At 53.9% G+C, this 57,671-nt stretch carries 47 protein-coding genes and 1 tRNA gene (2 of these 48 only partly in view); 23 read left to right on the forward strand and 25 right to left on the reverse strand.

Going from position 1 to position 57,671, the window contains the following annotated elements:
• On the forward strand, positions 1 to 1,013 hold the 3' portion of the coding sequence (yiaY, locus tag MY052_RS00815) for an L-threonine dehydrogenase (protein ID WP_248538036.1). Its footprint begins 139 nt before the window's first position; only the last 1,013 of its 1,152 coding nucleotides appear in the window; its start codon lies off the left edge, out of view; the stop codon is at positions 1,011 to 1,013.
• 155 nt (positions 1,014 to 1,168) lie between these two features.
• Here yiaY and MY052_RS00820 read toward each other — a convergent pair whose 3' ends face one another.
• Positions 1,169 to 3,136: a glycoside hydrolase family 127 protein gene (locus MY052_RS00820; RefSeq protein WP_248538037.1), complete on the reverse strand. Its 1,968-nt coding sequence runs from the start codon at positions 3,134 to 3,136 to the stop codon at positions 1,169 to 1,171.
• Positions 3,137 to 3,146: 10 nt separating this feature from the next.
• Entirely contained in the window at positions 3,147 to 4,547 is a 1,401-nt protein-coding gene (locus MY052_RS00825; protein WP_123651064.1) for an MFS transporter, read from the reverse strand.
• A gap of 239 nt (positions 4,548 to 4,786) precedes the next feature.
• Here MY052_RS00825 and MY052_RS00830 point away from each other — a divergent pair, with 239 nt between their 5' ends.
• Positions 4,787 to 5,605, forward strand: coding sequence for an AraC family transcriptional regulator (locus MY052_RS00830; RefSeq protein ID WP_248538038.1), 819 nt, complete (start codon positions 4,787 to 4,789; stop codon positions 5,603 to 5,605).
• A 3-nt stretch (positions 5,606 to 5,608) separates the two neighbouring features.
• Here MY052_RS00830 and araD read toward each other — a convergent pair whose 3' ends face one another.
• The 8 genes from araD to yiaK form a co-directional block, all read right to left on the reverse strand.
• Complete coding sequence (gene araD, locus MY052_RS00835; protein ID WP_035893143.1) at positions 5,609 to 6,304, reverse strand: L-ribulose-5-phosphate 4-epimerase; 696 nt, start codon at positions 6,302 to 6,304, stop codon at positions 5,609 to 5,611.
• A complete protein-coding gene (locus MY052_RS00840) occupies positions 6,298 to 7,158 on the reverse strand; it encodes an L-ribulose-5-phosphate 3-epimerase (protein WP_035893141.1) in 861 nt (286 codons plus the stop codon). The genes araD and MY052_RS00840 overlap by 7 nt, the downstream gene beginning before the upstream one ends.
• Positions 7,158 to 7,814, reverse strand: a complete 657-nt coding sequence (gene ulaD, locus MY052_RS00845; RefSeq protein WP_035893140.1) for a 3-keto-L-gulonate-6-phosphate decarboxylase UlaD — start codon at positions 7,812 to 7,814, stop codon at positions 7,158 to 7,160. The genes MY052_RS00840 and ulaD overlap by 1 nt, the downstream gene beginning before the upstream one ends.
• On the reverse strand, positions 7,811 to 9,316 hold the full coding sequence (locus MY052_RS00850; RefSeq protein WP_248538039.1) for an FGGY-family carbohydrate kinase: 1,506 nt from the start codon (positions 9,314 to 9,316) through the stop codon (positions 7,811 to 7,813). The genes ulaD and MY052_RS00850 overlap by 4 nt, the downstream gene beginning before the upstream one ends.
• An 83-nt stretch (positions 9,317 to 9,399) precedes the next feature.
• Entirely contained in the window at positions 9,400 to 10,728 is a 1,329-nt protein-coding gene (locus tag MY052_RS00855) for an MFS transporter (protein WP_248538040.1), read from the reverse strand.
• Between the two features lie 41 nt (positions 10,729 to 10,769).
• A complete protein-coding gene (locus MY052_RS00860) occupies positions 10,770 to 11,705 on the reverse strand; it encodes a DUF4862 family protein (protein WP_248538041.1) in 936 nt (311 codons plus the stop codon).
• Between the two features lie 25 nt (positions 11,706 to 11,730).
• Positions 11,731 to 12,198 (reverse strand): YhcH/YjgK/YiaL family protein, encoded by a 468-nt coding sequence (locus tag MY052_RS00865; protein ID WP_248538042.1) that lies wholly within the window; start codon positions 12,196 to 12,198, stop codon positions 11,731 to 11,733.
• A 10-nt stretch (positions 12,199 to 12,208) separates the two neighbouring features.
• On the reverse strand, positions 12,209 to 13,207 hold the full coding sequence (gene yiaK, locus MY052_RS00870; RefSeq protein WP_248538043.1) for a 3-dehydro-L-gulonate 2-dehydrogenase: 999 nt from the start codon (positions 13,205 to 13,207) through the stop codon (positions 12,209 to 12,211).
• Between the two features lie 302 nt (positions 13,208 to 13,509).
• Between yiaK and yiaJ the strand changes: the two genes are divergently transcribed.
• Both yiaJ and MY052_RS00880 read left to right on the forward strand, forming a co-directional pair.
• Positions 13,510 to 14,325, forward strand: a complete 816-nt coding sequence (yiaJ, locus tag MY052_RS00875; RefSeq protein ID WP_248538044.1) for an IclR family transcriptional regulator — start codon at positions 13,510 to 13,512, stop codon at positions 14,323 to 14,325.
• 128 nt (positions 14,326 to 14,453) lie between these two features.
• A complete protein-coding gene (locus tag MY052_RS00880) occupies positions 14,454 to 14,915 on the forward strand; it encodes a 4Fe-4S dicluster domain-containing protein (protein WP_035893131.1) in 462 nt (153 codons plus the stop codon).
• Here MY052_RS00880 and MY052_RS00885 read toward each other — a convergent pair.
• The 4 genes from MY052_RS00885 to MY052_RS00900 form a co-directional block, all read right to left on the reverse strand.
• Positions 14,907 to 16,622 carry a ShlB/FhaC/HecB family hemolysin secretion/activation protein gene (locus MY052_RS00885; protein WP_248538045.1) on the reverse strand — a complete coding sequence of 572 codons (1,716 nt, stop codon included), beginning with the start codon at positions 16,620 to 16,622 and terminating at the stop codon, positions 14,907 to 14,909. The genes MY052_RS00880 and MY052_RS00885 overlap by 9 nt on opposite strands.
• A 103-nt stretch (positions 16,623 to 16,725) precedes the next feature.
• A complete protein-coding gene (locus MY052_RS00890) occupies positions 16,726 to 17,847 on the reverse strand; it encodes a collagen-like triple helix repeat-containing protein (RefSeq protein WP_248538046.1) in 1,122 nt (373 codons plus the stop codon).
• A 366-nt stretch (positions 17,848 to 18,213) separates the two neighbouring features.
• Positions 18,214 to 19,467 (reverse strand): valine--pyruvate transaminase, encoded by a 1,254-nt coding sequence (avtA, locus tag MY052_RS00895; RefSeq protein ID WP_248538047.1) that lies wholly within the window; start codon positions 19,465 to 19,467, stop codon positions 18,214 to 18,216.
• A gap of 173 nt (positions 19,468 to 19,640) precedes the next feature.
• On the reverse strand, positions 19,641 to 21,677 hold the full coding sequence (locus MY052_RS00900; RefSeq protein WP_248538048.1) for an alpha-amylase: 2,037 nt from the start codon (positions 21,675 to 21,677) through the stop codon (positions 19,641 to 19,643).
• Positions 21,678 to 21,983: 306 nt separating this feature from the next.
• Between MY052_RS00900 and MY052_RS00905 the strand changes: the two genes are divergently transcribed.
• Positions 21,984 to 22,838, forward strand: a complete 855-nt coding sequence (locus tag MY052_RS00905) for a protein bax (RefSeq protein WP_035893127.1) — start codon at positions 21,984 to 21,986, stop codon at positions 22,836 to 22,838.
• A gap of 66 nt (positions 22,839 to 22,904) precedes the next feature.
• Here the strand turns inward: MY052_RS00905 and xylR are convergent, their stop codons facing one another.
• From xylR to xylF, 4 genes are all read right to left on the reverse strand, one after another.
• Positions 22,905 to 24,089, reverse strand: a complete 1,185-nt coding sequence (gene xylR, locus MY052_RS00910; RefSeq protein ID WP_035893126.1) for a D-xylose utilization transcriptional activator XylR — start codon at positions 24,087 to 24,089, stop codon at positions 22,905 to 22,907.
• 70 nt (positions 24,090 to 24,159) lie between these two features.
• Entirely contained in the window at positions 24,160 to 25,341 is a 1,182-nt protein-coding gene (gene xylH / locus MY052_RS00915; RefSeq protein WP_248538049.1) for a xylose ABC transporter permease XylH, read from the reverse strand.
• On the reverse strand, positions 25,319 to 26,860 hold the full coding sequence (locus MY052_RS00920) for a xylose ABC transporter ATP-binding protein (RefSeq protein ID WP_248538050.1): 1,542 nt from the start codon (positions 26,858 to 26,860) through the stop codon (positions 25,319 to 25,321). Before MY052_RS00920 ends, xylH begins: the two co-directional genes overlap by 23 nt.
• A 57-nt stretch (positions 26,861 to 26,917) precedes the next feature.
• Positions 26,918 to 27,910 carry a D-xylose ABC transporter substrate-binding protein gene (gene xylF, locus MY052_RS00925; RefSeq protein ID WP_123651074.1) on the reverse strand — a complete coding sequence of 331 codons (993 nt, stop codon included), beginning with the start codon at positions 27,908 to 27,910 and terminating at the stop codon, positions 26,918 to 26,920.
• 358 nt (positions 27,911 to 28,268) lie between these two features.
• Here xylF and xylA point away from each other — a divergent pair, with 358 nt between their 5' ends.
• From xylA to yiaB, 3 genes are all read left to right on the forward strand, one after another.
• Positions 28,269 to 29,591, forward strand: coding sequence for a xylose isomerase (xylA, locus tag MY052_RS00930; protein ID WP_035893121.1), 1,323 nt, complete (start codon positions 28,269 to 28,271; stop codon positions 29,589 to 29,591).
• A gap of 81 nt (positions 29,592 to 29,672) precedes the next feature.
• Entirely contained in the window at positions 29,673 to 31,127 is a 1,455-nt protein-coding gene (xylB, locus tag MY052_RS00935; protein WP_248538051.1) for a xylulokinase, read from the forward strand.
• Positions 31,128 to 31,294: 167 nt separating this feature from the next.
• The gene (gene yiaB, locus MY052_RS00940; RefSeq protein WP_248538052.1) at positions 31,295 to 31,672 is read left to right on the forward strand and encodes an inner membrane protein YiaB; all 378 of its coding nucleotides are present in this window, start codon (positions 31,295 to 31,297) and stop codon (positions 31,670 to 31,672) included.
• On the opposite strand, the gene MY052_RS00945 is transcribed toward yiaB, so the two are convergent.
• Positions 31,637 to 32,632, reverse strand: coding sequence for an acyltransferase (locus tag MY052_RS00945; RefSeq protein WP_248538053.1), 996 nt, complete (start codon positions 32,630 to 32,632; stop codon positions 31,637 to 31,639). The two genes, yiaB and MY052_RS00945, sit on opposite strands and share 36 nt — an antisense overlap.
• Before the next feature lie 170 nt (positions 32,633 to 32,802).
• On the opposite strand from MY052_RS00945, the gene MY052_RS00950 reads away from it, so the two are divergent.
• The 5 genes from MY052_RS00950 to MY052_RS00970 all read left to right on the forward strand — a co-directional run bounded on the left by MY052_RS00950 (position 32,803) and on the right by MY052_RS00970 (position 38,637).
• Positions 32,803 to 33,108 (forward strand): YsaB family lipoprotein, encoded by a 306-nt coding sequence (locus MY052_RS00950; RefSeq protein WP_248538054.1) that lies wholly within the window; start codon positions 32,803 to 32,805, stop codon positions 33,106 to 33,108.
• 138 nt (positions 33,109 to 33,246) lie between these two features.
• A complete protein-coding gene (gene glyQ, locus MY052_RS00955) occupies positions 33,247 to 34,158 on the forward strand; it encodes a glycine--tRNA ligase subunit alpha (RefSeq protein WP_035893112.1) in 912 nt (303 codons plus the stop codon).
• Between the two features lie 9 nt (positions 34,159 to 34,167).
• Positions 34,168 to 36,237 (forward strand): glycine--tRNA ligase subunit beta, encoded by a 2,070-nt coding sequence (gene glyS / locus MY052_RS00960; RefSeq protein ID WP_248538055.1) that lies wholly within the window; start codon positions 34,168 to 34,170, stop codon positions 36,235 to 36,237.
• Positions 36,238 to 36,565: 328 nt separating this feature from the next.
• Complete coding sequence (gene hokA / locus MY052_RS00965; protein ID WP_248538056.1) at positions 36,566 to 36,718, forward strand: type I toxin-antitoxin system toxin HokA; 153 nt, start codon at positions 36,566 to 36,568, stop codon at positions 36,716 to 36,718.
• A gap of 299 nt (positions 36,719 to 37,017) precedes the next feature.
• On the forward strand, positions 37,018 to 38,637 hold the full coding sequence (locus MY052_RS00970) for an ABC-F family ATP-binding cassette domain-containing protein (protein WP_248538057.1): 1,620 nt from the start codon (positions 37,018 to 37,020) through the stop codon (positions 38,635 to 38,637).
• 54 nt (positions 38,638 to 38,691) lie between these two features.
• Here the strand turns inward: MY052_RS00970 and cspE are convergent, their stop codons facing one another.
• Positions 38,692 to 38,904: a transcription antiterminator/RNA stability regulator CspE gene (gene cspE / locus MY052_RS00975; RefSeq protein WP_035893107.1), complete on the reverse strand. Its 213-nt coding sequence runs from the start codon at positions 38,902 to 38,904 to the stop codon at positions 38,692 to 38,694.
• Positions 38,905 to 39,244: 340 nt separating this feature from the next.
• Entirely contained in the window at positions 39,245 to 40,618 is a 1,374-nt protein-coding gene (locus MY052_RS00980) for an MFS transporter (RefSeq protein WP_248538058.1), read from the reverse strand.
• Between the two features lie 419 nt (positions 40,619 to 41,037).
• Here MY052_RS00980 and MY052_RS00985 point away from each other — a divergent pair, with 419 nt between their 5' ends.
• A complete protein-coding gene (locus MY052_RS00985) occupies positions 41,038 to 41,748 on the forward strand; it encodes a DUF3053 domain-containing protein (protein ID WP_035893105.1) in 711 nt (236 codons plus the stop codon).
• Positions 41,749 to 41,787: 39 nt separating this feature from the next.
• Here the strand turns inward: MY052_RS00985 and ghrB are convergent, their stop codons facing one another.
• Together ghrB and MY052_RS00995 are read right to left on the reverse strand one after the other, a co-directional pair.
• Positions 41,788 to 42,762, reverse strand: a complete 975-nt coding sequence (gene ghrB / locus MY052_RS00990) for a glyoxylate/hydroxypyruvate reductase GhrB (RefSeq protein ID WP_035893104.1) — start codon at positions 42,760 to 42,762, stop codon at positions 41,788 to 41,790.
• Positions 42,763 to 42,900: 138 nt separating this feature from the next.
• Positions 42,901 to 43,560: an OmpA family lipoprotein gene (locus tag MY052_RS00995; RefSeq protein WP_248538059.1), complete on the reverse strand. Its 660-nt coding sequence runs from the start codon at positions 43,558 to 43,560 to the stop codon at positions 42,901 to 42,903.
• 166 nt (positions 43,561 to 43,726) lie between these two features.
• Between MY052_RS00995 and MY052_RS01000 the strand changes: the two genes are divergently transcribed.
• Positions 43,727 to 46,060, forward strand: a complete 2,334-nt coding sequence (locus MY052_RS01000; protein WP_248538060.1) for a molybdopterin guanine dinucleotide-containing S/N-oxide reductase — start codon at positions 43,727 to 43,729, stop codon at positions 46,058 to 46,060.
• On the opposite strand, the gene MY052_RS01005 is transcribed toward MY052_RS01000, so the two are convergent.
• Positions 46,038 to 46,469, reverse strand: a complete 432-nt coding sequence (locus MY052_RS01005) for an N-acetyltransferase (RefSeq protein ID WP_035893099.1) — start codon at positions 46,467 to 46,469, stop codon at positions 46,038 to 46,040. The two genes, MY052_RS01000 and MY052_RS01005, sit on opposite strands and share 23 nt — an antisense overlap.
• Positions 46,447 to 47,028 carry a DNA-3-methyladenine glycosylase I gene (gene tag, locus MY052_RS01010; RefSeq protein WP_248538061.1) on the reverse strand — a complete coding sequence of 194 codons (582 nt, stop codon included), beginning with the start codon at positions 47,026 to 47,028 and terminating at the stop codon, positions 46,447 to 46,449. The genes MY052_RS01005 and tag overlap by 23 nt, the downstream gene beginning before the upstream one ends.
• Before the next feature lie 157 nt (positions 47,029 to 47,185).
• Between tag and MY052_RS01015 the strand changes: the two genes are divergently transcribed.
• The 8 genes from MY052_RS01015 to dppC form a co-directional block, all read left to right on the forward strand.
• Positions 47,186 to 47,893, forward strand: coding sequence for an autotransporter outer membrane beta-barrel domain-containing protein (locus tag MY052_RS01015; protein WP_420828628.1), 708 nt, complete (start codon positions 47,186 to 47,188; stop codon positions 47,891 to 47,893).
• A gap of 173 nt (positions 47,894 to 48,066) precedes the next feature.
• A complete protein-coding gene (locus tag MY052_RS01020; protein ID WP_035893094.1) occupies positions 48,067 to 49,269 on the forward strand; it encodes an L-lactate MFS transporter in 1,203 nt (400 codons plus the stop codon).
• 213 nt (positions 49,270 to 49,482) lie between these two features.
• Complete coding sequence (gene eptB / locus MY052_RS01025; protein WP_248538062.1) at positions 49,483 to 51,174, forward strand: kdo(2)-lipid A phosphoethanolamine 7''-transferase; 1,692 nt, start codon at positions 49,483 to 49,485, stop codon at positions 51,172 to 51,174.
• 80 nt (positions 51,175 to 51,254) lie between these two features.
• Positions 51,255 to 51,331, forward strand: a tRNA-Pro gene (locus MY052_RS01030).
• 205 nt (positions 51,332 to 51,536) lie between these two features.
• A complete protein-coding gene (locus MY052_RS01035) occupies positions 51,537 to 53,504 on the forward strand; it encodes an AlbA family DNA-binding domain-containing protein (protein ID WP_202217007.1) in 1,968 nt (655 codons plus the stop codon).
• Between the two features lie 779 nt (positions 53,505 to 54,283).
• The gene (dppA, locus tag MY052_RS01040) at positions 54,284 to 55,891 is read left to right on the forward strand and encodes a dipeptide ABC transporter periplasmic-binding protein DppA (protein WP_035893091.1); all 1,608 of its coding nucleotides are present in this window, start codon (positions 54,284 to 54,286) and stop codon (positions 55,889 to 55,891) included.
• A 160-nt stretch (positions 55,892 to 56,051) separates the two neighbouring features.
• On the forward strand, positions 56,052 to 57,071 hold the full coding sequence (dppB, locus tag MY052_RS01045; RefSeq protein ID WP_035893089.1) for a dipeptide ABC transporter permease DppB: 1,020 nt from the start codon (positions 56,052 to 56,054) through the stop codon (positions 57,069 to 57,071).
• Between the two features lie 9 nt (positions 57,072 to 57,080).
• On the forward strand, positions 57,081 to 57,671 hold the 5' portion of the coding sequence (gene dppC / locus MY052_RS01050; RefSeq protein ID WP_035893087.1) for a dipeptide ABC transporter permease DppC. 312 nt of this gene lie beyond the right edge of the window; the window shows 591 of its 903 coding nt (coding positions 1–591); its start codon is at positions 57,081 to 57,083; the stop codon falls past the right edge of the window.

Raw genomic sequence — 57,671 nt, forward strand, 5'->3', positions numbered from 1 at the left:
TGGCGGGCAATATCCAGAAACGTCTGCAGGAATTCGACATCCTGAGCGTGGTGTTCGATGGCACCCATCCGAACCCAACAACGGTCAACGTTGAAGAGGGGCTGGAAATGCTGCGCGCCAATGATTGCGATTGGGTCATCTCTCTGGGCGGCGGTTCTCCGCACGACTGCGCGAAAGGGATCGCGCTGGTGGCCTCGAACGGTGGCGATATTCGTGACTACGAAGGCGTTGACCGCTCTGCTAAACCGCAGCTGCCGATGATCGCGATTAACACCACCGCGGGTACGGCGTCTGAAATGACCCGTTTCTGCATCATCACTGATGTAACGCGTCATATCAAAATGGCGATTGTCGACAAACACGTGACACCAGTGCTGTCCGTGAACGACTCTTCCCTGATGGAAGGTATGCCGAAAGGGCTGACCGCCGCCACCGGTATGGATGCGCTGACCCACGCGATTGAAGCCTACGTTTCTATCGCCGCAACGCCGATAACCGATGCCTGTGCGCTGAAAGCGATCACCATGATTGTTGAAAACCTGCCGACTGCCGTCGAAAACGGTAGCAACAGCGAAGCGCGTGAAGCGATGGCCTATGCGCAGTTCCTGGCGGGCATGGCGTTTAACAACGCTTCCCTGGGCTACGTTCACGCGATGGCGCACCAGTTGGGCGGTTTCTACGACCTGCCGCACGGTGTATGTAACGCGGTGCTGCTGCCGCACGTTCAGGTGTTCAACAGCAAAGTGGCTGCGGCACGTCTGCGTGATTGCGCGAAGGCGATGAATATCGACGTGAGCGCAATGAACGACGAGCAGGGCGCGGCGGCATGCGTTGACGCAATTCGTAAACTGGCGCGTCAGGTGAATATTCCAGCCGGTCTGCGTGACCTGAACGTGAAAGAAGAGGATATCCCGGTGCTGGCAACCAACGCGCTGAAAGATGCGTGCGGCTTCACCAACCCTATCCAGGCGACTCACGAAGAGATCATGGCGATTTTCCGCGCTGCGATGTAATTCTGGCTCAGTATTAAAAAAAGCAGAACGTTCGCGTTCTGCTTTTTTTGTGCCTGACATCATTGTAGCCCGGCCAAACGCAGTGCCGCCGGGAGCTCCCGGAGTCGGTCCGTAGGCCTGATAAGCGCAGCGCCATCAGGCAACAGACCGCACAATCATCCAGCCTGTTTCTCTTCGTTAACCCAGATACGCATTTCCCCTTCACCCCGGTTGGCCCAGCTAAACCACGGAATAAAGGTCAGCGTCTGCGTCTGACGCTCGGCGGGCGCCGTATCGTAATGCCACAATGACTGTTGTTCTGGATGACGCGTGGCGTATTTCACGCCCTGCGCTTGTAACAGCACCTTGTGGGCGAAAATGCCTTTGCCTTCCAGCTCGGTAAACGTTGCGTTATCCGGCAACCATAGATTATGCAGTTCCTCGCCGTTATCGGCCTGCTCCAGGCAGTAGACCAGCGGCCCGCGCTGAACGGCGACTTTCCCGGCGACGTGGCGCACCAGCGGGTTGCCGTAAACGCGGCGTACCGGCATTGGCATCGTCAGGGTGAGCGTATCGCCTTCAACCCAGGTACGGGTGATATGCAAATAGCCTTTTTTCACCGTTCCGGCGACGTCACGACCGTTCAGCGCTACCTGCGGCGCGCGGCACCAGTCCGGAAGACGCAGCGCCAGGGTGTGGTTTACCGGATCCGGCGAATCAATAGCGATCTTTACCTGATCCTGCCATGGGTAGTTGCCGCTAATGCGCAAACGCAGCGTCTGGTCGTTCACCGGCACTTCCGTACTGTTACCGATGTAGAGGTTTACATACAGAGCATCTTCCCGCGGCGTGTAGATGTAGTGACCGATGGAGGTCAGCACGCGGGCGATATTCGGCGGGCAGCAGGCGCAGCCGAACCAACGCTGGCGCACCGGCTTCACGTGGTCATAAATGTGGTTAAATTGCAGCGTTTTCGGGTGCACTTCTAGCGGGTTAACGTAGAAGAAGTGCTTGCCATCCAGCGCCATGCCGCCGAGCACCGTGTTGTACAGGGCACGTTCCATGACGTCGGCGTACTGGCTGTCACCTTCCATTTCCAGCATGCGGCGAGCAAACATCATCAGGCCGATCGAAGCGCAGCTTTCAGCATAGACCGTATCGTTCGGCAGGTCGTAGTCACTGCTGAAGGCCTCACCGCTGCTCTGTGAGCCGATACCGCCGGTAATGTACAGTTGGCGCTGCGCCATGTTGTTCCAAAGACGCAGGCAGTCCTGACGTTTACTTTCATCGTTGCTCAGTCGGGCAAGGTGCGCCACGCCGGTCATCAGGTAGACAAAACGCACCGCGTGGCCGATGGCGGTTTGCTGCTCGGCAAGCGGTTGGTGCGCCTGGCTATAAGCTTTGTCTTTCACCATCCAGGCCGGGCCGTAGGTATTCCAGTAGGAGGTTTTACCGCGCTTTTCGTACTCATCATCATAGAAATGCGGCTGTTTACCGCGCTCTTCGACAAAGTAGTTCACCAGCGCCATGTAACGTGGTTCCTGAGTCACTTCGTACAGGCGCATCAGCGCCAGTTCAATCTCTGGATGTCCAGGGTAGCCGTGAATTTGTTGCTCACCGGTGCCGAAGACCTGATGGATATGGTCGGCCAGGCGACATACCACCTCCAGCAGGCGGCGCTTGCCGGTGGCCTGGAAGAAGGCCACGCCCGCTTCAATCATATGCCCGGCGCAGTAAAGCTCATGGCATTCGGCCAGATTGGTCCAGCGCTCTCCTGGCGCCTTCGCCGTGAAGTAGGTATTGAGATAGCCATCTTCACACTGGGCCGCGGCAACCAGCTCGATAACCTCATCGGCGGTACGTTCCAGCTCGGCATCCGGCTTCTGGCACAGCGACCATGCGACGGCTTCCAGCCATTTCGCCACGTCGCTGTCCTGGAAGACCATGCCGTAAAATTCTCCCTCCTGCAGCCCGGCGGCGATGCGGAAGTTCTCTATCGCGTGGCTTGGCTCAGCGTCGTCTATCCGGTCATTCAGCGCATCCCACTGATAGGGGATCACTACATCGCGCACCAGTTGTTGATATTGGGCGAAGAACGGATCGTTCACTTTCAACGTATGTAAATCGACTTCCATAACGGACATGACAAACTCCTCAGGACGAAACGTGACGTGCGCGAAGATCGGTAGCGATGCGCGCCATCATAGGATTATTGAGCTTGCAGGCGCGGATGGAGAACGCCAGCAGCAGATGGAACAGGGCCGGCAGCAGGGTTTCCATCGAGGAGATCCCCGCCAGCGATGAGGCGGTTTGGTTTGCAGCACCTGGCTGATAAGCCACATAAATAAAGACAAGGCTGATAATGCCTGCGCTGGACGCCCAGGCGAGCTTGATGAAAAACAGATTAAAGGCGAAGTTCATGCCGGAAGAGCGAACGCCAGTTTTCCACTCGCCGTAGTCGTCGGAGAAGGCCATCAAGGAGAAGTGCAGCGGCAACGTGAAACCCAAAATAATGCCGTTGCCGAGGATCACGGCGAGCCATAGGGTCTGGTAGGCGGGACCAGTAGGCAAGAACCACATTCCCGCCGCGATCGCGGCCAGCACCAGGTTGGTGTAGTAGTACAGTTTGACGGTATCAAAGCGGCGCGATAGCAGGTTGATAATCACCGAGCCGAAAATAGAGGCAAACGTCACCATGGTGAAGAACAGCGAGGTGTAGCCCGTCGAGCCGCCCAGCACGTAGGTGATGAAATACATGTAGCCGCCGCCACGGATATTGAACACGTTAATCAGCAGGAACGACATCAGCAGCATCAGCAGAAGTTGGTCGTTTTTACGCAGCCCGGCGATGTGCTCACGCAGGGTGAACTTGCCCATCATATCCAGCGATACGCGTTCGCGAACCCAGAAGAAGCAGCACAGGAACATCACCGCCGCAATGGCACACAGCACGCCGACGCCATATTGGTATCCCTGCGCGGTATTGCCTTGCCCCAATGCTTTCACCAGCCACGGTAAACCAACGGAGACTAAAAAGCCCGCCACGCCGCACAGCACAAAGCGCCAGGCCTGGCAGGAGATCACTTCGCTGTGGCGCGTGGTCATGGTGTTGATAAGCGCACAGTAAGGCACGTTGATGGCGGTGTAGCTGACGGAGAGCAGCAGATAGGTACCGAAGGCCCAGGCGATTTTTACACCCATGCTGGCATCGGGCACGGTAAAGGTCAGCACGCCAACGATCGCAATTGGAATGGCAATCCACATCTGCCACGGGCGGAATCGCCCCCAGCGGCTCTGCGTGCGGTCGGCCAGCACGCCCATAATCGGGTCGGAAATCGCGTCAAAAACGCGAAGTGCCAGGAATAGCGTGCCGACCAGTGCAGGCGTCAGGCCAAAGACGTCGGTATAAAAGAACGTCAGGAAATTCATGATCAGGCAGGTAATAACAGTACCGCCTGCATCGCCGAGACCATAGCCGATTTTTTCGCGGACAGATAATTTATCGTCCAGTGAACCCGGCACGACCTCGCTGGTGGAAATAGGTGTAGCGGTCATGGAGTGCTCCTCGCAATGTGGAGATGTCTGCTTCAGTAGGGATATTGTTGTAATGTCATGACCTGTTTAATTTTGCCTGGAAACCGGGGAGCAACAAGGTCGTAAAGAAGTATAAAAAGAGGGTAATTCCGACCTGATTGGAAAAGTGTGAAGACGATCGGGCGTAAATAGCTTTAATCGTTAATAATCAATTAGAAAGAGTGTTTGTTTTTAGCAAGCAAGCGGGATTATTAATATTTATGCTCAATCTATCCATAGCGCTTCCGATTAAGGTACAAAACGGTGGGCTTTTTATCTCCCGGGGCGTGGGTCGGCATCCGGCCCGCAGACTGCGCTCATGGGAGGTGTTGTTTGTTGAAAAAGGGACGTTAGCGATTCAGGAAGAGGATCGTATTTTTCACGTTGCCGCGGGTGATAGTTTGTTGCTGTGGCCCGGTCGTCGACACGTTGGCATCGAGGATTTTCCCACGGATCTGAAATTCTACTGGCTCCATTTCGAGGTTAACGTCTCGGTACCACCACATCCGTTGTTAACGCAGCTAGCTATCCCGCAGCAGACCACGCTACACGACCCTCAGTACTTGACGTCGCTGTTCCGCCAGTTCCTCAACGAGCAGGAAAAAATTCAGCGCAATGCGTCGCTGGAGCTAATTTTGCTGCTAATTTTGCAGCATATTTCGCTCTCAGCTCAGCAGGCGGAGCCAAAGGATGAAGGCGGTGCGGCACTGGCATGGAAAGCGCAGCAGGTGATTCATACGCGCTACCATCTGCCGCTGTCGACCTCCATGCTAGCGCGTGAACTGCACTGCAATGCAGATTATCTGGGGCGCGTTTATCGGCGCGTTTTCCATCTCACTATCACTGAAGCCATACACCGCCAGCGGGTGAGAGCGGCGGAGAAGCTGTTGAGTAATCATGCCCGTTCACTGAAGGAGGTGGCCGAGCAGTGCGGTTTTGCCGATGTCGGGTATTTCCGGGAAATTTTCCGCAAGCATACTGGGCTGACGCCCGCCGCGTGGAAGCGGCGGTACTGTAAGGAACACGTGAATTCGCACTAGCCGCTACTGGCCGTAGTAGGCTTTGGCACCGTGCTTGCGCAGATAGTGTTTATCCAGCAGCTCTGGCTGCATGTCGGGTAACTGCGGCGTTAATTGCCGGGAGAATAACCCCATATAGGCGCACTCTTCCAGCACGACCGCATTGTGTACGGCATCGGCGGCATCTTTACCCCAGGCAAACGGACCGTGAGAATGCACCAGTACGGCGGGAAGCTGCATCGGGTCGAGGTCGCGCTTTTCAAACGTCTCAATGATGACTTCACCGGTCTGGTACTCATATTCACCGTTGATTTCGTCACGCGTCATCAGGCGAGTACAGGGAATGGCACCGTAGAAATAGTCCGCGTGCGTCGTTCCCCATGCCGGGAGATCTCGTCCCGCCTGCGACCAGATAGTAGCGTGGCGAGAATGGGTATGCACGATGCCGCCAATGTCAGGGTAGCGGCGATATAGCGCCAGATGCGTAGGCGTGTCGGATGACGGTTTCTTCTTGCCTTCGATAACGCGTCCGGTCGCGATGTCGACTACAACCATATCTTCCGCCTGCATCACGTCATATTCCACGCCGGAAGGTTTAATCACCATCAGACCGCGTTCGCGATCGACGGCGCTGACGTTACCCCAGGTAAAGGTCACCAGGTGATGCTTAGGAAGCGCCAGATTTGCCGCCAGCACCTCGGCTTTAAGTTGCTCTAACATACGAATCCTCCTTCCTGCATACGGGCTTCAATCCAGCGGCGGGCCTGGATAATCTCCAGCACCGGTTCTTTGGATTTTTCGGTCCACATTTCAATGAGAAATGCGCCGCGGTAGTTCAGCTTTTTCAGTTCGTTAAAGATGCCGACAAAGTCGACGCAGCCTTCGCCGAACGGCACGTCACGAAACTGGCCCGGACACTCTTTGGTGACGGCTAGCGTGTCTTTCAGATGAATGGCGGCGATGCGATCGATGCCGAGCGCCAGCTCTGCCGGGACATCGTTACCCCAGGCGCTGAGGTTGCCGACATCGGGATAGACGCTGAACCACGGTGAGGCGAGCAGTTCGTCCCACTTTTTCCACTTACTGATGGAGTTCATAAAGGCGGTATCCATGATCTCGACGGCCAGCATCACCTGGGACGCGGCAGCCTGCTCAACGGCCCAGGCAAGACCTTCGGCAAAGCGCTGCTGCGTGCCGTCGTCATGCTCTTCGTAATAGACGTCGTAACCCGCAAGCTGGATGGTGCGAATACCGAGGTCGCGGGCGAGTCTGATGGCTTTCTGCATAATTTCGCGGGCGCGGGCGCGGACCTGTTCATCACGGCTGCCGAAAGGAAAACGACGGTGTGCCGACAGGCACATGGACGGAATCGAAATCCCGGTTTCCAGCATCGCTTCAACCAGCGAGGCGCGCTGCGTGGTGCTCCACTCAAGGCGTGATAAACGCTCGTCGGTTTCGTCCACGGACATTTCCACAAAGTCGAAGCCGCAGCTTTTTGCCAGCACCAGGCGCTCTGGCCAGCTCAGGTCTTTAGCCAGCGCTTTTTCATAAATGCCTAACGGATGCGTGCGCATTATTGACCTCCCCAGATAGCATTAATCTGCTCATGGAAATCGCGGGCGACCTGAACAGGGTCGGCTGCTCCCGCAAGCGCGCGTCCGGCAATGAAAGCCTTCACGTTGATCTCTTTGAAGAGCGGTAAATCGGCAGGGGTGATGCCGCCGGTAATGGAGAGCTCAAGGCCAATATCGGAGAGCGTTTTCATGCGCGCCAGATCGGCTTCTCCCCACTGCTGACCGCTGGCCTGTGCGTCACGCCCGCGGTGGTAAATTGCCTGGCGAACGCCGATGCTGCGCCAGGCTCTGGCGTCGTCAAACGTCCAGTTGCCGAAGAGTTCCATCTGAATTTCAGCTCCTTGCGCCTGGGCGACTGCGTGGCCTTTTTCCACCGTGGCGAGCGGGGCGGCGCAGATGATGGTCATCCAGTTCGCGCCAGCGCCAAAGGCTTGCTGCGCCAGCGTTTCTCCGGCGTCAGCAACCTTCCAGTCGGCGACGATAATCTTATCCGGGCACTGCTGGCGCAGCGCGCGAACGGCATGCAGCCCTTCATTCAGGCACAGAATGGTGCCCGCTTCGACGATATCAACGTGGTCGCATAGCAGGGCGACATCTTTCTGAGCGGCCTGAAGTGTGCTGTGGTCGAGAGCGAGTTGCAGTAGTGGGCGATTCATGCGGAGTACTCCTTAATGCGGCTATGGAAGCCTTGAAGTGATTCAATCAGTAATTGGTAGCCACGGTATTTGCGCTGGTAGGCGGCATGCGCCTGTGGATCAGGCGTTATCACGCGGATATCGTGAGTCAGCGTACGTTGTGCCGTGTGGAAATCGGGGTAGATGCCGGTGCCTACGAGGGCAGCGAGGGCAGCGCCAAAGCAGCCGGTCTCTTCGACCTGCGGCAACTCGACGGTCAGGCCGCTGACGTCTGCCAGCATTTGCATCCAGACCTCAGAGTGCGCTGGCCCGCCCGTCACGCGCAGCGTGTGGACATCGGTGAAACGTTCTCGCATCCGGTTGAGATGCGTCATGTGGCAAAAGACCACGCCTTCGTATACCGCTTGTAAAAGATGGGCCCGGGTATGCAGCGCCTGCATGCCATAAAAACCGCTGGTCATCTCCATCCCGGCATTGCTGCCATATAAAAACGGCAGAAAGAACACGCTGCTGCTGGCTTTTGGCAGGCTGGCAACGGCCTGATTAATCTCGTCAAAAGAGATATCGCCCCATTGCGTGGTGAGCCATTCCAGATTGCCGGAGGAGGTAGGGCTCGCTTCGTGGACGATAAATTCGTTGTGCTGGACATAGCGTCCGTAGACGTAGGGATGTTTTTCGTGGCTTTTCAGGCCGTGCGTAATCCCGCTGGTGACCGCCCAGGTTCCCATGACGGCATTGAGCGTCCGCTCGTCTTTTAACCCTGCGCAGAGTGCGGTGGAAACCACATCAAACAGTCCGCCGACAACGGGCGTACCCGCTGCCAGACCGGTGATGGCGGCTGCCTGAGGTGTGATTTCCCCGCAAATTTCGGCAGAGCCCACGATCGGCGGTAGTGCGGCGTCAATGTCGCTAATCCCCAGCCAATGTGTGAGCTGAGGGTCATAGTCCCCGTCGTTCATGTTGTAGAGATTGGATTCGGAGATGTTGCTTTCTTCGCAGCTTTTGACGCCGGTGAGGCACCAGCGTAGGTAGTCGTGGCCCATCATCACGCAGCCAATTTGGGCGTAACGCTCAGGCGCATTTTCTTTTAGCCAGCGGAGCAGCGAGGCTGGGTGTCCGGTCCATAACGTCTGGCGGGTGAGTGGATAGAGTTTTTCCGGGATGCCATCCTGCTGCCAGCGCTGGACGATAGCCATTGCCCGGCGGTCGGAGGAGAGGATGGCGTGGCCGAGCGGCTTGTCCTGCTTATCCAGCAAGAATAGCCCCTTGCCCTGCGCCGAGATGCCGACCCCGTTGATCTGGCTTCCCTGAATATGATTTCGCTGCAGCAACCGTGCGATGGTGCTGGCGCAGACATCCCATAGCTGGGTCATATTGCGTTCAGCGTAGCCGGGGAGTGGGCTAAGCGTGTGTAAAGCCTGACGTTCAATGCAGTGTTCTTTGCCCTGGCTGTTGTACAAACCGGCTTTCAGATAAGTACCGCCACAATCGATACCCAACCAGAAGGTCTCTTTTTCACTCATCTCTTTATCTCTGTTTTGCCGGATTTGCCGGAATACACTTTCTTTTCAGCCCGATAGCCGTGGCTATCGGGCGGGTGATACCCCTACGCGATGCGTTTACGAGCAGGAACGTGGGGATCGGTAGATGCGCCGGAGGCGAGATCGCATTTCGCCGGTAGCAGTAGCGCCATGAACGCCGCCAGTGCCAGAGAGATAGCGAGGCAATACACGCCAGCATCTTTGCTGTAGAGGGTGATTAAGACGCCGACGGCGTAGGGGCCGCAGAACCCGCCCAGGTTGCCAAGGGCGTTGATTACGCCGCGCGCACCGCCTGCCATTTCAGCGCTAAACAGCTTGGCTGGAATGGTCCAGAACACGCCTGCGGCGGATTGCAGGAAGAAGCCACAGCCAACCAGCGCGGTGTAGGCGAGCCAGATGTTGTCTTTCAGGGCTACCGACAGGAACATGCAAAGGGCAAATCCGGCGAGTGGCAGGCAGACAAAGACTTTGCGCTTGCCCGTTTTGTCTGAGAGGCAGGAGAAGAGGAACATCCCGGCAATCGCCCCGACGTAGGGGAGAATGGCGAGCATGCCGACCTGGCCCATGCTGGAATGCGTCAGCTCTTTCAGAATGGTTGGCAGCCATAGGGTGTAGCCGTAAATCCCGGTTTGATAGAAGAAGTTCAGTGCGATCAGTTGCCACATGATTTTGTCGGACAGCACGGCTTTGAGCGAGGCGTTGCGTACCTCTTTTCCGGCAATCGCCAACTGCTCGGCTTTTAGCGTTTCGACGAGCCAGTTTTTCTCCGCGTCACTGATCCAGCGTGCCTCCTGCGGGCGGTCGTAAACGGTCAGCGACCACAGCACCAGCACGACAACGGATAACATGCCTTCGATAATAAACAGCCAGCGCCAGTCGAGAGCGGTAATGAGCCAGCCGGAGAGGGGGGCGGTGATGATCCCGGCAATCGGCACAAACATGATGACTATCGCGTTGGCGCGGCCGCGCTCTGCATCAGGGAACCAGTTACAGATCATCGTCAGCACTACCGGCAGCATGCCACCTTCAGCGACGCCCAGTAAGAAACGCAGCACTAACAGCTGCCATTGATTGGTAATCAGGCCTGTAAGCACGGAAATGACGGCCCAGGCGACCAGCGACCAGCCGATGAATTTTTTACCGCTGCCATGAACAGCGATTTTCCCGCCGGGAACCTGCAGGAACATATAACCAATAAAGAAAATACCGCCCGCAAGGCCTGCCATGGTGGCGGAAATACCCAATTCGGCATCCATACCGCCCGGCATGGCAAAAGCAATATTTACCCGGTCCATATAAGAAATGATACAGGCAATCAGAATCGGTGGAATTATTCTTAACCAGCGTTGGCGTGGTATTTCTACAGGTGTAGATGGTAGAGAGGAAGTGTTCATGTTTATATTCTCTGTTAAATAATAAAGGATGTTTTTATTTTTTAATGAGCTGCTTTATTTAAAACACGAATGCCATCGCGCAAAATATCGATGCGATGCTGCACATCTGCCTGTGCATCAATTTCTAATAATTTAATGCCGGAAAATTGTAAGGTAGAGGCTGGTGCGGCCTGGAATAATTCATGGGCGCGATCGGCTGTTAATAGACTCTCTGGACAGAACGGCGCAAATGGGGCGTGAAAATCCTGCCATTCGCCGTAAGGGCCACGTTCCGTGGTGCCCGAAAACATGAGCGCACCGAGTTTTCCCGCCCGCTGAGCGGCCAGCGTATGGGCCAGCGGCAGCGCCGGATTACGGCCTTCAATGGCGGAACGCGCCCAGTTGATGCAGACGCTGATATCATATCCCGACAACGCCTCCAGCACTGACTCTAGGGGTAAAAATCCCTTACGCGGTGCGTTTTGATTCATGGCATCGCAGTGTTCCAGCACCAGATTGCATGGCCAGTCCCAGGAGGCGATCTCTTTGATTGAGCGAGCAAACGCTTCAGTGGCTTGCGCTACGCTGCTATTGCCCGCTTGCGGTGCGGCCTGCAGTTCGAGGGCGATAATTTTGCCAGGGTGCGACGTATTAATACGGTTAATTTTTTTCAGCAGATGGCGATAGTAGTCCACGCACGCCAGACGCTGCGGTTCATCAGCGGAGGCCAGGCCAAAATCACCGTTACCGCCGCCACGACGGCGCATCGTCTCCATAACGGCGGTAACGACAATCTGCCACTCAGCAGGCGTATGGCGGAACAGCCACTCGTCGCCGTAAGGGTGAAGATGTTCAAGACACGGCTGTTCAATGCCCCGAATATCTGGCGTGTCGGCAAGTAATCGCCAGAATTCTTTCTCCTGCTGCTCCCCTTGTTGGTGAAATGAGGGCGCACACGGATACGCACCGATAATATAACCGGTATTATTCGTTTTCATTTGCTACTCCTGACAATATATCGTTTTAATTCAATACAGCCAGCGCCACTTTTACGACAATCTTCCTAATTGGCGTTGTTTTTGTCTTGTTGCATCCTGGACGGTGAACGTCCTGCGGGAAAAATATGGCATAGCTGCCAGGAACCATTTCAATAAATGATTCGTTTTCACTGTGGTGATAAAAAATAATATCTCGTTGTTCCAGCAATGATTCGCGAATTTCATTCTTTCCGGTATCAATGGCAATACCGATTTTCTCTTCACCCCAGGCTAAAAATTGAATATCAAGATAGCGGCGGTGAACTTCTGGATAATTTTCCTCTACGGGCCGGGTCGTCATATCGATTATCTGAGCAAAAACATTCCGTCCTTCTATTTCAATCACGCCCGGTTCGCATTGATGGAAATCGGTGGTGCGCAGGAAGTTGAGCGCTTTTTCAATCGCTGCCGGTAGCGGGCAGGGATTCGGTTGTGAAACATGGCCAAATATCATGATTCATCTCCTACAGCGCCTGAATTTTGGCCCATACGCTGTCGTCAACGGTGATACCGTTGCGGCGATTTTCTGCCAGCAGTCGGGTAAATTCGTGGCCTGGAAGGCGGACGGCCATCTTTTCATCCGCGCGCTCTGCCGTGGTGACGTAATCCATAATGCGCTGCAGTTTTTCGTCCCGACTCGCGCCATCAATGAGCTTATCGACTTCGATTGCCATGAAGATTTGCGAAATGCCGTACTCATCGCTGTTGTCTTCGGTCACTTCGGCAACCGAAGCGCCATCGGAGAGCAGGGTGGCAATCATATCCAGCACGATAGATAAGCCGGAGCCTTTCCAGTAACCCATTGGCAGAATGCGACGGTTTTTCTCAATCACGCCGGGCTCTTTGGTGAGCTGGCCTTCATCATCAAAACCACCGTCTACCGGCAACTGACGGCCCGCCAGGCGATTCACTTCCAGCATGCCGTAAGAGAACATCGACATGGACATGTCAATCATGGTGATAGGGTTTGAAGGCACCGCCACAATCAATGGGTTGGTGCCGATACGGCACTCTTTTGCCCCCCACGGCGGCATGACGGCGATGGAGTTCGTCCAGCAGATGCCAATGTAGCCCTTCTCTGCAGCCTGCCAGCCGTAGCTGCCACCGCGCATCCAGTGGTTGGCATTCCGCACAGCAACCAGACCAATACCGTGATCGGACGCGAGAGATATGGCGCGATCCATCATCTTTTTCGCCGTCAGGTTGCCGATTGAACGCTGGGCATCCCACTGCTCAATGGCTCCAAGCGTGGTGATACGTTTTGGCTGGGCATCCGGAATGATGTCGCCATTTTCGAGCTGTTGGATGAAGCGAGGAAAACGGTTTACGCCGTGAGAATAGACGCCGGATTCGGTTGTGCTGGCGAACATTTCAGCGCAGGCATCGGCGGTTTCAGCGGTAACGCCGCGGGCTAAGAGTACGCGGGTAAACTCGTTTTTAAGGTCTGCGAAGCTTAATAACATACATCGTCTCCGTTAAATCAAGCGTTTTAGCCATTCGGTGAACGCAGCTTAAAGGCCATTTTGCGTCTTCATTTCTGCGTTCCTGATGGTCTAAAGAAACAGCAAAAAGATCGTTTGTTAATCTCAATATTCCACATTGCGAAATCTGATTTCAAATATAGCGATCGTTTTTTAACAAAGCAATCTGTTTCATAATTTCTAAAATGTTGTAAAATCAAATGATTACAAATTATCTGCCAAGATCGTGAACTGAAACACACTTTGCGCTACCATCAGGTCGCGACAGAGACGAGGAGCGGAGCATGAGCAATAAAGCGAGTGATGTGGCGTCGGATAAGGAGAAGCCTGCGGGTAGCCAGAGTCTATTCCGGGGGTTGATGCTGATAGAAATCCTGAGTAACTATCCCAATGGATGTCCGTTGGCGCATCTATCTGAATTGGCGGGGCTCAATAAAAGCACCGTGCACCGATTGTTACAGGGGCTTCAGTCCTGTGGCTATGTCACACCGGCCCCGGCGGCGGGAAGCTATCGGCTGACCACCAAGTTTATCTCGGTGGGGCAAAAGGCACTGTCGTCCCTCAATATCATCCATGTCGCTGCGCCGCATCTGGAAACGCTGAATCTCGCGACCGGAGAAACGGTCAACTTTTCCAGCCGCGAAGACGATCACGCGATCCTGATTTATAAACTGGAGCCGACAACCGGCATGCTGCGTACTCGCGCCTATATCGGTCAGCATATGCCGCTGTATTGTTCTGCAATGGGCAAGCTCTATATGGCTTTTGGTCAGGAAGATTATGTGCGGCATTATTGGGAGAGTCATCAGGATGAGATTCGCCAGTTGACCTGCAATACCATCACCGGGCTTCCTGCGATGTATGACGAGCTGGCGCAAATTCGCGAGTGCAAAATGGCGATGGATCGTGAAGAAAACGAGCTTGGCGTATCGTGCGTGGCGGTGCCCGTTTTTGATATTCATGGCCGCGTGCCGTACGCCATTTCGATTTCGCTTTCGACCTCCCGACTCAAGCAGGTAGGTGAGCAAAATCTCCTGAAGCCGCTGCGTGAAACCGCACTGGCTATTTCCAACGAGCTCGGATTTAGCGTACGTAGCTAAGAATTCTGGCAGCCGGACAGATTGACCTGGGCATTTATCAAAAAATGCCTATTCCCCACCTCGGATCAAAGCATATCGCCCAGCCGCTCTGGCACTCTTAGGGTTTATCTCTCGCAACGGAGTGGGGAATGAACCCGTTTATTGTCGCTGATTCCTTAAAGTGCATTGGCTGTCGGACCTGTGAAGTGGCCTGCGTGGTGGCGCATCAGGATGAGCAGGCGTGCGCTAGCGTCTCGCGCGAGGCGTTTCTTCCCCGCATTCGAGTGGTGAAGGGCGGGACGTTTTCCACGGCAGTGGCCTGCCATCAGTGCGAAGATGCCCCGTGCGGTAACGTGTGCCCTACCGGCGCTATTCATCGCGAAAACGGCGTGGTTGCGGTCGAACAGGCGCGATGCATCGGCTGTAAGAGCTGTATGCTGGCGTGTCCTTTTGGGGCGATGAACGTCAGCGTGCAGGCGCGACGGCCTCAGGCGATAAAGTGCGATTTATGCCGCCACCGTGAAGATGGCCCTGCCTGCGTGGCGGCTTGCCCGACGGGAGCGCTGGCCTGTGTTGACGTCAGCCAGCGCCCGGTGCCGGGGTTAATGTAGGTTGTTGAAGTTCCAGCTGAACGTCAGGCTGTAGCGCCAGTCACGGTTGTGGCTATCGGTGGGCACATCGCCGACCGGGCGCGCGGCTTCGACCGTCAGACTGTAATGTTTGTTATCACCAAACATTACGCCGGTAGCGACAGAAGCCAGTCGTTGGTGAGGGTATCCTGGCGTGTTGAACCAGGTTTGTGCGGTATCGGTCAGTACGTATGGCTGTACGGTCGCAACCCAGCTGTTCTCTTTGAACGGATGTATGTAGCGAAGCTCAACCTGCCCGCCGTAGCCGTAGTCACCGCTGGCTTCTCCGTCCTGATAGCCGCGCCCAAAACGCTGGGCACCGAAGCTGACGCGTTCGGGTTCAGGTAAATCGTTATCCGACCAGTCGCCTTCCATCGAGGTGGAGAGCCGCCATTTGTCGGTGATCATCCAGGCCGCATCAATATTGCTTTTCCACAGCGTGAAAGAGAGATCGTTGCCAAATGCAGGCGCGGCATCCGCCATGGATGAAATGTCCACGCCCTGGCGCAGCGTCAGCTTGCCGTTAATGCTAGCCCGGTCGAATGCTTGCAAGCCGTTTATACCGAATTCAAAAGCAGGATATCGGACGTGCGAGTTGATATCGCCACTGGCCACGACTTGGTTGTTCATTACCTGGCGGATATGGTTATTGTTACGTCTGTCGGTGTAGTCCATACCACCGTTAATATTGAGTTGTTGTTTGCCGGTCAGGATCAGCGGATAGCTGAACATCGCGCCACCATTGTACTGCGTCGTTTTCTGTCTGGAGTCGAAGTAACCTCCTGCGAAATTCTGCAAGAACGTGTAGTCGCGTGGGTCATCGCGGTAAAAACTCCCCTTGAGCTGCATCATCAGCCCTTCATCAGTCAGAAACTGCTGGTAGTTTAATCCCAGATAGGATTTGCGCGTGGAGCTATCCAGTGGGATTAAGGTTGCCAGCCCGAGCTGATCGCCATAGCTGGTCAAGTTACTCAGCGACCCGGTGACGAACGCCATGTTCTGGCTACGACGAGTATCAATGGTCGATGAAATATCCCAGATATGCGGCTGGATGCTTTTGGCCTGCATGGCCGCGGCGCCATAGATGTTCTGCGGTAGCTGTGCGCTGGCATCGACGGTCACGCCGGGGGTGCGGGTCATTAATTGGGTGTAGCGGTCGAAGGTAGCCTGCGTCAGCGGCTTTTCGGCCATGATTTTGGCGGCCAGTCGCTTTAAACGCTCAGCCAGATTTGGGTTGTTCGTTTGAATGTCGCTGTGTGCAACATAGCCCTCCACCAGAACGATTTTGATCGTGCCGTCATGAAAGTTGTCATCGGGGAGCCAGGCGTAGGAGAGCGGGTAGCCGTCGGCGCGGTAGCGCAGCGTAATATTATTAATGAGCCCAACCAACGTTTTCAACGGAACCTGTTTGTGTGCGTAGGGAACAAAAGGTTGCAATAACTCTTTTAATGGATATACGGTGCCGCCAATAAACTGAATATGATCGACTTTAATAAGTGTTTCTGGTGTTAATTTATTTTTGGGAACGCTTACGGTTAAACTTGGAGCTGCAGCAGGGAGGGCTTGAGGCGTACTGTTATGTTCCGCTTTGGCCGGGTTATTGGGGTCAATCAATGCGGGTAATGTATCTGCTCTGGCTATATTAAGCAGAACAACCCCCGATAGCGCATAAGCCAGGGTCGTTTTCATGACGCGTTCCTTGTGTATTTTATTGTGCAAGGATGATTATTGTTATTCTGCTGAAAAACGTGCCCCATTGCGGGGGCACGGAAAGCATTAATAAATATATAGCTTATTTTTTTAACGTTAACCCGCCGAGCAGACCACCTAAAGGATTACTGGTCGTCGTCGTGGTTGAAGAGCTGCTGCTGGCGCTGGCGTTAGCGTTAGCAGAGGTGCTAACGTTGAGCGTATTCGTTAATGAACTGACCGTGCCGCCCAGCGAAGCGCTTGCCAGCAGGCCGCCGCTGCCGGTCTGGGTGCCGGTAGGTTTCACTAAGCCACCGGTATCAGTCACGATATTCCCGACGCTACTGACGACCTGTCCGACGCCGCCGAGCACTGGTGTGGTGGTGCTGATGTTGTTACCAACCCCGCTCACGGTGGTGCCCACCTGGGTGAGCAGACCGTTAACCGGCGTACCTAAACCGGTCGTTGTCCCGACGCCCTGGGTGACGCCCTGGACACCAGACAGCGTGTTATTAACGACAGAGGTGACGCCCGTTGTGGCGGCTACCGCACCTGGGCTTTGCAAGGTGCTGGTTAAGCCAGTACCGGTGCTGCTGACAATCTGACCTGCGCTATTCACCACGTTGCCAACAAGGCCGGTCACGCCCGCGACTGGGGTACCTGAGGTGCTGGTCGAGAGATTATTACCCACGCCGGATACCGTGTTCCCCAGTACGGTAACGGTACTGGTGGTGCCCTGCAGCGTTGTCCCCACGCCGTTAGCATTTGATGAGTTCCCTACACCGTTGGTGACGCCCGTCCCTAAGGTATCAACCGCGTTACCCACACCGCTGACGGTGGTTGAAATGGTTGACGTGACCGGGTTGTTACCCGCCGTGCTGGTCAACTGACTGCCCAGGCCGCCCAACGTATCGCCCACGCCGGACACCGCTTTCCCGGTTTCACCCAGAATGCTGCTGCCCGCCGTTTGGCCACTACCAGAGCCACTACCAGAACCGTTGCCATTGCCATTGCCATTGCCATTTCCGCTGCCGTTGCCATTTCCGCTGCCGCTACCATCGCCGCCACCGGAGCCGTCGCCGCCGCCAGAACCACTACCCGTCGTGGTACCGTTTTTGGCCGTTGAGTGAGAACCCCCGCCGCTTCCGCTACAGGCAGAGAGTGAGAATGCAAGAAGCACCGCCATAGCAATTATGCTTAATTGGCTAATTTTTTTAGAGGCCATGATCTTATCTCCACCAGTTAAAAACGCCGAGTGCGTATTAGTCAGTGTATGGCGGAAATTAAGCCTTGCATGGGGCGTTTCTTTTCATACGAAAGTATGGAAAAGTCCGATTTAACTTAAGCGTAAACAAAGTCTGCTATGTAAATTAATATGCTCTTATGAAACATGTTCTTACTTTGAATTTAACATATTAAGCGGCGGTGAATAATAGGTTTTACTGTTAAGCGTTAATTAAATGGCGGTGGGAAATTGAGAGTAATCCGAGTGAATTAAAGTGGGTGGTTTTCTGGTTTTTATTCTTTAAATAACTATCAAGATCACAGAAAAATATCAGCCTCTGATTTTCAGAGGCTGATATATCGTATATTACTGGTTTTCTTTCCAGGCTAATTCTATCTCTTCGGCGAGGATTTTAACGCCCGCTTCGATCTTTTCTGGATCCGGTACATAGTTCATGCGCATGCACTGGTGAGTATGGTCCCAGGGTTTATCCAGCCCTGGGAAGAAGAAATCACCAGGTACCATCAGGACGCCGCGTTTTTTCAGGCGCTGGTAGAGCAGTTCGGTGGTAATCGGCAGGCCTTTGAACCATAGCCACAGAAAAATCGCACCCTCGGGTTTATGGATAAGACAGCGGTCTTCCGGTAAATAGCGGCGGATAGTGGCGATGGTTTCCTGCACGCGCTGATAGTAGAAAGGCTTAATCACCGTTTCTGACAGGCGCAACAGATCGTGTCGTTTAATCATTTCACACATGATAGCTGGCCCAATACCACCCGGTGCCAGGCTGATAATGCCGTTCATGTTACTGATGGCGGTGATGATTTTCTCGTCGGCGATGATGATACCGCAACGGCTACCCGGCAGACCGAGCTTAGACAGGCTCATGCACAGCACGGTATTCGGGTTCCACAGCGGCGTCGCTTCGCTGAAGATAATGCCCGGGAACGGCACGCCATAGGCATTGTCGATAACCAACGGTATCCCGTGTTGGTTCGCCAGAGCGTCGAGCTGTTTGAGCTCTTCATCGGTAATGACGTTACCCGTTGGGTTTGTTGGACGCGAAACGCAGATCATTCCGGTGTCTTTGCCAATCGGCAAATTATCGAAATCAACGTGATATTTAAACTGTCCTTCCGGGAGCAGCTCAATATGCGGGCGGGTTGAGACGAACAGATCGTCCTCCAGACCGGAATCAGCGTAGCCGATGTATTCGGGAGTCAGCGGAAACAGAACCTTGCGGGTAGAACCATCCGCGCATCGACCTGCGAACAGATTGAACAAGTAGAAAAATGCGCTTTGGCTGCCATTTGTTAGTGCAATATTCTGTGGGCCAATATCCCAACCTAATTCATTACGCAGCATATCGGCCAGGGCGGTAAGCAGTTCATTCTTGCCCTGAGGACCATCGTAATTGCACAGCGCTTCAGAGACTTTGCCGCTTTCCAGCATCTCCGCCAGCAGGTTATTGAAGTAGGCGTTCATCTCAGGGATCTGCGCCGGGTTACCGCCGCCTAGCATAATAGCCCCTGGGGTGCGTAAACCGTCGTTGAGGTCTTCCATCAGGCGGGTAATGCCTGAATGGCGGGTAAACTTGTCGCCAAAAAGTGAAAATGTCATAGCTGAATTTCTATTGCTTGTTCTGTGATGTGGGTAACGATAACGCCACTGACGATAGGGTGCAAATGCGCTTGATGAACGGGTTTTAGAGAATAAATCGATGTATTTGTATTTTAATAGTCTTTTATTCTAAAGAGGCCCGTATGGCTGATACGGGCCATGATAAGAAAAAATTATGGTTTGCCGGCCCACACGACCATCACTTTATCGTGGTCCGTTTCGCGGATAAAACCGTAGCCCTGGTCGAGCGTGAGCGTGGTTTGTTTACCGGCACCGATGGCAGGGTGGCGCGCGCGGAACTGGCCCAGCGTCTGCCAATGTTTAACCTCGGCTGCGGATTTACCGGTGACATCCTGCCAGTTCATCTGCGAGCGCGTGCCCTGTAGCGGATCTGAACCGGTAGGGCCGAATGGACGGCTGGACTCATCGCCGTAGAAAATCTGCACCGCGCCGGGAGCCAGTAGCAGAAGTTCGGCGGCGTTATTGCCTTTCTCCCGGAACAGGCGGGTATCGTGAGAGGAGAGGTAGCTCAGCACGTTGAAGCGTTGGAGTTTGTCGGCCATTTGTTGCCAGGTCATGTCGATACTGGAGAGACAGTCGGTGGCTTTCGCCGCCTGGTCCTGGTAATCGAAATTGATCATGGCGTCAAAGCCGTGACGGTAGTAATCGCTCTCCATCACCCCGTGTCCCCAGGCTTCGCCGGTCATCCAGAACGGCGTGTCGTCGAGCGCTTTCTGCGGGTTGGCTTTTTTCCACTCGGCCAATGCGGCGACCGATTGTGTTTTAAGCTGCTGCCACGCCGCCATCTCAACGTGTTTCGCTGTATCGACGCGGAAGCCATCAATGCCGTAATCTCGCACCCATTGGCTAAGCCAGTGGGTGAGGTAGTCGCGTGGGGTGAAGCCATCGATAGCTTTTGCGTGAGTATCGGGTTTGTTGCGATAGAAATTCGGCAACCCGCTTGGCGTGGTGGATTCGGTTTTCAGATCCGGCAAAAACGCCAGCGACATTGTCAAATCGTCAAAGCCGGGATTGTCGTAGTCGCCAATATCTGTGCGGATCCACGCTTTGCCCCACCATTTTTCCCATGCGGCTTTATCGCTGAAGTTGATGTAATCGTTAAAGCTGTGCCAGGTCTGGCCCGGGCCGGGCTTCCAGTTTGTCCAGTGATCCCCGAGCGTTTTGGTGATTTCATCACCTTTGAGGTAGAGCGCGCCAAACTGGAACTGCTGCATGTCGGCCAGAGTCGCGTAGCCGGTGTGGTTCATCACGACGTCAAACAGGATGCGGATGCCTCGCTGGTGTGCGCCATCAACCAGCGCGCGCAGATCCTCTTCATTGCCCATATTGGCGTCCAGTCGCGTCCAGTCCTGGGTGTAATAACCGTGATAAGCATAGTGCGGGAAATCGCCTTTTGTGCCGCCACCTACCCAACCGTGGATTTGCTCAAGTGGGGAGCTAATCCACAGTGCGTTAACGCCCAGACTCTTCAGGTAGTCGAGCTTGCTGGTTAAGCCTTTGAGGTCGCCGCCGTGGAAGGTGCCGATTTCCTCCATGCCATCTTTGTGTCGCCCGTAGCTGTTGTCGTTGCTGGGGTCTCCATTCACGTAGCGGTCGGTCAGCACAAAATAAACCGTGGCGTTATGCCAACTAAACGGCGCGGCGGTAGCGACGTCAGCGCGTTCGAGCAGTAATAATCCATTGCTGTTTTCGGCCGGGCGTAGCGTGATTTTTCCCTGCTTTACCGTCGCCGTCTGGCCGCTATAAAAGTCGCGAACGAGGCTGCCTTCCGGGAAGGTTTTGCCGACATCCAGCGCCAGCGGTTTGCCGTCCCAGCGCGGGCACTGGCGTACGTTGACCTGTTCTGCGGTGCTCTGTGTGTCACTTTGTACGGCAATAGTGAGCGTAGGCGTGCCGGAGCGGGTATCAACCTCCAGCGTGTAGTTGCCATCGCGGAAAAGACGCCACTGTGGCGCATCCCCCTGGCAGGGTTCCAGAGAGAGCATTTGGTTAAGACGAATCCCAGATGTGGGCTGCCAGCACTGTTGGTCAAAATTCAATCTTAACGGTCGGGTACCCTTCGTGAGCGTTTTTTGGCTACTGAATTTCCCCGTGCCGTCCGCTGCAAAAGTAGGAAAGCCCTCGGTGGACCAGTTTGCAGCACCGGCGAAAGTGGGAATCAGTAGCGGTATCAGGGCAGCGAATTTCATTCCAGGATCCTTGTGCCATCGGGTTTTACCAAGTTTGCCAGCCGTTTATCGTGCTGTACTCCTCCTGGCGAAAGGAGGAGATAAAGGGCTGAGTGATGGTGGTCAAAAAATGAACTAAAATGAGAGGTGGATGACATTTTGCCTGCGCAATTTGTCCTATGCTGAATCGCGTCCACGCGTCGTTTCGGAATCGGACTATTTCCTGAACGTGCGTTGGCGGGGTATTTTTGGTATAATTTGAGATTCAGCTCTCAATTTTTTGAAATAATAAGGCGTTGGAATGATTAAATCCGACCAGGAGACCTAATGATATCGACTCCCATTCGACGATATGGGGCCGCGATACTTATGTTACTCATCTGTACATTTTCAGGTGGGGTGTTTGCAACAACACACACGGTAACGAAGCATCCGAAAGCCTCGGTAACAAAGCATACGAAGGCGACGGCACCAAAAGTAACAAAGGCAAGTTATAGTAAGGCAAGCAGTAAACAAGAGTATTCTCGCAATAGTGTAAAGAGCAGTTCACTTCCTGATTTGCGAAAATACCCTTCCGGAACCCCAAGGAAAAGAGCGTTTCTCCGGACGGTAATGCCTTATATCACAAGCCAGAATGCTGCTATTACGGCGGATCGTAACTGGCTGGTTTCTAAGCAGTACGAAGGCCGTTGGTCGCCGTCTGAACGTGCGCGCTTGAAAGATATCGCTGCCCGCTACAAAGTCAGCTGGAACGGTAATACCCGCAAGGTGCCGTGGAATTCGCTGCTTGAGCGTGTCGATATTATTCCAGGCAGTATGGTCGCTACGATGGCTGCTGCAGAGAGCGGCTGGGGTACCTCTAAGCTGGCGCGCGCCAATAACAACCTGTTCGGCATGAAATGCGGTAAGGGCTGTAAAAATGGTGCAGGTTCAGTGAACGGCTACACCAAGTTTGATTCCGTAAAGGAGTCCGTTCAGGCCTACGCAGCTAACCTGAATACGCACCCGGCTTATGCCTCGTTCCGTAAATCTCGCGCTCAGATGCGTAAGTCGGATCAGGAACTCACCGCAACGGCGATGATCCATAAGCTGAAAGGTTATTCGACCAAGGGTTCAAGCTACAACGACTACCTGTTCGCGATGTACCAGGACAACCAGCGCCTGATCGCCGCACACATGTAATCAACGCTACAGTTAAAAAGGCCTTCCAATGGAAGGCCTTTTTTTATTCCGTCGCCAGCAAAGGGATCAGGTCTGAATCAACAGCTCGCTATGCTGTTCACGATACTCTTTCGGCGTGGTGTCGTACTCTTTCTTAAACACCGAGTAGAAATATTGCAGCGAGGGATACCCGCACATCTGCGAGATTTCGTTAATCGACAGTGAAGTCGACACCAGCAGGCTACGCGCCTTCTCAAGTTTTTCGCTGTGGATCACCGCGTGAATCGTTTCCCCCACCTCTTCCTTAAAGCGTTTCTCAAGGTTAGAACGCGAAATGCCTACAGAGTCCAGCACCTGTTCCACCTTGATACCTTTACAGGCGTTGTTGCGGATATAGTGCATGGCCTGAATGACGGCCGGGTCGTTCAAGGAGCGGTAATCAGTAGAGCGTCGTTCCATCACGCGCATCGGCGGCACCAGCACGCGCTGAAGCGGCAATACCTCGTTGTCTAGCAAGCGCTGCATCAGTTTTGCCGCCTGATACCCCATCTGTCGCGCGCCTTGTGCAACCGATGAGAGCGCGACGCGTGAGAGATAGCGGGTCAGCTCTTCGTTATCGATGCCAATGACGCACAGTTTTTCCGGTACGGGGATATGCAGATGCTCGCAGGCCTGCAAAATATGACGGGCTCGGGCGTCGGTGACGGCGATGATGCCGGTTTGCGGTGGCAGCGTTTGTAGCCAGTCGGCCAGTCGATTTTGCGCATGTTGCCAGTTTTCCGGTGCGGTTTCCTGGCCCTGGTAAATGACGCCGCGATACTTCTCTTTGGCAACAATCTGGCTAAACGCGTATTCGCGCTCTTCGGCCCAGCGCTTGCCGCTAGCTGAAGGGAGGCCGTAAAACGCGAAGCGATGCACCCCTTTCTCTTTCAAATGCAAAAAAGCGCTTTCAACCAGCGCGTAGTTATCGGTCGCAATATAGTGAACGGGAGGGTACTGCTCCTGGCGATGATAGGAACCGCCGACGCCCACAATCGGCACGTTGACATCGGTGAGCAGGGCTTCGATGGTTGGGTCGTCGTAATCGGCAATGACGCCGTCACCCAGCCACTCTTTAATGTTTTCGATACGCGCGCGGAAATCTTCCTCTATGAAGATATCCCACTCGGATTGTGACGCCTGTAAGTATTCGCCTACGCCTTCAACCACCTGTCGGTCAAAAGCTTTATTGGCATTGAATAACAGCGTCACGCGGTGACGTTTTCCAAACATGGTTCAGGGTTCCTCGTGAATCATGATGGGTATTGCCGTCATGAGAGACGGCAACACCACGGCTGGACGATTAAGCGCGCCGTTTGGTGGCGGAGTCCATCCAGACGGCGAGTAATAAAATTGCACCTTTGACGATATATTGCCAGAAAGTGGGAACGTCCATCATACTCATTCCGTTGTCGAGCGAGGCCATAATAAATGCTCCCATCACCGCGCCGGCAACGCTACCGACACCGCCCGCGAGGCTGGTGCCGCCGATTACGCAGGCGGCAATAGCATCCAGTTCGGCAATGTTCCCGGCAGATGGTGAACCCGCCCCCAGACGTGAGCTAAGGATAAGCCCGGCAATAGCGACCATCAGGCCGTTGATAGCAAATACCGCCAGCTTATTACGCTCGACGTTAATACCGGAAAGCCTCGCGGCTTCGATATTGCCGCCGATAGCGTATATGCGTCGGCCAAAAGCGGTGAGCGTAGCCATAAACATTCCCGCCAACAGCAGCAGCGTGAGCAGCAGAACCGGCGTTGGCACGCCGCGATAATCGTTGAGCAGCCAGATAGCGCCCAGTACGATAACCGCCGTTAGCGCCTGACGGCCCACCATGCCGCTGGATGCTGGAGCGCCCAGTCCCAGCGACTGACGCCGCATGCGCCCGCGCCACTGCCAGGCAATAAACGCCATCAGCCCAATCGCGCCAAAGGTGAAGCCAATACCGTTCGGCAGGTAGCTTTGACCAATTTGCGACATCGCCGCGCTGGTCGGTGAGACGGTCGTACCGTTGGTTATCCCAATCAGAATGCCGCGGAAGGCGAGCATCCCGGCGAGCGTCACGATAAACGATGGCACTTTCCGATAGGCGACCCACCATCCGTTCCAGGCTCCCAGCACCAGACCCATCGCCAGCGTGACGATGATAGTCAGCGGCAGCGGCCAGCCGAGCCAGACATCAAAAATAGCGGCAGCACCGCCGAGCAGGCCCATCATTGAACCGACAGAAAGGTCGATTTCGGCAGAGATAATCACGAATACCATACCGACGGCGAGAATGCCGGTGATGGCGGTCTGGCGCAGCAGGTTGGAGACGTTACGTGCGCTGAGGTAGGCGCCGTCGGTGGTCCAGGTAAAGAACAGCATAATCACCACAATGGCCGCGATCATGACGAAGACCTGCAGGTTGAGCGATTTGAGCCGCAGCGCAGGGGCGGATGCAGGGGCCGCCAGCTTGATTTCAGACGGGTTGTTTTTCGACATGACGTTCACTCCTTAAGGCGGCTTCCATCATTTGTTCCTGAGTCAGACCGTTATTGACCAGGTTGGCTTTTAATTTCCCCTCGTGCATGACCAGCACCCGGTCGCTCAGACCCAGTACTTCCGGCAGTTCAGAGGAGATAACGATGACGGCAATGCCTTGCTGCACCAGTTGATTAATCAGCTTGTAGATTTCGTACTTTGCGCCGATATCGATACCGCGCGTCGGTTCATCAAGAATGAGAATGCGCGGATTAAGCAGCAGGCAGCGTGCCAGGATGGCTTTTTGCTGGTTCCCGCCGCTGAGCCGACCGATGGCGAGATCCGGTGATGAGGTTTTTACCTTCAGCCGCTGGATAGACTGTAAAATGCACTGCTGCTCTTTGGCATCATCCAGGCTGCTCAGTGCGCCGCTGAAGTCGTTGAGTGCGGCAAGCGTGATATTTTTTCCAACCGCCATCACCGGCACGATGCCGTCTTTTTTGCGGTCTTCCGGCACCATCGCAATGCCGTGGCCGATGGCCTGCTGGCAGTTACGGATGTCCACTTGCTTGCCATCAATAAAGACTTTTCCTTCCCAGCGCCCGCGCCAAACGCCAAACAGGCACTGGACGGCCTCGGTGCGCCCGGCCCCCACCAGGCCAGCGATGCCCAGAATCTCCCCGCGTTTAAGGCTAAAGGAGATGTCGTTCACGCGCTTAATATGCCGGTTAACGGGATGCCAGGCGGTAAGGTGCTCCACGCGCAGAATTTCATCGCCAGCCGTATGTGGCTCGCTCGGATAGAGCGCGGTGAGCTCGCGCCCAACCATCATGGTGATAATGTCGTCTTCGGTCATGCTGGTCGCATCACGGGTACCGATATGCTGGCCATCGCGGATCACGCAGATGGTGTCAGAGATCGCTTTCACTTCGTTGAGCTTGTGGGAGATATAAATACAGGCGATGCCATGATTTTGCAGATCGCGAATGATCCCCAGCAGTACGGCAGTCTCTTGTTCCGTGAGCGAGGCGGTGGGTTCGTCCAGAATAAGCAGCCGTACCTGCTTGTTCAGCGCCTTGGCAATTTCAACCAACTGCTGCTGCCCCAGGCCTAAATCACCCACTCGCGTATCGGGTGAAATCGCGAGGTTCACCTGCGCCAGCAGTTTTTCGCAGCGCAGCGTCATGGTGTCGTAATCCAATATGCCGTGGCGGCTAATCTCAGTGCCGAGAAAAATATTTTCCAGCACGGTCAGATGCTTAACCAGTGCCAGTTCCTGATGAATAATGGCAATGCCTTTGCGCTCGGTATCGCGAATATGCGTGGGCTGTAGCGTCTCGCCAGCAAAAACAATTTCACCCTCGTAGCTGCCATGGGGGTAAATACCGCATAGCACCTTCATTAACGTAGATTTTCCTGAGCCGTTTTCGCCGCACAGGGAAATCACTTCGCCAGGGTTTAATCGCAGGCTGACATTATCAATCGCCTTCACCACCCCGAAGGTCTTGGTGATGCTTTTCATTTCGAGTAAATAGGGCATAAGTGCTTGTGCTCCGCGTAAGCCAGGCTGCCCCAGCGCGAGGCTGGGGCGGGCCATTTAGAGTTCGCTCTTCTTATGGAAACCATCTTTTACAACGGTGTCGTCAATATTGGTTTTATTGACTTCAATTGGGGTGAGCAGGCGGGACGGTACATCCTTCAGACCATTATTCAGCGTGGCATCGGCTTTTGGCTGCTTGCCGTTACCAAGCTCAACGGCGATTTCTGCTGCGCTGTTGGCCAGTAAGGTGATCGGTTTATACACGGTCATGGTTTGCGTGCCGTTGATAATACGTTTCACCCCTGCCAGATCGGCATCCTGACCAGAGATAGCTACTTTGCCAGCCAGACCCTGGGCGCTGAGTGCCTGAATAGCACCGCCTGCGGTGGCATCGTTTGACGCCACAACCGCATCGATTTTGTTATTGTTGGCGGTGAGGGCGTTCTCCATAATTTTCAGCGCATTTTCCGGCAGCCAACCGTCAACCCATTGATCGCCGACAACTTTAATTTTGCCATCATCAATATAAGGCTTTAATACTTTCATCTGTCCGGCGCGGAAAAGTTTGGCATTATTATCAACCGGTGAACCACCCATCAGGAAATAATTCCCCTGAGGTACCTGATTAACCAGACTTTGCGCCTGCATTTCACCGACTTTTTCGTTGTCGAAGGAAATATAAAAATCAATATCCGCATTATTGATCATGCGGTCGTAAGCTAATACTTTAATGCCTTCTTGTTTCGCTTCTTTAATTACGTTGCTAAGTACTTGCCCGTTATAAGGAATAATGACAAGGACATCTACACCACGGTTGATCATATTCTCAATCTGCGACATTTGTGTCTCTTCATTGCCGTTAGCAGATTGCACAAAAACCTGTGCCCCCAGCTGTTCAGCCTTATTCACGAAAATGTCGCGGTCTTTTTGCCAGCGCTCAAGGCGCAGGTCGTCAATAGCCATACCGATTTTTACTTCTTTAGCACTACTCACCATGCTGGTGAGAAGTAGCGATGCGCAGAGTGTGAGGCAAAGGTTCTTTATCTTCATAATCGTAATGCCTTCTGTAGGGATAGGTGATGAGATTGGCGATAAAAGAAACGGAGATGACTTAACACGCAGCAAATTTTTAACATGTAAATTCTGGCTGGCAATTACAGATTTTTATCTTCCTATTACGATATTTCGTTTAATTGTCAAATTTTGACCGTGATCTGATTTTAAAATCACCGTATGCAAAATTTACTCACATAAAGCGAGGCAGATTCCTATTTATTTTGCGAGCCAGCGCACATTTGTGGATTCTCTTAATAGCAGTGTGAAATAACGTAATTGAGCTAGTGCAAATCAGAATTCAGTATTACAAAACGAATTATTCCTCGCCGCCTGTCAGATTATGGAGTTCATTATGCAAGCTTATTTCGACCAACTGGATCGCGTTCGTTTTGAAGGCCCAAAAACTGAGAACCCGCTGGCTTTCCGCCACTACAACCCGGACGAGTTAGTGCTGGGCAAACGTATGGAAGACCACCTTCGCTTTGCTGCTTGCTACTGGCATACCTTCTGCTGGAACGGTGCAGATATGTTTGGCGTTGGCTCATTTGACCGCCCATGGCAGCAGCCTGGCGAAGCGATTGAGCGTGCGAAACGTAAAGCTGACGTGGCATTTGAATTCTTCCACAAACTGAATGTGCCTTACTACTGCTTCCACGATGTGGACGTTTCCCCGGAAGGCGCGAACCTGAAAGAGTACCTGAACAACTTTGCGCAGATGGTGGATGTGCTGGCAGAGAAACAGCAGCAGAGCGGCGTGAAGCTGCTGTGGGGTACCGCAAACTGCTTCACTAACCCACGCTATGGCGCAGGTGCGGCAACGAACCCAGATCCAGAAGTCTTTAGCTGGGCTGCGACTCAGGTATTCACCGCGATGAATGCTACCCATAAGCTGGGTGGTGAAAACTACGTCCTGTGGGGCGGTCGTGAAGGTTACGAAACGTTGTTGAATACCGATCTGCGCCAGGAACGCGAGCAGATTGGCCGCTTCATGCAGATGGTGGTTGAGCACAAACATAAAATTGGTTTCCAGGGTACGCTGCTGATTGAGCCGAAGCCTCAGGAACCGACTAAACACCAGTACGACTACGATGCCTCCACCGTTTACGGCTTCCTGAAGCAGTTCGGTCTGGAAAAAGAAATTAAGCTCAACATCGAAGCAAACCATGCGACGCTGGCTGGCCACTCGTTCCATCACGAAATTGCGACGGCGATTGCGCTGGGCCTGTTTGGCTCTGTGGATGCCAACCGCGGTGACCCGCAGCTGGGTTGGGATACCGACCAGTTCCCGAATAGCGTGGAAGAAAACTCGCTGGTGATGTATGAAATTCTGAAAGCGGGCGGCTTCACTACCGGTGGCCTGAACTTCGATGCGAAGGTTCGTCGCCAGAGCACCGATAAGTATGACCTGTTCTACGGCCACATCAGCGCAATGGATACCATGGCACTGTCGTTGAAAGTCGCTGCCCGTATGATTGAAGGCGGTGAACTGGATAAACGTGTGGCGAAACGCTATGCGGGCTGGAACGGCGAGCTGGGTCAACAGATCCTGAAAGGCCAGATGTCCCTGCAGGAACTGGCAAAATATGCCGAGCAGCATCAGCTGGCACCGCAGCACCAGAGCGGCCATCAGGAGCTGCTGGAAGGGCTGGTAAACCACTACCTGTTCGACAAGTAAGTTAATCACCGTATTTCGCAGTATAACGTGCCCGGGAGCGTGAGCTTGCCGGGCATCGTACCACTTAAAGGAGCAGTCGCGATGTATATCGGCATAGATCTAGGCACGTCTGGCGTTAAGGCGATTCTGCTTGATGAACAGGGAACCGTCCTCGCGTCACAGACGGAAAAACTGACGGTTTCCCGTCCCCACCCGCTATGGTCAGAACAGGACCCAGAGCAGTGGTGGCAGGCAACGGATCGTGCTATCAAAGGACTCAGCCAACTGCACAGCCTTCAGGGCGTAAAGTCCTTGGGGATTGCAGGGCAAATGCACGGTGCGACGCTGCTGGACAAACACCAGCGGGTGCTGCGCCCGGCTATTCTGTGGAACGATGGACGCTGTGCTGAAGAGTGTGAGCTTCTGGAAGCGAAGGTGAAAACGTCGCGGCAGATAACCGGTAACCTGATGATGCCTGGTTTTACTGCACCGAAGCTGCTGTGGGTACAGCGCCACGAGCCTGAGATCTTCAGTCATATCGATAAGGTACTATTACCAAAAGATTATTTGCGTCTGCGTATGACCGGTGATTTTGCCAGTGATATGTCCGACGCGGCAGGCACCATGTGGATGGACGTCGCGAAGCGTGACTGGAGCGATGAGATGCTCGCCGCTTGCCATCTGACCCGTGACAATATGCCTGCACTGTATGAAGGCTGCGACATCACCGGAAAATTGCTGCCATCGGTTGCCAGCGCATGGAATATGCCTGCGGTGCCGGTAGTCGCAGGTGGTGGTGATAATGCCGCTGGCGCCGTCGGCGTGGGCATGGCGGATGCCGGTCAGGCGATGCTGTCGCTGGGCACCTCGGGCGTCTACTTTGCGGTGAGCGAGGGGTTCCTGAGCAAACCAGAAAGCGCCGTACACAGTTTCTGCCATGCGCTGCCGGGCCGCTGGCATTTGATGTCGGTGATGCTGAGCGCCGCATCTTGCCTGGATTGGGCTGCAAGGCTGTCCGGCCTGACAACCGTGCCTGCACTGATTAGCGCAGCGGAAAATGCGGATACCAGCGCGGATCCAATTTGGTTCTTACCGTATCTTTCCGGTGAACGCACGCCGCACAATAACCCGCAAGCGAAGGGTGTCTTCTTTGGCCTGACGCATCAACATGGCCCTGCCGAACTGGCAAAAGCGGTGCTGGAAGGTGTGGGTTATGCGTTGGCTGATGGGATGGATGTGGTCCATGCCTGCGGCGTGACGCCAGAAAGCATCACGCTTATCGGCGGCGGTGCGCGAAGCCCATGGTGGCGGCAGATGCTGGCAGACATTAGCGGGTTACAGCTGGACTATCGCACCGGGGGCGATGTTGGCCCGGCGCTAGGTGCAGCACGGCTGGCACAAATCGCCGTGAACCCGGACAAGCCGCTGTCAGACTTACTGCCGCAGCTTAAGCTGGAACAAACACATTATCCGGATGCTCAGCATCATGCTATTTATCAGCAGCGCCGTGAGACCTTCCGCAAACTGTATCAGCAGCTCCTGCCGCTGATGTCCTGATGATAAATCCCTCCTGCTTGCAGGAGGGATTTACTCGCGCAATTAAACCGACGCAAACAATAAAATAATTGCATGGTTTTATTCTGAAATGCTCCCCTGAATCCCTTTTTCAGTGTTGTCAGTCTCCCGTTTCCCATAATGTGCATTTGATGGATAAGGAGATTCTAATGAAACGTTCTGTGCTTATTTCATGGCTATTCATGCTGACTGGAGCCCTGATTTACCTCATTGGGCTTTGGCAGGCTTGCCCGTTATTAAGTGGAAAAGGCTATTTTCTGGGCGTGCTGATAACCGGCATGTTCATCGTCTATGCCTACCAGCGTGAAGTGAAGCGTGGCCTGATGGACGAGGGTTTTGCCTCTGTCTGCCGGATGGTGGCGCTGATGACTAGCGGGCTACTGCTGGTGGGATTGTGGAATGCGCCACTCTCACTGGTCGAAAGAGGCGCATATCTTGCGGCATTCTGTCTTTGTATATCGGGTCAGTATCTTCTGATGCGGGTTGCGGAATTAGCTGACCAGCCTACGGGTATCGACACGCTGTAGTAGCATAGAAAGCATAAGGCTCCCGGCAAGCGTTGCGCTGAATATCCAGAAAATATCCAGGGCCGGCCAGCGTTTTAATTCCAGACCGCCGGTACGTAAGGCGTAAATAATCAGCGCGTGAAAGCCATAAATACCCAGCGAATGTTTTGAAATAAACCCGAGTCCCGGAAGCACTCGCGCGTTCAGGGTGTTTTTAACCAACGTCAGCAGCGATGTGGCGCAGATAAAGACCATCGGGCCGCAGTAGACGTACCAGGTATCGGCGAAGTTGCCGCGCCATTGCAGTTCGTGCAGCGTACCCCGTGAGATAACCCATACGGAGGCCGCAAACAGCAGCGCGCAGCACCAGGACAGACCTTTTTTATCGGTTTCCATCATGCCAATTGCACGTCCTAGTAGCCCGTAAATAACGTAATAGAACGTATCGCCGTTGATATACAAATTAACTGGCAGCCATTCGACGCCGTGAGCGCTTAGCGAAACGGTATTGGGGTTCGCCACCAGGCCAATCACGACCATTAACGCCAGCAACATTTTGCCGCTAATGGTTTTGACCTCAATCAACGGCGAAACCAGGTAAATAACGATGATGGCGAAGAAAAACCACAGGTGATAGAACACCGGTTTTTGCAGGATATGCTTCAAGGAGCCTTCAACGCTGATATGGGTAAAAGAGGCAATAAACAGTAGCGCGATGGCGCTATAGAACAACAGGCAGAGTGCAATGCGCAGAAAATGGCGCGGCTGGGCGCTACGCGGACCGAAAAACAGGTAGCCCGAAATCATAAAGAAAAGCGGCACGCTGACACGGGAAGCGGAGTTTAAGACGTTGGCAAAGTCCCAGCTTAGCGGACTCACGTCGTGCGGGTGGGTGATATACCAGGTCGTGGTATGGATCATCACCACCATCAGGCAGGCAATTCCGCGTAAGTTCTCAATCCAGTTAATCTTTGCTTGCATCAGATACCCATTTTTCCGCTATAAATAAGGTCAGACTCGCCCCAGTGTTAGCTATCTCACTGGATAATTCCGAGTTTCTCGCCCCGCACTTGTGATGGTGTCGCAATCTTCGCACAATGCGGCGGTAAGAAAGGGGTTAAGCCTAAAATAACAGCCCGGTAAGATAAATAATGATGATGAAGTCTCTCCCTACTTTGCTGGCGCTTATTGTGCTTGCAGGGTGCTCGTCGGCCGAACCGCCGGTTGTGCAAAAATCACAAAATGCGCGAGTGAATCCCGAGCGTTCGCTTTCTATGGAGCAATTGTGCAAAGACAATGCTGCAGAGCGCTATAACACCGCGACGAAGAAAATTGATGTCACCGGGTTTGAACGTTTTCAAGGCAGTTATGAACTCCGCGGCTATACGGCGCGAAATGAAAGTTTTGTCTGCTCTTTCGATGCCGATGGCCGATTTTTACATCTCTCCATGAGCTAAAACGGGTGGGTTCGTGGTAAAAACGGGCCTGTTTTTCCCAATTTAGTCTAAACAACCTCGTTTCATACTGTATATCTCGCAGCCAGCGGGTATACTGACTCCTTCCTTTAAATCCACACGTATCCAGCACGAAATCATATGCAAAAGTTTGATACCAGGACCTTCCAGGGCCTGATCCTGACCTTACAGGATTACTGGGCTCGTCAGGGCTGCACCATTGTTCAACCACTGGACATGGAAGTTGGCGCCGGCACCTCACACCCAATGACTAGCCTGCGTGCGTTGGGGCCAGAACCGATGGCAACTGCCTACGTGCAGCCTTCTCGTCGCCCAACCGATGGCCGCTATGGCGAAAACCCGAACCGTTTACAGCACTACTATCAGTTCCAGGTAGTGATTAAACCGTCTCCGGACAACATCCAGGAGCTGTACCTCGGATCGCTGAAAGAGCTGGGTATGGACCCGACCATCCACGACATTCGTTTCGTGGAAGACAACTGGGAAAACCCAACGCTGGGTGCCTGGGGTCTGGGTTGGGAAGTGTGGCTGAACGGTATGGAAGTGACGCAGTTCACTTACTTCCAGCAGGTTGGCGGTCTGGAATGTAAACCGATCACCGGTGAGATCACCTATGGTCTGGAACGTCTGGCAATGTACATTCAGGGCGTAGACAGCGTTTACGACCTGGTCTGGAGCGACGGCCCGCTGGGTAAAACCACCTACGGCGATGTGTTCCATCAGAACGAAGTGGAGCAGTCCACTTACAACTTCGAATACGCGGACGTGGACTTCCTGTTCACCTGCTTCGAGCAGTACGAGAAAGAAGCGCAGCAGCTGCTGGCGCTGGAAACTCCGCTGCCGCTGCCTGCTTACGAGCGTATTCTGAAGGCCGCCCATAGCTTTAACCTGCTGGATGCGCGTAAAGCCATCTCTGTCACCGAACGTCAGCGCTATATCCTGCGCATTCGTACCCTGACCAAAGCAGTGGCAGAAGCTTACTATGCTTCCCGTGAAGCCCTCGGCTTCCCGATGTGCAACAAGAATAAATAAGAGGCGGCCATGTCTGAGAATACTTTTCTGGTGGAAATCGGCACTGAAGAGCTGCCACCAAAAGCGCTGCGCAACCTGGCTGAATCCTTTGCCGCGAACGTCACGGCAGAGCTGGATAACGCGGGCCTCGCGCACGGTAACATTGAATGGTTTGCTGCCCCACGCCGTTTGGCGCTGAAAGTGGCAAATCTGGCATCTGCGCAAGCGGATCGCGAAGTTGAAAAACGCGGCCCGGCAATCGCCCAGGCGTTCGACGCAGAAGGCAAACCAAGCAAAGCGGCTGAAGGCTGGGCGCGCGGCTGCGGTATTACCGTCGATCAGGCTGAGCGCCTGACCACTGACAAAGGCGAATGGCTGCTGTATCGCGCGCACGTGAAGGGCGAAAGTACCGAAGCGCTGCTGCCGAACATGATTGCCAACTCGCTGGCTAAACTGCCTATTCCTAAGCTGATGCGTTGGGGCGCGTCCGACGTACACTTCGTGCGTCCGGTGCACACCGTGACTCTGCTGCTGGGTGATAAAGTCGTTCCGGCGACCATCCTCGGCGTACAGTCCGATCGCATCATCCGCGGTCACCGCTTTATGGGTGAGCCTGAGTTCACCATCGACAATGCCGATCAGTACCCGCAAATCCTGCTGGAACGCGGCATGGTGATGGCTGACTACGAAATGCGTAAAGCCAAAATCAAAGCTGACGCTGAAGAAGCGGCACGTAAGATTGGCGGCAACGCTGATCTCAGCGAAAGCCTGCTGGAAGAAGTCACCTCGCTGGTGGAATGGCCGGTGGTGCTGACCGCGAAATTCGAAGAGAAATTCCTCGCGGTACCAGCCGAAGCGCTGGTTTACACCATGAAGGGCGACCAGAAGTACTTCCCGGTTTATGACAACGCGGGCAAGCTGCTGCCAAACTTCATCTTCGTGGCAAACATCGAATCGAAAGACCCGCAGCAGATTATCTCCGGTAACGAGAAAGTGGTTCGTCCACGTCTGGCCGATGCGGAGTTCTTCTTCAATTCCGACCGTAAAAAACGTCTGGAAGATCACCTGCCGCGCCTGCAAACCGTGCTGTTCCAACAGCAACTGGGTACGCTGCGCGACAAAACTGACCGTATTCAGGCGCTGGCCGGCTGGATCGCGGGTCAGATTGGTGCTGACGTCAACCACGCGACCCGTGCGGGCCTGCTGTCTAAGTGTGACCTGATGACCAACATGGTCTTCGAGTTCACCGACACCCAGGGCGTGATGGGCATGCACTACGCACGCCACGATGGCGAAGCGGAAGATGTTGCCGTTGCGCTGAACGAACAGTACCAGCCGCGCTTTGCCGGTGATGACCTGCCGTCTAACCCGGTTGCCTGCACGCTGGCGATTGCGGACAAGATGGACACCCTGGCGGGTATCTTCGGTATTGGTCAGCATCCGAAAGGCGACAAAGACCCGTTTGCGCTGCGTCGTGCTGCGCTGGGCGTGCTGCGTATTATCGTTGAGAAGAACCTGCCGCTGGATCTGCAGACCCTTACCGAAGAAGCGGTGCGTCTGTACGGTGACAAGCTGACCAACGCTAAAGTGGTGGATGAAGTTATCGACTTCATGCTCGGTCGTTTCCGTGCCTGGTATCAGGACGAAGGCTATACCGTTGACACCATTCAGGCGGTACTGGCGCGTCGCCCAACCCGTCCAGCAGACTTCGATGCTCGTATGAAGGCCGTGTCCCACTTCCGCACTCTGGAAGAGGCCTCTGCGCTGGCTGCGGCTAACAAGCGTGTATCCAACATCCTGGCGAAATCTGACGAGACGCTGAACGATATCGTTCACGCCTCCGTGCTGAAAGAAGCGGCGGAAATCAAGCTGGCGGGCAACCTGGTTGTGTTGCGCGACAAGCTGCAGCCGTACTTTGCAGAAGGTCGTTATCAGGAAGCGTTGGTTGAACTGGCATCCCTGCGTGAGCCGGTGGATGAGTTCTTCGAGAACGTGATGGTGAACGCAGAAGATAAAGACGTGCGTATCAACCGTCTGACGCTGCTGTCGAAACTGCGCGATCTGTTCCTGCAGGTAGCGGATATTTCCCTGCTGCAGTAATTGTTCTGTTAATAAATAAAAGCCTGCTCTCGAGCAGGCTTTTTTATGTCTTGAATATAATTATGGGAACGATTAATAATTCTCTTATTAATATGAAAAGCATAATCATTGATAGACAAGAAATATTTTAGGAATACATCAAAGAAAGGTGTTTTGATATTTAAGGTAGAATGGTTGCGGGTGCTTGAGACTGTCTGTCTCAGGTATTCACCCGATGGCAGACAGAGAAAAGCCCCACCTGACGATAAATCAAAGTGAGGCCAACTCTATGCCTAGACCACATAAGGTTAGCCTCTTACTTGTTGAAAATCAACACAGGAGGCAAAGGATGCCGCAAAAATCTATGTTGTATAGTTTGATAGTGATATGTCTCACTATTCTATTATTTACCTGGATGGTTCGTGATTCATTATGTGAGTTGCATATTAGGCAAGGAAATAATGAGTTAGCGGCATCTTTAGCCTGCGATATGAAACAGTAAGGGCGTACGGCGGGGAGTATTCCCCGCCGCTATTGCGGTGTTATGCAGGCTCAATGCACCCTATTTTTTTACAAAATAATATTAAGGCTTCCCGTTAACGGGAGGCTTTTTTTGTGGATAGGAAGGTTGCGCAAAAAAGAACCTTGAAATGACTGGCGCAATACGTTTATCCTTTGCCGCGACGAACCCCTCGTCTCACTGAGGCACACTGAAAATGGACAAACACACCTGCTGAATTCGAATCCTTGCTGGGCGCTTGCCGCAAGCAGGGGAACTATTGATTTCATTCAGGAGTGCTTATGGCCCATTGTGCGCAATCCCCTTCTTTTATTTTACATCAGGTTACCTGTCAGTTTGCGACGGGTGATACCCTTTTCGGCCCGCTGAGTTTATCGCTGGAGCGTTCACACTGTGGCCTTGTCGGGCGTAACGGCGTGGGCAAATCGCGGCTGCTGCGGTTATTGGCTGGCGTCGATGAACCTTCCACCGGACATATCGAATGTTTCGCGTCCCGGGCTTACGTCGCGCAGCAACATGCGGCCTCCGAGGAGACCACGCTGGCTGAGCTGCTGGGTTACGGAGCCGTTTTCGCCGCGCTGCAGCGTCTTGAGCAGGGTCAGCCGTACGACGACGATATCGAAAGTCTGGATGGTTTCTGGGATCTGCCGGACCGGCTTCGCACCGCCTTTCAGGACGCGGGGCTGGGTGAGTTTAACCCATTAAGGCTGGCCGGCTCCTTAAGCGGCGGTGAGCGGGTGAAAGCGCTGCTTTGCGCTGCGTTTACCTCCGGTGCCAATTTCCTGCTGCTCGATGAACCGACCAACCATCTGGACCGGCCGGGGCGCGAGTGGTTCTATCGACAGCTTGATGCCTGGCAGGGTGGGGCGCTTGTCGCGAGCCACGACCGGGAGCTGCTGGCACGGATGCCACGTATTATTGAGTTGACCCCTACGGCGCTTCGCAGCTATGGCGGCAGCTACGTAGAATATCAGCAGCAGCGTGATGCGGAGCAGCAGGCGGCGCGAGCTGCGCTTGATCATGCTGCCACTGAACGTCGCCGCACGCGTGCCAGGCAGCACAAAGAGCATGATGATTGCCAGAGACGTTCAGCAAAAACGTTGCGTACCGTTGATGCTCTCAATATCGCGTCATTTGAGCGGGTGAAGTACAAAGGGGCGGCGCGAGAACGGCCTGGCACTTTGCTGCGCCAGCATCGTGAGCAGCAAAGTGCGCTGGATAATGCCGTAAAGCAGGCTCGGGAACGCGTGGAAGAGGATATGCCAGTGATGTTTACGCTGCCCGGCAGTGAAGTGCCCAGCGGTAAACAGGTGCTGGTGCTGGAGTCGCTACAGCTGGCTCATCAGACGCATTCCGCCCTCGACTGGCGCATGGATGGCCCGATGCGGGTGGCGCTACGTGGCCCCAATGGTTGTGGAAAAACAACGCTGCTCAAAACTCTGATGGGGCTTGAGGCACCGATTGCCGGGCATAGCCAGCTTTCTGTCTCTGCCGCCTGGCTGGATCAGCATCTTAGCCAGTTCGACCTGTCGTTATCGGTAATGGCGCATCTGCGGGCGGGCGACACGCCGCTGGAAGAGGGCGCGCTGCGTACCCGGCTAGCGCAGCTACAGCTTGGCGCGGACAAAGTGAATCTACCGTTAGCGGCACTCAGTGGGGGAGAACGATTAAAAGCGGCGTTGGCCTGCGTGCTGTGGCGGCGAGAGGCGACGCAGTTATTACTGCTGGATGAGCCGACTAACCATCTTGACCTTGCATCGGTGCAGGCGATTGAAGCAGCGCTGGCTGATTTTCCAGGCGCGATGCTGGTGGTGTCTCACGATGAGGCATTCTTGCAGGGGCTGAAACTGACGCATGCGCTGGAGTGGCATGAATCGGGGTGGCATTTTACCGCGCTATAGATAAAAAAAATCCCCGCCATAAGGCAGGGATTTTCAATTCTTAGCGGCGTTAACTTACAGGGAAGTTACGTTGCCAGCTGCTGGGCCTTTAGCGCCGTTCTCGATGGTGAAGGAAACTTTCTGACCTTCGTCCAGAGATTTGTAGCCATCGTTCTGGATAGCGGAGAAGTGTACGAACACGTCTTTAGAACCATCGTCAGGAGTGATGAAGCCGAAACCTTTATCAGCGTTGAACCATTTTACGATACCAGTCATTTTACCGGACATAGAAATTACCTTTAAAAATTAATTGAGCCTTTCGGCGATATGGCATGCTTTACAGAATTTAAAGCGTAAAGGAATGTCGCTACGAGGGGTACCAATGGATAACCTTGAAGGGAACTGCTTTACTCAACTGCTTTGTGGTCTGTATGTCAAACCGTGGATGTATTAACGCATAACTCTCACCGCAAAAGCAAACGTTATCTGCACATAATTTACTATGCTCCTGGGGGGTAGGCAGAGTAATTGATGTTTAATAGTTTGATAAATATGAATTATTATCAGTTGTGAGTGTGTTGTAAAAAAATATCATTTAGCCCCGGTAGCGCACTGCCGGGGCTAAATATCAGACTTTTTGCGCCGATTCCGCTAACGCTGCCGCTGCGTTGTCGCCTTGATTGTGCTGATTTTTACCGGCGATGTACTTCACCATCAGCGCGATGGCCGACAGGACCGCGGGTATGGCCAGCAGAGCGAAAATGGTTTTAAAGGAGAGCTCTGCCTGCATCAGGAATGCACCGCTAAATGCGCCGAGGATACCCCCAAAGCGGCCTAGTCCCAGCATCCAGGCTACGCCCGTTGCTCGGCCCTGCGTTGGGTAAAACCCAGCGGCCAACGCAGGCATGGATGACTGCGCGCCGTTCATAATCGTCCCGGCGATAAACACCATGACGCCCATCAGCACCAGATTACTGGTTGAGAAACCAACCAGACAAACAAAGACTCCGGTTAATAGGTAGCCCACGGCAACGACTTTATTCGGGTTGATTTTGTCCATCAACGCGCCTAATACCAGCACGCCAATCCCTCCGCCGAGTGGGAACAGCGCGGTAATCACGGAAGCCTGGCTCAGCGTTGCGCCAGTCTCACGAATTAACAGCGGCAGCCAGCTGGTCAGCAGATAGAAGATAAGCAGACCCATAAAGTAGGTCAGGCACAGCATGATGGTGCCCACCAGGTAGCGCGGCGAGAAGATAACCCCCAGCGCTGACTGCTCCTTGACCTGACCAGCCTCTTGCAGGACAAACCGGGTGTTTTCTGGCAGCGCGGCAATGTGGCGCAGAATATTGGCAATCTGCTGTTGAGAACGGTTTTTTACTGCCAGATAGCGAGCCGATTCTGGCAACATGAAAATTAACGCGACTGCCAACGCCAGCGGCATGACGCCGCCCAGCACCAGTACGCTCTGCCAGCCGTAGTGTGGAATCATCCATGCAGAGATAAACCCACCGAGCGAAGAACCAATCGGGAAACCAACGAACATCAGGTTCACCAGCAGTGCGCGACGGCGCTCCGGCGCGTACTCGCTCATGAGCGTTGCGGCGTTTGGCATGGCGGCACCCAGCCCCAGCCCGGTTAAGAAACGTAGAACGGTCAGCTGCGTCAGCGAAGTAGCAAAAGCGGTAATCAGACTGAAGCCGCCAAAGACCAGGATCGATAGCACCAGCACTTTTTTGCGCCCAATGCGGTCGGCCATCGGCCCTGCGGTCAGCGCGCCGACGGCAAGGCCTACCAGCGCGGCGCTCATCACCGGACCAAGGTCAGATTTTTGTACGCCCCATTCCTGAACCAGATCGGATGCTATGAAGCCAATAATGGCGGTATCGAAGCCGTCCAGCGCGACGGTGATAAAGCACAGCACCAGAATCATCCACTGGTACTTTGAGAAGGGATGGCGGTTGATAAAAGCCTGAATATCCGTTGTTGTCTGTGTTGTCATGCGGTAATTCCTGCTAAGCGGTGCGAGTAAGTGGTTTTTCAACGCTTATCTTTCTCGCCGGTATTGAGGTAATTGGGCGATTATCGAACGTTTTGTCGTTAATCGTTCATTAAATAAAATCACTTATGCAGCAGGACAACAATCCACCGTGGCCAGGAAGTGTGCGATTATCGTTCTCTCAATGCGAAGTGGGTGCATTGATGGGTGAAAAACAAAGGAATATCATATTCTTATGTCTATTTAGTTATCGTGATTTCATCGTGATAAATGTGATGTATGCAACAATCAATTAACAATGTGCGCGAACCGCTGGAGAACGTATGAAAAAGGTATCTTGCGGCGCGGCTCTGGACTATCCTTGTCACCGTTGGGCACGCGTGTGCCGGTTTGCGCTTTTTTTTGGCTGAAGGAGTATTAAAATGGCGTCAGGAAAGTCCTGCTCTCGCTGGTTTGCGCCTGTTGCGGCGATATTAATGGTGGTTAGCCTGAGTGGGTGTTTTGATAAGGAAGGCGATCAGCGTAAAGCATTCGTCGATTTCCTGCAGAATACGGTAATGCGTGGCGGTGAACGCCTGCCGACGCTGACCGCTGACCAGAAAAAACAGTTCGGACCGTTTGTTTCCGACTATGCCGTCATTTATGGCTACTCACAGCAGGTAAGCCAGGCGATGGATGCCGGTTTACGTCCGGTTGTCGATAGCGTTAACGCGATTCGCGTACCGCAAGATTACATGACCCAGCGCGAACCGCTGCGTCAGGCTAATGGTTCACTGGGTGTGCTGAGCCAGCAGCTGCAGAATGCGAAAATGCAGGCTGATGCCGCGCATGCTGCGTTGAAACAGGCTGATGATCTCAAGCCTGTATTTGATCAGGTTTACAGCAAAGTCGTGACCGGCCCGTCCGATGCGCTGCAGCCGCTGATTCCCGCTGCGCAGGTGTTTACCCAGCAGCTGGTGCAGGTCGGTGATTTCGTGGCGCAACAGGGCACTCAGGTGAGCTTTGTCGCGAACGGTATTCAGTTCCCGACTTCACAGCAGGCGAGTCAGTATAATTCACTGATTGGCCCGCTGGCGGCACAGCACCAGGCGTTTAGCCAGGCGTGGACCGCGGCAGTTAACGCGACAAAATAAGCATTATGGCTGCCCGGCATCACGTCGGGCAGCGTCGTTTTACCCCGCAACCTGCGGGTTCACGCAGTTCTTCTCAACGTTCCCTTTCAGCGCATCAATCAGGTTATCCACCGCACAGGCCGCCATGTTGTAGCGGGTTTCATGCGTCGCGGAACCGATATGCGGCAGCGCCACCACGTTAGGCAGCTTCAGCAACAGCGAGTCCACCGGCAACGGCTCTTGCTCAAACACGTCCAGCCCCGCGGCGTGGATATCGCCGTTTTGCAGTGCGGCAATCAGCGCCTGTTCATCCACTACCGGGCCACGACCGGCGTTAATGAAGATGGCGGATGACTTCATTCGTGCGAACTGCTCTGCGCCGAACAGATGGTGGGTTTCCTCGGTGAGCGGCAGGATCAGGCAGACAAAATCTGCCTCGGCCAGCAGCGTATTTAAATCACAATAGCGGGCGTTAAAGCGCTCTTCCGCCTGTGGATGGTGGCGTCGTGCATTGTAGAGAATTGGCATATTGAAGCCGAAGTGCGCGCGCTGGGCGAGTGCCATGCCAATGCGGCCCATCCCGACTATCCCCAGCGTCTTGTGGTGGACATCGATGCCGAACCAGTCAGGGCCGATGCCCTGTTTCCACTCGCCTGCTTTTACACGCTCGGCAACTTCAACCACGCGACGAGCAGAGCTTAATACCAGCGCCATCAACGTATCGGCTACGGTTTCAGTCAGCACGGTTGGCGTGTGCATCAGCAGAACGCGACGATTGTTCAGCGCATCTACATCAAAATTGTCATAGCCCACGGAAATGGTGGAAGCGGCACGCAGCTTCGGCATGTTCTCCAGCAAAGCGGTATCTACGTTTTCGCTGGAACCCAGCAGCCCAACGGCATTCGCAAAGGCATCGGCGTGCTGCTGTACGGTCTCTGGGTGCAGGTTTGGCACGCGGGTGACGGTGAAGTTGTCGTTCAGGCGTTGTAACAAATCGTCGGGCAGGGCTTTGTAGAGAATAACGGACGGCTTCATGGGGATCTCCATGGATTGAAGAGAGAAGAGTTGATCGTTAGCAGGCTTAACAATCCCACAGCGGGGCGAAAAGTACCAGCCCAGAAAATGGGGAGGGATGAACGCCGGGCAGGGGGCAAGCCCTGTCCGGCGGAGGGGTTACTGCGGGCTTAAGGTGATTTCTACGCGACGGTTCTGCGCTTTGCCTTCGGCGGTGCTGTTGCTGGCGATAGGATTCGCCGGGCCCATGCCGGAAGTGCGGATGCGGGCAGCGGCCACGCCCTGAGTGATAAGCGAGCTGGCTACGGAGTCAGCGCGCTGCTGGGACAGCGTCATGTTCAACTGCTGGCTGCCGGTGCTGTCGGTATAGCCGACCATGTTCACGGCGGTTTTTTCGTACTCTTTCAGCACCATTGCCACGCCGGTCAGGGTATTGGCACCTGCTGGTTTCAGCGTAGAAGAGGAGCTGTCGAAGGTGACGTTGTTTGGCATATTCAACACGATGTTGTTGCCATTACGCGTAACGCTCACGCCGGTTCCCTGCATTTTCTGACGCAGCTTGGCTTCCTGGGCATCCATGTAGTAACCCACGCCACCGCCGACGGCTGCACCTGCGGCGGCGCCAATCAGCGCACCTTTGCCGCGGTCGTGTTTAGAGGATGCCAGTGCGCCGATACCCGCGCCCACTAAGGTTCCGAGGCCTGCGCCGATGCCGGTTTTGCTGGCTTCCTGTTCGCCAGTGTACGGGTTGGTGGTACAGCCAGAAACTGCCAGTGCGCCGCTAACCAGGGCCGCAATCATGAGCATGCGTTTTTTCATCTTATTTCCTTAATCCTTTTTATTCTTTGCCACGGCAGGTGTGGCGGTTGATTATGACGTGCAAAACCGGGGAAAATTCCCGGGAGATTTTGTCTTTTTGTAAAAAACATTGAGCGATGAACAAAACATCGCCGAATCACCTGCATCAGCTATCCAGGAGCACGCTTTGCCACACTCACCGACCACGAAAACTATCCTGACCGCTGCCCATTGGGGCCCTATGCTGGTTGAAACCGATGGCGAGCGCGTGCTCTCTTCGCGCGGTGCGCTGAAAACGTCGTTCGATAACTCGTTGCAGAGCGTGGTGCGCGATCAGGTACACAGTAAAACGCGGGTGCGTTACCCGATGGTGCGTAAAGGATTTCTGGCTTCACCGAGTCGCCCACAGGGCATTCGCGGGCAGGATGAATTTGTGCGAGTGAGCTGGGATGAGGCGCTGACGCTGATAGATAGGCAGCACCGCCGCATTCGCGAAAGCTACGGGCCGTCGTCGATTTTTGCGGGCTCCTACGGTTGGCGCTCTAACGGCGTGCTGCATAAGGCGGCGACGCTGCTCCAGCGTTACATGAGCCTGGCAGGCGGCTACACCGGGCATCTGGGCGATTATTCTACCGGCGCGGCGCAGGCCATCATGCCGCACGTGGTGGGTGGCAATGAGGTCTACCAGCAGCAGACCAGCTGGCCGATGGTGCTGGAGCATACTGACGTGGTGGTGCTGTGGAGCGCCAACCCGATGAATACGCTGAAAATTGCCTGGAACGCTTCCGATGAGCAGGGGCTGCCCTATTTTGAACAGCTGCGGAAAAGCGGTAAACGCCTGATCTGTATCGATCCGATGCGATCGGAAACCGTCGCGTTTTTCGGTGAGTCGATGGAGTGGATAGCGCCACATATGGGCACGGATGTGGCGCTGATGCTGGGCATCGCCCATACGCTTTTGGTGAATAATTGGCACGATGCGGACTTTTTATCGCGCTATACCACCGGGTTTCCGATTTTTGCTGATTATCTGCTGGGTAAAGAAGACGGTGAGGAAAAATCCGCCGAGTGGGCTGCGACGATTTGCGGTATTAGTGCAGATAAAATCCGCGAATTGGCAGAGATATTCCATAAAAATACCACCATGCTGATGTCCGGCTGGGGGATGCAGCGCCAGCAGTTTGGCGAACAGAAACACTGGATGCTGGTGACGCTCGCCGCCATGCTGGGGCAGATTGGTACGCCGGGCGGCGGCTTTGGCCTCTCTTATCACTTCGCGAACGGCGGTAACCCGACGCGTCGTGCGGCGGTGCTGGCCTCGATGCAGGGCACGGTGAAAGGCGGCGTTGATGCCGTTGATAAAATCCCGGTAGCGCGTATCGTCGAGGCGCTGGAAAACCCCGGCGCACCGTACCAGCATAACGGGCTGGATCGACACTTCCCGGATATTCGTTTTGTCTGGTGGGCGGGTGGCGCTAACTTTACCCATCATCAGGACACCAACCGGCTGATTCGCGCCTGGCAAAAACCGGAGCTGGTGGTCATTTCCGAATGCAACTGGACGGCAGCGGCGCGTCACGCCGATATCGTGTTGCCGGCCACGACCTCGTTTGAACGTAATGACCTCACCATGACCGGTGATTACAGTAACCAGCATCTGGTGCCGATGAAGCGGGTGGTGATGCCGCGTGATGAAGCACGCGATGATTTTGAGGTGTTTGCTGATCTCAGCGAACGCTGGGAAACAGGTGGGCGGGCGCGCTTTACGGAGGAGAAGAGCGATCTCCAGTGGCTGGAAGCCTTCTACCACATTGCCGGGCAACGCGGGGCCAGCCAGCAGGTGACGCTGCCGCCGTTTGCCGAGTTCTGGCAGGCCAACGAACTGATTGAGATGCCGGAGAGTGAACAGAACGCCGCTTTTGTCCGATTTGGCGCGTTTCGCGCCGATCCACAGGCGAACCCGTTAAGCACGCCGAGTGGCAAAATTGAGATTTACTCTGAGCGTATTGCCAGCTTCCAGTATCCCGACTGTCCGCCGCACCCGATGTGGCTGGAGCCTGATGAATGGCACGGTAACGCGGAGCCGGAACAGCTTCAACTGCTTTCTGCCCATCCCGCGCATCGCCTGCACAGCCAGCTCAACCATACGACGCTGCGTGAACGCTATGCGGTCGCCGGGCGTGAGCCGTTAACGCAGCATCCGCAGGATGCGAAGGCGCGGCAGATTCAGGATGGCGATCTGGTGCGGGTCTGGAACCATCGTGGGCAGGTGTTGGCGGGAGCGGTGGTGAGCGAAGACATCAAGCCCGGCGTTATCTGTCTGCACGAAGGGGCGTGGCCAGATTTAGACCTCGAGGCGAACGGTATCTGCAAAAATGGGGCGGTGAATGTGCTGACCAAAGATATCCCCAGCTCGCGGCTGGGGAACGGGTGTGCGGGAAACACGGCGCTGGCCTGGATTGAAAAATACACCGGCCCGTCGCTAACGCTAACGGCGTTTAATCCGCCTGCCAACGCATAATCCAGGTAGGATGCCGGGTCTCGTCCTGCCACGCGCTGTCTTCAATACGAAAACCCTGCGCGTGGTAGAAATTCACCGCCCGGCAGTTCTTCTGGTAGACCTCCAGGCTGAGGTCGGAAAAATGCTGCTTCGCCATGCTGAGCAGCGCACTGCCAATCCCCTGATGAAGCTGATTCGGGGCGACAAACAGCGCGCCAACGAAGCGCGTGTCAATCACGCTGACAAAGCCCTGTAGCCGTTGTTCGTCCTCCCAGACCCAGGTTTCGGCGGCGGGGAGGTAGGTGTCGCGCACGATGGGCAGGCTCTCTTGCCAGTATTGCTCGGCGATAAACGGATGCGCATAGGTGGTGCTTTCCAGCCAGAGCCCCAGCAACGGCTCGAACTGGTTAGTGTTCCATTTTCTTATCATGCTGAACTCCTGGATAGCAGAAGCAGTGGGTGACGTGGTCATTGACCAGCCCACAGGCCTGCATGAAGGAATAACAAATTGTGGTGCCAACGAACTTAAAACCGCGTTTTTTCAGCGCTTTAGATAATGCGTCTGACGCGGGTGTAGAGGTAGGAATTTCCCCGAGCGAGGCTGCCTGGGTAACAATAGGCGCGCCATCGACAAACGACCAGACAAAATCGTTAAACGATTCGCCGTTGGCCTCCATTGCCAGAAACGCGCGGGCGTTACCGATAATGGCCTGAATTTTACCCCGGTGACGGATGATACCGGCGTCCAGTACCAGTCGCTCAACGTCGTCTTCGCTCATCGCCGCGACCTTAACCGGATCGAAGTGATGAAAGGCATGGCGATAATTTTCGCGTTTTTTCAGCACGGTTATCCAGGAAAGCCCTGCTTGTTGACCCTCGAGACAGATCATCTCAAACAGAGCCTGGTTATTTCTTTGGGGGACGCCCCATTCGGTATCGTGATACGCGATGTAAAGTGGATCCTGACTTACCCAACCGCAGCGTTGCATTTGATTCTCCCTGTTTTTGTTGATGGGTCACGCCTGGCAATAAAACCCTGCACTTCGCTTGACGCTGATAAGAAAACAGTAATAGTTAATACAGGGAATTTTTTCCCTAAAAACATAACAATAATTGCCGAATCTGGCTCTTTAGTGGAGTCAATTAATGAATAATAAGAAATGCACTGGCTTCTGGCGATGTGTCGTGCCGGCATCGTGTTACGCGTGGATGTTACTTTCCCCACATGCGAATGCCTGGCAACAGGAATATATCGTGTCTGATGCGCAAAGTAATACTACCGAGCGCTATACATGGGATAGCGATCACCAACCGCGCTACGATGACATTCTTGCAGAGCGTATTGATGCGTTGCAAGCGGGCGCCGGGCTTAATACGAGCCTCCCGGATAACAGCCTGCAGGACACCACCAAAACCATGAGCATCGGCTGGAATTTTCCGTTGACGGAAAGTATGACCATGGGACCTGTCGCCACCTGGCACTACGACGGCTCGCCGGGCTTTATGTGGAACGAATTTGGCGACACGGTGAATAGCGTTTCGCCAAGCGATGCGCTGTGGCATGCGAGCGTAAGCACGCTGGGCTGGCGCGTTGATTCACATCCGTGGCAAGGGATCCGCCCTTGGGCACAGGTAAGCTACAACCAGCAGTTCGGTGAGAACCAGTGGAAGGCGCAGTCCGGACTAAACCGCACGCCAACCTCGGCTCAGGACGGCAATTGGGTTGATGTGACTTTGGGGGCAGATATGTTGCTTAATTCACATCTGGCTGCCTATGCCTCACTTTCTCAGGCCGATAACATGTCTGCCGGAACGAACTACTCCTACATGATGGGCGTGAGCGCGCGCTTCTGATCTACGATGTTTATCTGACGAAACCCAGCGGCAGGTGATGATTTGGCAATGCCATTCATGCCGCCGCTGATGCATTTCATTCCGCCCTGAATGCAGTTCATGCCTTTTAAAACCCGCGAAAATGCTAACTTCGTTATCGTTGGCAGCAGTTAATTTAAGAAGGCATCATCATCATGAACGCTGCAACTAAAAATCATACCCGCTGGCTGACATTGTTCGGCACCATCATTACTCAATTCGCATTAGGTTCTGTTTATACCTGGAGCCTGTTCAATAGCGCATTGTCCACCAAGCTGGATGCATCCGTTAGTCAGGTGGCGTTCTCCTTTGGTCTGTTAAGTCTGGGCCTGGCACTTTCTTCTTCCGTTGCCGGTAAATTGCAGGAACGCTTTGGCGTTAAACGCGTCACCATGGCGTCTGGGATCCTGCTGGGTATCGGCTTCTTCCTGACCGCACACGCTAACAATCTGATGATGCTGTGGCTGAGCGCTGGCGTGATTGTCGGCCTGGCGGACGGTGCGGGTTATTTACTGACGCTTTCCAACTGCGTGAAGTGGTTCCCGGAGCGTAAAGGCCTGATTTCTGCATTCTCCATCGGTTCATATGGTTTAGGTAGCCTGGGTTTCAAATTCATCGATAGCCAGCTGCTGGCAACCGTTGGGCTGGAAAAAACCTTTATGATCTGGGGCGCTATCGTACTGGTGATGATTGTCTTCGGTTCTATGCTGATGAAAGACGCACCGAATCAGCCTGTGAGCACCACCAACGGCGTTGTGGCGAATGATTTCACGCTGGCAGAATCCATGCGCAAACCGCAGTACTGGATGCTGGCAGTGATGTTCCTGACCGCCTGTATGAGCGGCCTGTACGTCATCGGTGTCGCAAAAGATATTGCTCAGGGTATGGTGCATCTGGATCTGGCCACTGCCGCGAACGCGGTAACGGTTATCTCCATTGCTAACCTGAGTGGTCGTCTGGTGCTGGGTATTCTGTCTGACAAAATTGCCCGTATCCGCGTTATCACCATTGGTCAGGTTATCTCTCTGGTGGGGATGGCAGCGCTGCTGTTCGCGCCGCTGAATGAAGTGACCTTCTTTGCGGCTATTGCCTGCGTCGCCTTTAACTTCGGTGGTACCATCACCGTCTTCCCATCGCTGGTCAGTGAATTCTTCGGTCTGAACAATCTGGCGAAAAACTACGGTGTGATTTACCTTGGCTTCGGTATCGGCAGCATCTGTGGTTCCCTGATTGCATCGATGTTCGGTGGGTTCTACATCACTTTCTGCGTCATCTTCGCCCTGCTGATTCTCTCTCTGGCACTGTCTACAACGATTCGCCAGCCAAAAACAGAAATTATGCAGGAAGCTCACGCTTAATTATTACCTTTCCTCCTAAGTCGATTCTGACCAAATATATTGTAAATATTTGGTCAGATCACATTCTCACCGCATACTTTTCCCCTTTCTTGTTGTCTACTTACCGCGCTTGCATGTGATGCCTGTATTGGCATGACGCTTATATTAATTGGTCCATAAATAGTGTGATTTGGCACCAGTTTTTCTGTTTCCCTTTTTTCTGGTTTTTTTTGAATGCGATATATAAAAGCGATGTCCCAGCAGACGCTGAGTCTCCTGCTGGCGGTCTACATCGGCTGGTTTATGAATTTCTCCGTATTGTCCCGTCGGTTTGAGGGGTATCTGCAGGACTTCAGTTTCGAGAAAGGTCTGTTCATTGTTATTGAGCTGGTCGGTACGCTGCTGGTGAGTTTCTTCTTATTCCGTGTGCTCTCTCTTGGTGGGCGCCGGTTGTGGAAGGTGCTGGCAACGCTGGTGGTGCTGATTTCTGCCGGTGCCAGCTATTACATGACCAATCTAAACGTGGTGATTGGCTATGGCATTGTGGCTTCGGTCATGACCACGGATGTCGATCTGTCGAAAGAGGTGGTGGGCTGGCACTTTATCAGTTGGCTGGTACTAACCAGCATCGTACCGCTGGCGTTTATCTGGATTAACCAGGCACGTGATACGCTGCTTTATCAGCTGCGTACGCCGGGGCACCGCATTCGCGGCATCGCAGTGGTGCTGCTGTCAGCGCTGTTGGTCTGGGGACCAATTCGTCTGATGGAGATCCATCTGAAGGAGACCGAGCGGCTGTCGCAGGTGGATCTGCCGAGCTATGGCGGCGTTCTGGCGAACTCTTATCTGCCGAGTAACTGGGTAGCGGCACTGGGTCTTTATGGCTGGACACAGATTGATGAATCAACGGATACCCGCGAGCTATTCGACCCGTCGAAGAAATTCACCTATGTAGCACCAAAGGATATCGATGACACCTACATGGTGTTTATCATCGGCGAAACGACGCGCTGGGATCACATGGGCCTGTTCGGCTACGAGCGGAATACCACGCCGGGGCTGGCAAAAGAGAAGAATCTGGTCGCGTTCCGCGGCTACTCCTGCGATACCGCGACTAAGCTTTCGCTGCGCTGTATGTTTGTCCGCCAGGGCGGCGCAAGCGATAACCCGCAGCGTACGCTGAAAGAGCAGAACGTCTTTGCGGTGCTGCATCAGTTGGGCTTTACCGGCGATCTACTGGCGATGCAGAGCGAGCTGTGGTTCTACAGCAATACGATGGCGAACAACATCGCCTATCGTGAGCAGATTGGCGCAGAGCCGCGTAACCGGGGTAAGAGCGTGGACGACATGCTGCTGGCCGATGAGCTGCAAAACGTGCTGACGCGTCAGAGCGATAAAGGTAAGCATCTTATTATCATGCATACCAAAGGCTCGCACTTTAACTACACCCAGCGCTACCCGCGCAATTTTGCGCAGTGGAAGCCTGAATGTGTGAATGTGGACGATAAGTGCAGTAAGGCGGAGCTGATTAACTCCTACGACAACTCCATTACTTATGTCGATCACTTCCTGGTGAACGTGTTCGATCAACTGCGCGATAAGAAGGCGATTGTCTTCTTTGCCGCGGACCACGGTGAGTCGATTAACGAGCATGAGCGTTTGCACGGTACGCCGCGTATGATGGCGCCGCCAGAGCAGTTCCGCGTGCCGATGATGGTCTGGATGTCGGATAAATATCTGCAGAATCCGGACCACGCGAAGTCGTTTGCTTACCTGCAACAGCAGGCGGAGATGAAGCAGCCGAAGCGTCACGTGGAGCTGTACGACACGATTATGGGTTGTCTGGGTTATACCTCGCCAGATGGCGGTATTAATGAATTCAACAACTGGTGCCACGTGCCTGAAAGCAAGAAAACGGCGCAGTGATGAGTTCTTCACCGAACAAAAGGCATGGGTTTAATAAGGGATTGACGACCCAAAAACGCAGCAGTAAGATCTGCTGCGTACGGTGATTGGCGCAGCCTGGTAGCGCACTTCGTTCGGGACGAAGGGGTCGGAGGTTCAAATCCTCTATCACCGACCAGATTGGAAAGCCTGCTGAATAAGCAGGCTTTTTGCGTTTATAGCAAATCTTCCTCTCCGAGAACATGATGTATTATACGTTTTGAGATGGATACTGAAATTTTGGATGCACCGCAGGCGTTTGTATTGATAATACGATTAACTATTTGCTCAGGTTGTCCTTTTCCCTTCCTGGATTGTTAAATTAAACAGGTGCCGACCCGATTATGTTTCCTGTCAGTGATTTGCTGGACTTACAAACACTTTCTGAATCAGTTGAACTGGAGTTCAAGCTGGCGCAGGGAGCGGATGGTAAAGGTAAACTGCCGGAGGATTTCTGGCGAACATACAGCGCGATGGCGAATACTCGTGGTGGTTATGTTGTGCTGGGCGTCAGAGAAAAGAAAGGGAACTTTATCGTTGAGGGGATCAGCGATATTGCTACCGTTATGAAGCAACTGTTTGATATTGCGAACAACAAGAAAAAAGTAAATGTCAATTTACTGAGCGATCAATCGGTACAGATCATCAATCTTGATAATAAAGCGGTTATTGTCATTGAGATCCCCATAGCAAGACGTGAGCAAAAGCCGGTCTATCTTCACAACCAGCCGATGACGGAAACATACATCCGTCGCCACGAAGGGGACTGCCACTGTTCTGAAGAGCAAATCAAAAGAATGCTCGCGGAACAGGTCGAGGATAGTCGTGATGATCGGATTCTGGCAGGGTTTGATTTCAGCGATATCGATCAGGACAGTTTGCGTGCCTGGCGTAACCTCTTTGCGGTTGCGAAGCCCCAGCATCCCTGGCTGGAGTTGGATATCATCGATTTATTCAGGAATATTGGTGGCTGGCGAAAAAATCGTCAGAGCGGGGAAGAAGGTATCACTCTTGCGGGTATCCTGATGTTTGGTACCTGGAATGCTATCCAGGATGCGGTTCCAAACTATTTTGTCGATTATCGTGAGCGGGATGACACGCAACCTGACTCTCGCTGGATCGACCGCATCTATCCGGATGGTTCCTGGTCAGGCAATATTTTCGATTTTTACCGCCGGACATATCGAAAGCTCATTTCTGACCTTAAGGTTCCTTTTGAATTGCGGGACGGTATTCGGCTGGATGAAACTAAAGTTCATGAAGCTATCCGCGAGGCGCTTGTTAATACTCTGGTGCATGCTGATTACACGGGCCGAAGCTCTATCTTAGTGGTCAGGAGGCCGGATCTTTTTGGCTTCCGTAATCCTGGACTGATGCGGATACCGCCGGAAATTGCAGTGAAGGGCGGGGAAAGTGACTGCCGTAACCGCCGTATGCACCAGATGTTCTTAATGATTGGCGCAGGTGAACGTGCAGGCTCTGGTGTGCCCAAAATAATGAGTGGTTGGAAATGGGCGAACTGGCGCACACCAAAGTTGTATGAGAAAACGGAGCCTTCCGAACAAACGCTGCTTGAGCTGTCGACGGTAAGCCTTGTATCACAGGAGGTTACTGAACTGCTTGATGATTTATTTGGTCAACGTTTTCATCTGCTTGATGATCTCGAACGAATGATCATTATCACAGCGGCGACAGAAGGTTGGGTAAACCACGAGAGAGCTTGTCAGCTCACAAGCAGACATTCTCGTGATGTTACCCTGGCATTTCCAAAGTTAGTGGATAAGGGCTTTCTTGTCGCCAGTGGTGAAAAACGAGATAAATCATACAGCTTACCTGGAATGGAGTTACCGTCTCCGGAAGAAGTCTTCGCTAATGCGTTAAGCTCTACATCGAACTTAACGCATAACGTACAGAACTTAACGCATAGTGACATCAGCTTAACGCATAGCGATCCTGACTTAGTAGATAGTCATCAGGGAAGAGATGAATACGGTAGGTTTATCAGTCACTTGCTAGATAAACCGTTTATTGATGATCTTGACGCATTGAGCGATGGATTCCGGGATGTACTTGAAGCATTAGCTGCGCCATCGCGGGAGCACCGTCGGCTGGAAGCTGGGATGATGAAGGAACTGCTTGTCCAGTTGTGCGATGGGCACTATTTATCTGTCGCGGTAATGGAAATATTGTTAGGACGTAAGTCGCAGAGTATTCGCCAGAATTACCTAAAACCTATGGTGGATTCAAAGCAACTGAAGCTGGCATTTCCTAACAAGCCTAATTCGCCAAGACAAGGGTATACACTCGCTTAGGCATACTACCAGTAGGCTCCTGAGCGGATGACCGGGAAAGGCCGCTCCCCTTAAAGCCTTTGCCTTCAGATTCAATACAACGTAGGTGAACAAATAGCGCTGCTCAACTTAGCTGGCAGTACGTTACTATTCTTGCATTTTTTCATGCCGTATTTCTTGTTCTTCAGCCCCTTTAAATGCTTCGTACAGTAAATGAAGCAGATCGGCGAGGATGAGAGTCAGTCATCAGATGTTCCAACACAAACGCTTCCCCTGCCTGTTCACAATTTTGTGACATATTCCATTGTATTTTCGTATGCATAGACGAATCTTTTTTTTCGCTGCTTATGGCTAAGCTCAGCATTTTCCGCTGTGCGTTTTAACGTTCGCGGCATTAATCGCTCAGATTATCATCATATCGAAATAAATTTTTCACATAATGGCTAATTGTTAATCGCTGAATGTTGCAAATTATTAAGTAGATTACTCTGCCTTCTTGCCCATAGCATAAATTTCTCTGCTGAAAATAGTGCTTCGGGGTTTTTTTAATCTTTGCCCATCCATTCTCACCTTCAATACAAATCCCGGATAACTGTATTGACGTTTTCACATTCTGTTGACAGATTGTAGGGCATGAGGGGCATTTCATGGAGAATCCGCACTGCAACTCAGATGTTCCAGTGAAAGGAATCCCTCGCCTCTAAATGCATCGACCCAGCCGGTTCAAAAATAAATAAGGTCAGGCGGTGTAACCCAATGCAAAGGGTAAAAACAACACATAATCACATTGGAGCAGAATAATGAGTATTTCCTTGAAGAAGTCAGGGATGCTGAAGCTGGGTCTCAGCCTGGTCGCCATGACCGTTGCAGCCAGCGTACAGGCAAAAACCCTGGTTTATTGTTCAGAAGGCTCGCCGGAAGGCTTTAACCCACAGCTCTTTACGTCTGGTACTACCTATGATGCCAGCTCCGTACCTATCTATAACCGTCTGGTTGAATTCAAAACTGGTACCACGGAAATCGTCCCGGGTCTGGCTGAGAAATGGGACATCAGTCCGGACGGCAAAACCTACACCTTCCACCTGCGTCAGGGCGTGAAGTGGCAGGACAATAAAGACTTCAAACCAACGCGTGACGTGAACGCCGACGATATCGTCTTCTCCTTCGATCGTCAGAAAAACGCGCAGAACCCGTACCACAAAGTCTCTGGCGGCAGCTATGAATACTTTGAAGGCATGGGCCTGCAAGACCTGATTAGCGAAGTGAAAAAAGTCGACGATAATACCGTTCAGTTCGTGCTGACTCGCCCAGAAGCGCCGTTCCTGGCAGACCTGGCGATGGACTTCGCGTCTATTCTGTCAAAAGAATATGCTGACAACATGCTGAAAGCCGGCACGCCGGAGAAAGTTGACCTGAACCCAATTGGTACCGGTCCATTCCAGCTGGTTCAGTACCAGAAAGACTCTCGTATTCTGTACAAAGCGTTCCCGGGCTACTGGGGCACCAAGCCGCAGATCGATCGTCTGGTCTTCTCCATCACGCCTGACGCTTCCGTACGTTACGCCAAGCTGCAGAAGAACGAGTGCCAGGTCATGCCGTACCCGAACCCGGCTGACATCGCGCGCATGAAAGAAGACAAGAACATCAACCTGATGGAACAGGCAGGCCTGAACGTTGGCTACCTCTCCTTCAACACCGAGAAAAAACCGTTTGATGACGTGAAAGTACGTCAGGCGCTGACCTACGCGGTCAACAAAGAAGCGATCATCAAAGCCGTTTATCAGGGTGCAGGCGTTGCTGCTAAGAACCTGATCCCGCCAACCATGTGGGGCTATAACGACGACGTCAAAGACTACAGCTACGATCCGGAAAAAGCTAAGGCGCTGCTGAAAGAAGCGGGCCAGGATAAAGGCTTCACCGTTGAGCTGTGGGCGATGCCGGTACAGCGTCCGTACAACCCGAACGCTCGCCGTATGGCTGAGATGATTCAGGCTGACTGGGCGAAAATCGGCGTACAGGCCAAAATCGTGACCTACGAGTGGGGCGAATACCTCAAGCGCGCGAAAGCGGGCGAGCACCAGGCGGTCATGATGGGCTGGACCGGCGACAATGGGGATCCGGATAACTTCTTCGCGACGCTGTTCAGCTGCGCGGCGGCAAAAGACGGTTCTAACTACTCTCGCTGGTGCTACAAGCCGTTTGAAGATCTGATTCAACCGGCACGTGCAACCGACGACCACAACAAACGCATTGAGCTGTACAAACAGGCTCAGGTGGTGATGCACGATCAGGCTCCAGCGCTGATCATCGCTCACTCCACCGTATACGAGCCGGTGCGTAAAGAAGTCAAAGGCTATGTGGTTGATCCATTAGGTAAGCACCACTTCGACAACGTATCTATCGAATAATAAAGACGATGCCTTAACCGGCAGCGCAACGCTTCCTGCCCCCCTTGGGGTGGGAAGCTGCGCCGTATCTGCGCCTCTCGCGTTTAAGAAAGGCGGCAGATTTGTGAGCAATACAGACGACCTGTGACCAGGCGGGCCGTCATTAGAGAGAATCAGGGTTATGTTGCAGTTCATCCTCAAACGATTGGGTCTGGTGATCCCGACGTTTATCGGTATCACCCTCCTCACGTTTGCCTTCGTGCATATGATCCCCGGCGATCCGGTGATGATTATGGCGGGCGAGCGTGGTATTTCCCCTGAGCGCCATGCCCAGCTTCTGGCCGAACTCGGCCTGGATAAGCCGATGTGGCAACAGTACCTCCACTATATCTGGGGCGTATTGCACGGTGACTTAGGCATTTCATTGAAAAGCCGACTCCCGGTGTGGGATGAGTTCGTGCCGCGCTTTAAAGCGACGCTGGAACTCGGTATCTGCGCCATGATTTTCGCCGTCGCCGTGGGTATCCCGGTGGGCGTGCTGGCCGCGGTTAAGCGCGGTTCCATCTTCGATCACACCGCCGTTGGCCTGGCGCTGACCGGCTACTCCATGCCGATTTTCTGGTGGGGCATGATGCTGATCATGCTGGTTTCGGTGCACTGGAACCTGACGCCGGTCTCCGGACGCGTCAGCGACATGGTGTTCCTTGATGACTCCAACCCGCTGACCGGCTTTATGCTGATTGATACCGCCATCTGGGGCGACCCGGGCAACTTTATCGATGCGCTGGCGCACATGATTCTGCCTGCTATCGTGCTCGGGACTATTCCGCTGGCGGTTATCGTACGTATGACCCGTTCTTCCATGCTGGAAGTGCTGGGCGAAGACTATATCCGTACCGCGCGTGCCAAGGGCTTAACCCGCATGCGCGTGATCATCGTTCATGCCCTGCGTAACGCCATGCTGCCGGTGGTGACTGTTATCGGCCTGCAGGTGGGTACGCTGCTGGCAGGTGCAATTCTGACGGAAACCATCTTCTCCTGGCCGGGTCTGGGCCGCTGGCTGATTGACGCGCTGCAACGCCGTGACTATCCGGTGGTGCAGGGTGGGGTGCTGCTGGTCGCGACGATGATTATTCTCGTCAACCTGCTGGTTGACCTGCTGTACGGCGTGGTGAACCCGCGTATTCGGCATAAGAAGTAAGGGGCCATCATGACACAAGTAACTGAAAACAAAACGGTGTCCGCACCGGTGCCAATGACCCCATTCCAGGAATTCTGGCACTACTTTAAGCGTAACAAAGGCGCGGTTGTCGGCTTGGTTTACGTGGTTATCGTACTGGTTATCGCGATCTTCGCGAACTGGCTCGCGCCGTATAACCCGGCAGACCAGTTCCGCGATACGCTGCTGGCACCACCGGCGTGGCAGGAAGGCGGTACATGGGCGCATCTGTTTGGTACCGATGACGTGGGCCGCGACGTGCTGTCCCGTCTGATGTACGGTGCGCGTCTGTCGCTGCTGGTGGGCTGCCTGGTGGTTGTGCTGTCGCTGATTATGGGCGTGGTGCTGGGGCTGGTTGCTGGCTACTTCGGCGGCCTCGTCGATAACATCATTATGCGCGTCGTCGACATCATGCTGGCACTGCCGAGCCTGCTGCTGGCGCTGGTGCTGGTAGCTATCTTCGGCCCATCAATTGGTAACGCCGCGCTGGCGCTGACCTTTGTCGCCTTGCCGCACTACGTCCGTTTAACCCGCGCCGCTGTGCTGGTGGAGGTTAACCGCGACTACGTGACCGCTTCTCGC

It is taken from the genome of Kluyvera ascorbata, from assembly GCF_023195735.1.
In the GTDB taxonomy this organism is placed as follows: Bacteria; Pseudomonadota; Gammaproteobacteria; order Enterobacterales; family Enterobacteriaceae; genus Kluyvera; species Kluyvera ascorbata.

Bases quoted from the DNA above. Each gene is read 5' to 3' on its own strand.
- avtA (WP_248538047.1), bottom strand. From the start codon at position 19,467: ATGACATTTTCACTTTTTGGCGACAAGTTTACCCGCCATTCAGGCATT.
- dppA (WP_035893091.1), top strand. From the start codon at position 54,284: ATGAGTATTTCCTTGAAGAAGTCAGGGATGCTGAAGCTGGGTCTCAGC.
- yiaK (WP_248538043.1), bottom strand. From the start codon at position 13,207: ATGTTATTAAGCTTCGCAGACCTTAAAAACGAGTTTACCCGCGTACTC.
- MY052_RS01020 (WP_035893094.1), top strand. From the start codon at position 48,067: ATGAACGCTGCAACTAAAAATCATACCCGCTGGCTGACATTGTTCGGC.
- MY052_RS00945 (WP_248538053.1), bottom strand. From the start codon at position 32,632: ATGCAAGCAAAGATTAACTGGATTGAGAACTTACGCGGAATTGCCTGC.
- MY052_RS00985 (WP_035893105.1), top strand. From the start codon at position 41,038: ATGGCGTCAGGAAAGTCCTGCTCTCGCTGGTTTGCGCCTGTTGCGGCG.
- araD (WP_035893143.1), bottom strand. From the start codon at position 6,304: ATGTTAGAGCAACTTAAAGCCGAGGTGCTGGCGGCAAATCTGGCGCTT.
- yiaJ (WP_248538044.1), top strand. From the start codon at position 13,510: ATGAGCAATAAAGCGAGTGATGTGGCGTCGGATAAGGAGAAGCCTGCG.
- MY052_RS00860 (WP_248538041.1), bottom strand. From the start codon at position 11,705: ATGAAAACGAATAATACCGGTTATATTATCGGTGCGTATCCGTGTGCG.
- xylF (WP_123651074.1), bottom strand. From the start codon at position 27,910: ATGAAGATAAAGAACCTTTGCCTCACACTCTGCGCATCGCTACTTCTC.
- MY052_RS00885 (WP_248538045.1), bottom strand. From the start codon at position 16,622: ATGAAAACGACCCTGGCTTATGCGCTATCGGGGGTTGTTCTGCTTAAT.
- xylH (WP_248538049.1), bottom strand. From the start codon at position 25,341: ATGTCGAAAAACAACCCGTCTGAAATCAAGCTGGCGGCCCCTGCATCC.
- MY052_RS00995 (WP_248538059.1), bottom strand. From the start codon at position 43,560: ATGAAAAAACGCATGCTCATGATTGCGGCCCTGGTTAGCGGCGCACTG.
- ghrB (WP_035893104.1), bottom strand. From the start codon at position 42,762: ATGAAGCCGTCCGTTATTCTCTACAAAGCCCTGCCCGACGATTTGTTA.
- MY052_RS01015 (WP_420828628.1), top strand. From the start codon at position 47,186: ATGAATAATAAGAAATGCACTGGCTTCTGGCGATGTGTCGTGCCGGCA.
- MY052_RS01005 (WP_035893099.1), bottom strand. From the start codon at position 46,469: ATGATAAGAAAATGGAACACTAACCAGTTCGAGCCGTTGCTGGGGCTC.
- MY052_RS00890 (WP_248538046.1), bottom strand. From the start codon at position 17,847: ATGGCCTCTAAAAAAATTAGCCAATTAAGCATAATTGCTATGGCGGTG.
- MY052_RS00905 (WP_035893127.1), top strand. From the start codon at position 21,984: ATGATATCGACTCCCATTCGACGATATGGGGCCGCGATACTTATGTTA.
- MY052_RS00855 (WP_248538040.1), bottom strand. From the start codon at position 10,728: ATGAACACTTCCTCTCTACCATCTACACCTGTAGAAATACCACGCCAA.
- yiaB (WP_248538052.1), top strand. From the start codon at position 31,295: ATGAAACGTTCTGTGCTTATTTCATGGCTATTCATGCTGACTGGAGCC.
- eptB (WP_248538062.1), top strand. From the start codon at position 49,483: ATGCGATATATAAAAGCGATGTCCCAGCAGACGCTGAGTCTCCTGCTG.
- xylB (WP_248538051.1), top strand. From the start codon at position 29,673: ATGTATATCGGCATAGATCTAGGCACGTCTGGCGTTAAGGCGATTCTG.
- hokA (WP_248538056.1), top strand. From the start codon at position 36,566: ATGCCGCAAAAATCTATGTTGTATAGTTTGATAGTGATATGTCTCACT.
- glyQ (WP_035893112.1), top strand. From the start codon at position 33,247: ATGCAAAAGTTTGATACCAGGACCTTCCAGGGCCTGATCCTGACCTTA.
- MY052_RS00820 (WP_248538037.1), bottom strand. From the start codon at position 3,136: ATGTCCGTTATGGAAGTCGATTTACATACGTTGAAAGTGAACGATCCG.
- MY052_RS00950 (WP_248538054.1), top strand. From the start codon at position 32,803: ATGATGATGAAGTCTCTCCCTACTTTGCTGGCGCTTATTGTGCTTGCA.
- MY052_RS00980 (WP_248538058.1), bottom strand. From the start codon at position 40,618: ATGACAACACAGACAACAACGGATATTCAGGCTTTTATCAACCGCCAT.
- MY052_RS00880 (WP_035893131.1), top strand. From the start codon at position 14,454: ATGAACCCGTTTATTGTCGCTGATTCCTTAAAGTGCATTGGCTGTCGG.
- MY052_RS00970 (WP_248538057.1), top strand. From the start codon at position 37,018: ATGGCCCATTGTGCGCAATCCCCTTCTTTTATTTTACATCAGGTTACC.
- cspE (WP_035893107.1), bottom strand. From the start codon at position 38,904: ATGTCCGGTAAAATGACTGGTATCGTAAAATGGTTCAACGCTGATAAA.
- glyS (WP_248538055.1), top strand. From the start codon at position 34,168: ATGTCTGAGAATACTTTTCTGGTGGAAATCGGCACTGAAGAGCTGCCA.
- xylR (WP_035893126.1), bottom strand. From the start codon at position 24,089: ATGTTTGGAAAACGTCACCGCGTGACGCTGTTATTCAATGCCAATAAA.
- MY052_RS00900 (WP_248538048.1), bottom strand. From the start codon at position 21,677: ATGAAATTCGCTGCCCTGATACCGCTACTGATTCCCACTTTCGCCGGT.
- ulaD (WP_035893140.1), bottom strand. From the start codon at position 7,814: ATGAATCGCCCACTACTGCAACTCGCTCTCGACCACAGCACACTTCAG.
- dppB (WP_035893089.1), top strand. From the start codon at position 56,052: ATGTTGCAGTTCATCCTCAAACGATTGGGTCTGGTGATCCCGACGTTT.
- MY052_RS00865 (WP_248538042.1), bottom strand. From the start codon at position 12,198: ATGATATTTGGCCATGTTTCACAACCGAATCCCTGCCCGCTACCGGCA.
- tag (WP_248538061.1), bottom strand. From the start codon at position 47,028: ATGCAACGCTGCGGTTGGGTAAGTCAGGATCCACTTTACATCGCGTAT.
- MY052_RS01035 (WP_202217007.1), top strand. From the start codon at position 51,537: ATGTTTCCTGTCAGTGATTTGCTGGACTTACAAACACTTTCTGAATCA.
- MY052_RS00840 (WP_035893141.1), bottom strand. From the start codon at position 7,158: ATGCGCACGCATCCGTTAGGCATTTATGAAAAAGCGCTGGCTAAAGAC.
- xylA (WP_035893121.1), top strand. From the start codon at position 28,269: ATGCAAGCTTATTTCGACCAACTGGATCGCGTTCGTTTTGAAGGCCCA.
- MY052_RS00825 (WP_123651064.1), bottom strand. From the start codon at position 4,547: ATGACCGCTACACCTATTTCCACCAGCGAGGTCGTGCCGGGTTCACTG.
- MY052_RS00920 (WP_248538050.1), bottom strand. From the start codon at position 26,860: ATGCCCTATTTACTCGAAATGAAAAGCATCACCAAGACCTTCGGGGTG.
- MY052_RS00850 (WP_248538039.1), bottom strand. From the start codon at position 9,316: ATGAGTGAAAAAGAGACCTTCTGGTTGGGTATCGATTGTGGCGGTACT.
- MY052_RS00830 (WP_248538038.1), top strand. From the start codon at position 4,787: ATGCTCAATCTATCCATAGCGCTTCCGATTAAGGTACAAAACGGTGGG.